Below are 57,671 nucleotides of genomic sequence, written 5' to 3'. Positions count from 1 at the left end.
CACCGGCCCTACTCTCCCGGTCAAGGTGCCCAGCGATTTCCGCATTCTGGTGGCCGAAGACAACAGCATCTCGACCAAGGTCATACGCGGCATGCTGGGCAAACTTAATCTGCAACCGGACACCGCCAGCAATGGCGAAGAAGCCCTGGTGGCGATGAAGGCCCAGCGCTATGACCTGGTACTGATGGACTGTGAAATGCCAATCCTCGACGGCTTCTCCGCCACTCAGCAACTGCGTGCCTGGGAAGTCGGTAACCAGCGGATTCGCACCCCCGTGGTGGCCTTGACCGCACACATCCTCGCCGAGCATAAAGAGCGCGCACGTCAGGCCGGCATGGATGGGCACATGGCCAAACCGGTCGAGCTGTCGCAGTTGCGCGACCTGATCGAGCATTGGGTTGCCCAGCGTGATCAGCAAAACCGGGCAGCGGTTCAGACCTCCTGAGCCGACAGACTCCATAGCGCCTGATAGACTCCCCCCTCGACTTCCCTCGCCAGTGAGCTTGTCCCATGCTCCACGTGTTGTTCAGCGTTTACCTGAAGATGCTGGTGCTCTATAGCCCGTTCTTCGTGTTGTCCTGCTTCATCAGTCTGACCCGCGGTTATTCGCGCAAGGAACAACGTCGTCTGGCCTGGAAAGTGGCAATTGCCACACTGGTTTCCAGCGTCTTGCTGTACCTGTTCGGGCGGGTGATCTTTGACGTGTTCGGCATTACCGTGGATGCATTCCGTATCGGTGCCGGCAGTGTGCTGTTCATCTCGGCGCTGGGCATGGCCCAGGGCAAGTCGGTGGTGCAGACCGACAATGTGCAGCAAGACGTGACCATCGTTCCGCTGACCATTCCGCTGACAGTCGGCCCCGGCACCATCGGCGCCCTGTTGGTCATGGGCGTGAGCCAGCCGCACTGGGACGACAAACTCACGGCCATTCTCAGTATCGCGCTGGCCAGCTTCACAGTCGGGGTGGTGTTGTATCTGTCGAACCGCATCGAGCGGATTCTGGGTGATCAGGGGTTGCAGATTGTCAGTCGGTTGATGGGGTTGTTCGTGTGCGCGTTGGCGGCGCAGATTATTTTTACCGGGGTTAAAGGGTATCTGGTGCCCTGAGTCACCTACTTGCCTCCATTTGGCGATCCTAGAGGTAAAAGACGACCCCATATGAGGTCGTCATCGTTACAGCTCATCAATGCGCCCGGAGTGGGATTGCCGTTGCGAACCCAGCCACTGCACAACGTTCTCTGCATTCTCCTCATAACTCTTGATGTTCAATCGAGCATTAACAAAACCAGTTTTCATGCGCCCTTGCACTCGGGCCGGATCGAAAACATGATCAATGAGGTTCGGTCCCACGTCCTCAACGGTCTTGAAAAGCACCGTAGCTATTGTAAGAAGCCCCTCTTCGTCAACGATGCCTAATTGCATTTTGATATGAGCTTGCTCTTTCAGCACCGCATGATCACGGAAAATTTCGGCAAGCGGTGTACTTTTCGACAACGCAGAAAGCTTCTTGGAAGCGATATCCAGGCAATCTTTCTGCGCACCTGAAAGGTGCTTTCCAAAAATGCAAAACAATATATTTGCAAGTTTGAACCGTCCGCTGTCAGCAGGTAATGAGATTTCCTGCTGTTCGTGCAAATTCCAGCCACAAGAGCCCAAAGACTCCTTGAAGACATCCTGCCACTCTACAGTCGCCGGGCTTTCGCAAAAATCTTCGTCTGCGCAAAGCTGGGAAAAAAGAATCGAATCCTGCACACTCTGCTTTAAAGGCTCCGACAATGATCGGGACAGCAACAAAACACTGCATGTGCTTATATAAATTGAATACTCCATTCAACTCCCCGAAAGGAAACCAGCGCCTTTCTGCTTCAATCATTTAAATTATGCAGGCCTACGACGACTAAACCTTTTTTTGAGCACTTCCTTTCGATGTGCGCCAAGATATTCTTCAATGTCATTTCTAAACCCCTCATATCGAACAGGATTAAAAGTAATGAACGACTTCCCTCGAAAAATTTCCAGCGCCGAAGACTGCCAATTTACAAAGAGAACACCGCCGTTGTGCGAAGACCCTGTTTGCTTTATTGATGCAGACGAGACGATTAGAAGACCGTTCTCCAATTCTTCGCACGGAATGACCGACAGTCGCGCACCTTCGGGTATTTTTACCTCGTTATTGTAAAGATTTAAGGTTTTCTGATCGTCCTTCAAACCACCCACTGTGGTTTCTATTACCCCGCCGAGCACAGAGGCAGCCGGAAAACCTGCCTTCACACCGTCCAATATTCCTTTAACGATATCTTTAATTACATAGTCCATATCGACGCGCAGAGTACTACTGGAGTACTGAGTGTAACCATCATCGGCGATAAAACATCCAAGGTCCCCCAAACACCGAACAAACTCCTCATACCATCGCTTAGTATTCTTGCCGTTGGGGACCTCGTAATTAGCCTCCATAATGGCCATTGTCATGATGTTCTCTATGATCGCCATATTGCTGAGCGACATACCCTTGCCGTAGCCCACCAGCGCATCGCCCAGCATAACCGCATCAAGTTCCTTTGTCGGATTGTCATCTTGCTGCACGGCGAGCGCACGTGGACGCAGCCCAGCGGGCGCTAGCGCCTTACGCTTACTAACACGGGCCTTTACCAACTCAACGCTTTGCGCAACGCTCACTACACTTTCAAAATCATTCATAAATACTCCTTTTTATCCAATTGACCGCTCCTGCGGACTAACACCAATCTAATTCATCATATCCTCATACAACACCCCTAACCGGTTACTGAATATGTGCGTGCAAAACAACCTCTCATATACTCAACTAACAATCGGACACACACCCCAAGAACAGACGGCTTTTAAACTTCCGTAAAGCGTTGTATTCATGAACCTCAAACAACGCAACCCCATACAAACACAGAGTAAACCCGACTTAACCCTGACGAGACTTTATATATGAACGAGCTACTCTCCGGACTGGTAACCGGCCCGACCTTGACTTCCTACGTCGAAACAATGTCCTTGCGCGACCTCGATGATCTGGCAGGCATCCAAAATATTGCAACCAAGTATGCCGACGAGTCGAAACTCCGTTACGCCGACTCAGATGACTGGCTTATGGAATACCTACAAGCATTGGACAACTTTGGCTGGATCACGAACGGATATGTTAACGAACTCACACTTAACGACGTAACGATGTCTTTAGCAGACTACGTTGTATGGATGATCAAGGACCCCGTAGAAAAAAACGCCATGATCGACACGTTCGACTCCTTGAAGCTCAACAACCCAGCACTCCTATCACTGGGTGAAGAGTCCGGGGAAGGCCAAAGCTTACAAGTTATCCCCGCCAAGTATGATTCACGAGGCAACCTTTCCATAAAGATCATTCAAGTGCAGTTGTTTTCCGAAACAAAAAATGGCAACTTTTTATTCTGGAAGTTGGAAAATCGATCAGCAAAAATCGTTCGCCGGACTGCACACCTGGTATTAGATCGAGAAAAACTCGAGCATTGGAGATGGCGACTCAACGAGCTAATCAACAAATTCCGTATGTCGCGATTTTCCTTGAGGAAAAGAAACGGCAGCGCCGAGTAATCGAACCCGAACCAGATCTTGGCCACGCAAGGCAATACGATCGCAAGAAGCGAATCACCTTCGATAGTCAGGAGATTCTCTCGGCCAACACCTACACGTTGAACCCGCCGGATCATGATCCGGATCGTTCAAAAGCCATCAACATTCGACAACACCTCGGGTTGCCGGAGGATGCCGACAGCCACACACACTGAACAGTGTCCAGTGTGTGTGTGAGTGTCCTTCAAAATTTAACTGACGACTGCTTCAACTTTCCCGACCGACAAAAGCTTATTGAGCAATACGCTATTGGCGGTATCCTTTCTGGCGAGCAGAGCACTGACCAGTGTCGATACCGCAAAGGATTGATAGTCGCCCAATGCCAGAAACACATCTCCACGCAGGGCTGGGTCCACCGCAAATACGTGACGAAAGATCAAACTGTGTCCGCTGTCGGAATCAACAATGACCAAATGCTCATCGACCCGGTTCATCCATAATTGATCTGCAACCACGATATCCCAGGTCAATTTTCCTGGAACCGAAGGCGGGCGATCCAATGAATAGCGGCAATCGACGATGACCGATTCAAGTTTCAACCACGTCGCTTTGGTAAGCCGACAGGTTGTTGAGCCTTGACCCATATTGAGAACCAGGATGCTGACATCATCGGCAATCAACGGAAGCAGGTCCTTGCCCATCTTCGGCCCTTCGACCGTTAGTACTTCGGCGTTTCGCTGAATATAGGCAAGGGGCCCGACCTTGTTTTCTTTCGGATAGGTGTGCAAGAAACCCTCCCCGCGATCGTGCAACATCACATTGGTTTGATTCTGCGTGCCCACCAGCGCGTATTGCGCAGCAGTGGCAATTGGCGGAATCCGAATCAACCGTTCAGTCCGGACCACGTACCACTGCGAGTAGTCAGGGTCTTTGACAGAAAGAAAATCAGCGCAACGATGTTCCTTCGCCAGCGACGCCAGGCCTTCATGCAATTCACCCTCCAGTGCCGCGACCCAATGGGTATCAACGCCTGTAATCCTTGCCGGTTGGTTGTGCTGTAAATCCACCTCCACGCCATCAAGGGTCGTTGCCCTCAGGCCAGCGCCTTCTACCGTCACGTCTCTAAAGGTCCAGGACACCCATTCCTGTATTGGGGCCGGCAATGCCCCGGCCTGCAACAGCTTCGTTCCCTGGGCAAAAGCCGCGTCCAAATGGTCCGGATCGACAAAACCCTGGCGGACAATCTTGCCGGTTGAAAGATCGAACAGCCAGACGGCCTGGTTGTCCGGGGTAATACTCAGCAACCGTACTTCTTTCCCCTGCCCCAGGTCAGCGAGTAGCAGTCGATCATCAAGGTACCAGGCGCACAATTCGGCATCGCCCTGAAAGCCAGTCAACCCAAGGATGGCAAAACTCGATACCGGGTATTGTGTCGCCACCGTTGCCAGTGCGGACCACCATTGGGATCGGTTCTTGAACCAGGTTTCGGTCAGTCCGCCCAAGCGCAGATGCCCGTCCGGCATCATATTAAAGAAGAGGTTGGTGTCGGTCAGCGCGAGATAGCCGTGCTCAACGGCGATAACATTTTTCAACCCCTCAGGGATGATTTCTCTGGAAGACCATTGCGTGCGGCCATTCACCACCGACCTCTGCTGTCGCACAAGTCTTCCGGCTAACCTGTCATAGGTAACAAACACTTCACCCTCGACCCCAGCGGGAGCGATGAGCAGTAGATCGGTCAATGCCTTGATTGAGTCTTTCCATCCCCGCGAATGATGACGTCTGGCAGGCGGCCGGATGATCAAGCCGTCACTGTTGCGAACCCAGATCAAATCCCGATATTTGTCCTCCAGTTGCCAACAAATCGACACCAGCGCACCGGGATGCCAGTTCACTGTATGCGCTGATTCCCGCGGCAAGACATAGTTGCCCAGCACCTGCTTCCAATCAGTCAGTACATCCGCGTCCAGCACTGGCTGCAGTGCTGGAACCAGGCCCAGGGTGATTGAACTCAGCCACACTGCCCCGTCATGGATCAAGTAGGTCAGTTCAGTGTTCTGGCCGTTCTTTGTAGTGAGCTGCTGCACGATCTGAATGCCGCCATTGGCCATGGCCTCACAGCGGACAATGGCCGTGTCATCTTTAACAAGCAAACGATAGCGCTGAATCAAAGTTCCCGTGGTTGCATCAACTTGCCAGACGTAGAAAGTCTCGGGATTGTAGAAGTAAGCCGAACCCTCCACGACCGCCCCCAATAGAACCTCATCGGCCAATAGCACCTGCGGGTCGCGTATATACAGAAAACGATCCTGCGCCGAATCGTAATAGGCGGTGACTGTCCTGGGTTCGTCCGGACTTTCGAATGGAACCAGGAACTCATGGACGGGGGTATAAGCCATGGCCAGTCGATGTTCACGGGCCAGTGATTTGAAATGGTCCAACAACGCTTGCTCTCCGAGCTTCGGGTCCGCATCTTCTTCGACCACCTCCAACCGCAGGGCAACAAGATCAACGCGCATGAGCTTGTTGTCAGCCAGCTTTAGCAACACATCGTGAACGCCGCCACCCCCAAATTTCACACCCAACGTGGCTGACACAAGGCGCCCCAAAGGCTCTATCTGAACATCTGCCTCTTTCAGCCAGGGAGCGAGTAGAACCCAGCGAGCTGCGATGTGGAGTGGTGTATTTAGCTCAAGAGCAACACCTGGATTGAGCACCACGGAACATTGAGCACCCGCACTTTCAATCCGGTAAGTGATCATGTCATGCCACAGTTTGGGTAGAGCAGGCACTACCAACGAGCGCTCAATGGTGTCGAGGCGAACATTGAAAACCGTTGGCTTGTATACGGGGTACAACCGGTTGACCACGTACTCACCGGGAAACGAGTAGAACGAAAACAGAAACTGCCATTGCCCCTGTTCGTTCTTTTTCTCCAGCCGGCGTGCCGTGTCGAATCCACCGGCATGACGAAACGTGACAAACGGCAGCAACTTGTATTCATAGCCGTACCAGGTCTTGGGCGTGCAGGGCAGCACGATCGTTTGCCCGGCCTGCGGTGAGAAAGGTGCCGAGCCGGGCAACTCAAGACTCTGGCGAATATCGGTGGCACGTGCGTAATCCACATCGAAATCCGGAACCCCGAAATGATCTCGCAGCGGGAATAGCTTCGGGCTGTCGAAACGGACGGTGGAATCCTGAAAATCCAGATCGGCGAACACCAGTAATGGATGTGCAATCCAGGCATTCGTCGCTTTATCCAGGTGATAACCGCCTTGTAAATAAGCCTTTTCGAGCCCGTCAAAGAACAGCCCGACCTCCTTGGCCTCCTCCGCAATGGTGGCAAAGCCTTCGGCCAGCGCAGCAACGCCAACCGCCAACCCACCCAGAATCACCCCTGCGCCTCCCAATACCGCAGCAACCGTGCCCGCACCTGCAAGTGCGGCGCCCAGGCCTGCGGCGGCCAATACCACGCTGGCGGAGTCGAACGTCAACTGTGTCCCGAACTGGGCCTTTTCAATGTCATTGGTTGCGTGGTTCAACTGGTAAATATCAAACCCGACATTCACCAGTCCCAACACCGTACCCACCCCTTCGTTGGCAATATGCCCCAAGGCTCTTTGCACAAGCGGTGCGCTGGTCCGGGCAATCAATTTTTCATCGTCCAGTGCCTGGCGAACCAGTTTGATAATGCCAATGACATCCACAACGTTGCCATGGGCCAGTTGGGCATAGTTCACGTAAGCATGCAGGCGAATGGCGGTGGTCAGCGCATTGTCACCACCGCTTGCCGCGCCTTCATGATGTCGTAGCGCGTTCATCAAAGCCTGTAGGGTGAAACCGGCATTGAGCGTATGGACACTGCCTGCCTCAGTCGGATCGCCCCCGGAGACTGGCGCCCGTTGTTTGCTGGCCAACGTCTCGAAAAGCCCGGAGAGAAACTCCTTTATCCTGAGGATCCGGTGATCATCAGTCGTGACATGCGTCATGGTCTGCCCAGCCTTGGGATCGACCAGACTGATCTTGTATTCCCCGCTCGGCGTAATCTCCAATGTCTCGAACAACGGGACGGCATCCGCCGATAATTGGTGTTGGGTCTGCAACTGCCTTGTCGCCTGGGCGATCTGTTCTCCCCACCAGTGTGCATCCAGCTCCCGCAAGGAGCTCCCCAGCGCTACATTGTTCACCAGCGATCGCCCACGGGCACTGGCCACGCGTTGTCGAACCCGTGATAGCGTTTGTTCAGGCAAAGCACCTGGCGCGGACAAGCTTGAAACTTCGATACCGGACGCAAGCACCCTCTTGTTCAGGCTGTCGGTGTCGAGCTCGATCAGATCAAAGGTCGGCCTCTGCGCATCGCCAAAGGCTGCGTAATGCCTGGCCATCTGCTGGCTGATGAAAAAGTGCGTCAATGCACCATTGAACGCCAGCGGTGTAGCAAATTCGAAGATCCCGAAATTCGGGTCGTAGAGAAGATAAATGCTGTGCTCGCCTTCGAAGACTTTCGCCACCAACATTGAGTGGTTGTCCGAGTTGAGCATCATGGTAGTAGTGGCTGTTTTCTCTTTCAGCATCGCTACGATCCGGGTCAGATCAGAGCGCTCCAATGATTCACCTATATCATCGACAGGTGCATCACGCAGCTCTTCGATCATGCTCACAAACACCCTTGAATCATTGGCCTCAGGCTCAGTGACGGCCAGGTAAAAACGCTCGCGCAAGGTGTTTGCCGCCGTATTGCCTTTGTGAAGCGCAGCAGCCATGGCCAACGCCAATGGGTAACAGCGCCCGGCAACCCGATCGCCCGCGCCTTCGAGCAACAAGTCCTGGGGCACCATTTTGAAACTGCCATGATCGAAGCTTGCCAGCACCTCTCCCATTTGCTCGCTGATCCGGTCGCGGTATTCGAGTTTCGCCACGTGCTGAATTTTGGCCACCCTACGCCCCCACTCAACCAGGGTCAGAGGCTGGTCGAGCGCCTGCCGTTTGAGTTCGACACTGGTTTCGGAGAGGGCTGCGTGTGGGTTGGAAGTATCCGCCAACCCTGCCAGAAACGCCGGATGGTTTAGCTTGAACAGCGCCTGTTCAATAGCCCCATAACGATGAGAAACGCCCAACTCAGACACCGTATTCGCCAGGTTCTCCAACTCGGCGCTGACGACATCAAAGCTGCGTTGATCCAGTGCCTTTGCCCCCACCAGCGCTCCAATCAACAACCGCTGCAGAGGGTTCAGTTGCTCGACCCGCAAGGATCCCTTGCCGATTTGGCGAAGCAATTCATCGATCGGCAAATCCCGAGTCGCCGCCTCATTGGGAGAGGCCGACGGCGGGAGCTCGACCGCTTGCGCAATGATGGATCGCCGTTCATCGAAACTCAGCCACAGTTGCTGTTCGAACGTTACTTCACCCTCGGCACGTTGGCTCATTGCCTGCAAAAATGGTTTGCCAAGATGACCCGCCAGGGACTGCAGCAGGTCAGTCGACAACACATGCCGACCTTCAATCACCGGCCAGCCATTGTCGAAATGGATGGCCTGGTTTTTGAGTAACTGATCCAGTTTGCCGATATAGCGCGCCTTGAACTGCCCCGCCTCCCAATGCTGCTTTTCTCTATTGAGCCATTGGCTGGTGTCGCTTTCGTTCTCCTTCCAGGAATGATCCAACTCTTCCTCGGTCGCCCGGTTGACGGTTGCGATGGCCGGAATAGCGACTTCAGCCCGCGAGGCTTCAGCGCCCCGTGGGGTGAAGTGCATCTTTTCATAGTCCCCCAGTCCATCGCGCATCGCAGCAGGCCCGGTCAGATAGATCGTCACTTCACTCTGGGGACGGATACCGTCGCTGTAGTACGCGGCGGCAGCCTCAACCAGAAATCTGACCGCTATTTCTTCCTCCATTGGGAGCTCATGCAAAGGGCCGAACCTTTTCTCGACCACCTCCTCGGCAAGGCCACTGATGGCTTCAGCGTCGATAAGCGCAATCTTTCTTTCAATGGCCAACCGGGCGGTGGCATCGACCACCTCATAGTTGAGCCTGAAACGATCAAGAACAGCCAAGAGCATTGCGGAACCGGGATGAGCCATCATGAACGCATTGCTCAACGTGCTTTGCTCGGCGACCGCTCGCAGCCCATCCGGCCGAACCTTACGCTCTACCGGAGGGTGGAAAACTTCGCTGATCTGCGGTCGGCTTTTGGCGAAACGCTCCAATGCCGCGCGATGCTCCAGGGGAATTTGCTCGAGATAGTTTGTGTACCTGCCGCGCACAGCCTGACGTCCCGGCATCCATTCGGGTTGTTCATCCAGTACCAACTGCAGAACACCCAGGCGTGCATCCGAACCAAACCGGCTGATATCCACACCGCCCAGTGTTTCCAGCAACGGCGGCAGGTTATCCACATCGGCGTAGCTGCCACCTTCGGCGAACAGCGCCTCGGCACGCACAACATCGGAGGCAGCAGCAAAATTGCCACGCAGGCTGATTTCTCTCGCGTAGATAGCTTGCAAGTACAGCGGTGTCGCCTCGGTGGCGAGATCGCGCAGAACAATACCGCCCTCACCCAATGCCACCAGGCTGCGGCGGTTGCTTTCCCTCAGGACTTTTAAACGGTCTTCATTTTGACCGTAGCCTCGAACCAACAGTCCGATCCTGGCGTCGTCGGCGTTCTGGCCGCTTTCTACCGCTTTGTTAATGTGCGCAAACATTTGTTGCTTGAGGGCGATGACCCGTTCTTCATACTTGTCGCCCAGTTCAATAGCAGTACTACTGGCCTGTCCGCCATTAAGCATGGCATCAGCCTTGGCCGCCTGGACGATAATCCGGTTAGTTTCGTAAGCCAGCAGCGCATCGCTGTCATACCAAAGCTTGAGCGTGTAACCCTGCCCGACCAACGCTTGTTTCCAGATATTGAGATAGTCGCGTTGAATATCCCCGATACCGCCGCCAAGCCAGACGAAGTGCAAATTGTCAGGCACTTGGGTTGCCGGAGTTTGCAACTGCCGGACCCCGCTCGCGAGACGAACTTCAAAACCTTCAAGTCGTTCGTAGATATCGGTCAAGTCGGGCGTTGGGCTCTCGGAAATTGATGCTGTGGTTCGCCGCTGTCGGCCGACAGATCCGATGAAAGAAGCCAAAGCTTGCTTCAACAGGCCCAGCGGCTCCAGCAGCCTGGGGGAATCGAGCAAACCGAGGCAACCAAAGTAATACCTGAACACAGCCTCGTACTCGGCCGTCCCTTTGTGCGAAATCAAAGCACGCTCAAGCTCAGCAACTTTAAAAAGTTTAACGAACTTGACGTGACTGCTCACGTGCGGGGTATAGAAATGACTATTAGACACAATGTTCTCCTGCCATCGATACAGGCAAATAAATATTGAAAGCCGGACACACAAAACAAGTAATCCGGCCTCTACCAGCAATGAAGATCGTTATTTTCAGGCGCACAAAGACCGCCCGGCAATCACGCCAAATATTTCGCATTCTTTTCGAACGAAACCAAACCAACATGGCAAAGCAAGCGCTTCACACGAAACAAACTAAATCGCGCGCACGAAAACTTCAAACATGAAAAAACTCAATTAATTTCAATACAATTGAACTCAGGAAAAAATAAAACCTGGCATTACAGTAGTTACATACGCGCCCAGACAACCCAGAACATTGAACTCTGCAACAAACAAACGGCTTTACGCGCCATGCGCAAAATCGAGGCATTCAACTACAGAAAAGGACTACGCGAACAGATCGAACTTCTTCTCAGCAAGAGTAATAAATCCGACAACAACTGTTGAAATAGATGACGCCTCAATCGTCGAAACAATCGAAGTTAAAGGGCAGGCAGCCAAAGGGCAGGGACTTTAATGCGGCCCCGACAGGGCCGCTGTGGTTCAGGAGGCAGGCTTGGTGCCATACCAGCGCGGCGTGTAGACCCATTCACCACCTTCGGCGCGGGGGAACGCGCATGTGGTGGACGAGCCGATCAGCACCATGGTGCGCATGTCCACTTGCTCCGGCGTGAGCGCACCGAGCGTGGTGACCCGCAGTGTCTGGCCGGGCCGACCGATATCACGGCCCAAAACCACCGGGGTTTGCGGCGTACGGTGCTGTGCGACGATTTCCAGAGCACGGCCTAACTGCCAAGGCCGAGAACGTGAAATCGGGTTATAGAAGGCCAACGCCAGATCGGCTTCGGCGGCCAGGTCCAGACGCTTTTCAATGATCGACCACGGCTTGAGATTGTCCGACAGCGACATCACGCAGAAGTCATGCCCCAACGGCGCACCGGCCTGAGCGGCGGTCGCGAGGGAAGCGGAAACCCCCGGCAGAATCTCCAGATCGACACTGTGCCAGGCCGGCTCACCCGACTCATGCAAGGCTTCCAGCACAGCAGCGGCCATGGCGAACACGCCGGGGTCACCGGATGAAACCACAATTACCGACCGCCCTTGGACCGCCAGTTCGAAGGCGTGACGGGCACGCTGCATCTCTTCGCGGTTGTCGGTGCAATGCAACACTTGATCCGGCCGAAACGGGCCGGCCATGCGCACATAGGTTTCATAGCCAAGCACATCCGTGGCTCTGGTCAGTTCGGCCTTCACCGCAGGTACCATCAATTCGGCAGCACCCGGGCCCAGGCCGATTACGGCCAGTCGACCGCGAGGGCGGCCGATCTGTGCGATGTCCAGCGGTTGTTCAGCGATCGCCAGCGCCAGATTCGCGTCGATCGGGATAATCGTAACGCTGGGAACAGCCGTACGAGCCAGCTCGTTGGCATCGCTGGCAGCCGATGCAAAACGTAGCGGCACACCCAGCTCAAGCGCCGCTTCGCGCAACGTCGGGTTGGCCATTTCCGTGACTGGAGCCAGCAAGCACGCCAGCGATTGAACGGCGACTCGCGCCTGACGCAGCGCCGCGCGAATCGCCTGGGGCAAATCCGCCACACTGGCGCTGACCGCCAGCAAGACACTGCGCGGGTAGATCAACAGCTCATTGGCGGCCGGCGTCCGTTCGGCGCTGCCGACATGGATCGACAAATGCGCCTGAGGGTCTTCTGGCAATTGGGCTTGCGCCAACCAGGGCGCAGCGCCTTCGATGCGCACGTGTTCACCGGCCAGCAAGTCCGAGACGAAGCGCTTGCCCAGCTCCAGATCGCCCAAGGCATAGCCGCCGGGTGGATTGAGCAGGCAGGTGCCGAAACGCAATTCACCGCTGGTGGTGATCGCCGCAGCAACGTCGAGGCCAGCGGCAATCTCCCGTGCCATGACGTTCACCCCGCCGAGACCGCCGAGCAGCGGCACCACCGCGCTGCCGTCTTCGGCCACGGCCAGCACCGGTGGCTCAGCACCTTTTTCCAGCAGCAATGGCGCCAGAGTGCGGATCACAATCCCGGCGGCGCACAGCGCGATGATCGGTGTGTCCTGTTGATAGAGTTCGCGCAGGGTCGCGCCGAACTCGTGATAAACACGGTCCGCGCCTGCGACCCGTTCGGCCAATCCATGGATCAGTGCGCCCGGATACACCTGCGCAATCTTGCGTGCAGTCGCGAGGCTGCCATTGCCGAGAATGACAATCGCCGGAGCGGTATGGGCCATCAGCCTTGCCACCTTTCACCGGGAACGATGATCAGCGAGAAATACGGCGAGGACATCGGTTCGACCTGATCCAGCGGCACGATTTTCTGATTGGCCATGGTCGCGCGCTCGACGTACAGCGCACGCTCCGCCAGACCGAGTTCTTCGAGCACCTGACGGACCTTGGGAAAGTTGCGCCCCAGTTTCATGATCACCGCGGCATCGGCATCGGCCAGTCGCCGCTTGAGGTCTTCGTGCGGCAGCACACCCGACAACACCGACAGGCTCTGATTGCGATACACCAGCGGCGCGCCGAGTACCGACGCTCCGCCGAGCATCGAGCAGACGCCCGGCACGACTTCGGCTTCATAGCGTTCGGCCAGACGATCGTGCAGGTACATGTAAGAGCCGTAGAAGAACGGATCGCCTTCGCAGATCACCGCCACGTCACGGCCAGCGTCCAGATGCACGGCGAGTTGTTCGCCAGCGGCATCGTAGAAATCGCTGATCACTTGTTCGTACGACAACGGCGCCGGCAGCGCTTCGGTGGTCACCGGATAGACCAGCGGCAGCAGGGTTTGCGCGTCCTGCAGGTGCGCTTCGATGATGCCGAACGCATTGCCTTTCTTGCCCTTGGCGACGAAGTACGCCACCACCGGCGATTCGCGCAGCAGGCGCAAGGCTTTGACGGTAATCAGTTCCGGATCACCGGGGCCGACGCCCAGGCCAATCAAACGTCCAGGTTGCTGCATCATTCGATCTCCGTGGCGAGGGCATTGACGGCGGCGGCGGCCATGGCACTACCGCCCAACCGGCCTTGCATGATGACGAAAGGCACGCCACGGCTGTCCGCCGCGAGCATCGCCTTGGATTCGGCGGCGCCGACGAAGCCCACCGGGAAGCCGAGGATCAGCGCCGGTTTCGGTGCGCCGGCGTCGAGCATTTCCAGCAGATAAAACAGCGCGGTCGGTGCATTGCCGATCACCACCACACTGCCTTCCAGGTGCGGACGCCACAGTTCCAGCGCGGCAGCGGAACGGGTGTTGCCCAACTCGCGGGCGAGTTCCGGAACGCTGTCGTCGCGCAGGGTGCAAATCACTGGGTTGTTGGCCGGCAAACGCGCGCGGGTCACGCCTTCGCTGACCATCCGCGCGTCGCACAGAATCGGCGCACCGGCCGCCAGCGCATCGCGCCCGGCCTTGCCGGCGCCTTCGGAAAATTGCAGCCCGTCGATGGCCTCGACCATGCCGCAGGCGTGGATCACCCGCACCGCGAGTTTCTCCAGATCGGTCGGAATACGCGCAAGGTTGGCCTCGGCGCGAATGATCGCGAAGGAGTTGCGATAGATCTCCTGACCGTCGCGGATGTAATCAAGCATCAAGGGCGCTCCGTGAGCGGGCGTCGAGCAAGGCCGCGACCGCTTCAATAGTAAGGTTGCGTGCGTGCAGCGCGCCGAAACCCGGCTGTGCTGCATCGCGAAAATAGAGGTCGTAGTGACCGGGTGAGACGGCCAGCAAAGTCGCTGGCGTGATGTGTGCCGCCGCGCAGGAACGCGCGCAGCCAGACAGGTGCACATCAAAGACTTGGCCGTGACGTTGCAGCAACGCCGCCAATTGCAGGGCATCGCCCTTTGTGTCGGACAGGCCTTTGCCGCAACCCGCCGAACCGGTGCAGGCGATCAGATGCGCCAAGGCGTCGTCTGCCGAACAGCGCAGGCGCAAATTTTCCAGGCTGTGGATAACTTGAGCGGCGTCGTCTTCGTGGACATCTGGCAACAGCAGGCTTTGCCAAGGGGTGAAACGCAGGCTGCCATCACCTCGTTCGCGGGCCAGTTGTGCTGCGCCCCGCAGCATGGCGGGATCGAGTCGGCCCAGAGGCGGTGTCGCACCGACATAGACACGGCCGGATTCACGCTGAGGATGAGCGCCTATGTGTAGAACGCTCGAGTGCAGAACGTTCGAGTTCGTAACGCGCGACCCGCTCACGATGGACAGTAGCGGCACACGTTCGGCCACTTGAGCGACAAACCCGGCCACCGGGTATTCGACCAGCAGATGACGCATGCGTGTCTGGTCGGGACGCGCCAGATCGAGGAACAACTCAAGCACCGCAATTACCAATGCATGGCCGTTTTCCAGTCGCACCGCGCCCAACGGAGTCTGCGTCGGGCAACCCGCCAGACCGAAGGCCAGCACGCACTCGCCCTCTTGCTCAACGGCGCTCAACCACAGGTCGTGAGGATGTTCGAGCATCGCCAGGCCTTCGCCGCCATCGAGTTGCACGGCAAATTTGGCGCTCAACTGGTGAAAACGCTCATGGCTTTGCAGGCTGGTGAGGATCTGTTCGGCCAACGGTCGCGTATCGAGCAACATTTGCCGGTCGATCCCGGCGCTCGGGCTGAGCATCAGGTTGCGTACATCGTCGCCCGCCGCGGTACGCGGGCCCAATCCTGCGGCGAGCAGGCTCTCGATCAAGGCCGTCTGCTCGCTGCCAATCCCGCGAATCTGCAGGTTGGCGCGGTTGGTCGCCTCGATCACGCCCCCGGCAAACCGCTCGGCCGCACTGGCCACCGCTTCAGCCTGGGTGGCGCTGATTGAGCCACCGTTCAATTTGATCCGACAAATGCCGCCATCCAGTGCCGGGACAATACGCAGCAACCCCGGGCAGGCCGAGGGGCGTAAGGCGGTGGACATCGGGCGTTCGTTCAAAGGGGCGACCGGCTATGTGGGAAAGGCGCTTCGCGGGCGAAGGCGCGGTATTATGCCTGCTTTGTCCGACGGCATGAAAAGCCTGCCCGTCGGAACAGTCCGTTTGTGGACTTTTTTTGAGGACGGCAGATGTCACCCTGGCTGACAGTAGTAGGTATCGGTGAAGACGGCTTCAAGGGCCTGGGCAAGAATGCCCGTCGCGCCCTGCTGGGCGCTTCGCGGATCATTGGCGGTCAGCGACAACTGGATTTGTTGCCGGTGTGCATTCGCGGCGAGCGGCAATTATGGCCAAGTCCGTTTTCCCTTGAACCATTGCTGGCACTGCGTGGCGAGCCGGTTTGTGTGTTGGCCAGCGGCGACCCGATGTTCTATGGCGTCGGCGCCAGCCTTTCGCGGCAACTGCCTGGCGCGGAAATGCTGATCCTGCCCGCCCCGTCTTCCGTGTCATTGGCGGCCGCCCGCTTGGGCTGGCCGTTGCAGGACGTGGTGACGCTTTCAGTAGTCGCCCGCCCCGTCGCCGCGCTCAACGCCCATGTGTTCAGTGGTGTGCGCTTGCTGGTGTTGAGCAACGACGGCCAGAGTCCGGCGGCCATCGCGGCGTTGCTGCGCGAGCGCGGTTTCGGGCCGAGTCGCCTCACCGTGCTGGAACATCTGGGCGGCGAAGCCGAACGACGCATCGAGAGTATCGCCAACGACTGGAGCGAGCCGGAGATCGCCGACCTGAACCTGATCGCCATCGAATGCATCGCCGAACCGAACACACCTCGCCTGTCGCGCCTCGCCGGGTTGCCAGACTCAGCCTTCCAGCACGACGGCCAACTGACCAAACGCGATGTGCGCGCCATCACCCTCGCCCGCCTTGCACCGACACCCGGCGAACTGCTGTGGGACGTCGGCGCTGGCAGTGGTTCCATCGGCATTGAGTGGATGCGTGCTTACCCGAGCTGCCGGGCGCTGGCCATCGAAGCTGATGAAGGGCGGCAGTTGTTGATCGAACACAACCGCGATGCCTTGGGCGTCCCCGGGCTGCAATTGATTCGCGGCTGTGCGCCACAAGCCCTGATCGGACTCGAACGCCCGGACGCGATTTTCATCGGTGGCGGTGTCACCCGCGAAGGCGTGCTCGATGCTTGCTGGGCGCAACTCAAACCCGGCGGTCGACTGGTGGCCAACGCCGTCACCCTGCAAAGCGAAGTGACCCTGATGGCCTGGCGCGAACGGCATGGCGGTGAACTGACCCGCATTCATGTCGCTCAGGCGCAACCGTTGGGCGAGTTCGACACCTGGCGTCAGGCGCTGCCGATTACCTTGCTGGACGTGACGAAACCCCTCGATGCGTGACGAAACCGCCGAACAACCCGCACCGCTGCGCAGCGGCCTGACCACCGGCAGCTGCGCCACCGCCACCAGCCTCGCGGCGGCACGCCTGCTGCTCAGTGGCGTCGAAGCGGACGCCGTCGAGATTATTCTGCCCAAAGGCAAACGGGTGCAGATGCGTCTGGAATTTTGTCGGTTGATGAACGACGGCGCCGAAGCCGGAACGATCAAAGACGCCGGCGACGACCCGGACGTGACCCACGGTGCCCTGCTCTTTTCCCAAGTGCGCCTGCACAGCGAGCCGGGCATTCGCTTCAGCGCCGGCCGCGGCGTGGGCACCGTCACCCGGCCCGGGCTGGTGCTGAACGTCGGCGAACCGGCAATCAACCCGGTGCCACGCAAGATGATCAGCGAGCACCTGACGCTGCTGGCCGAAGAGCTTGATTACCCGGGCGGCTTCGAGGTCACGGTAAACGTCGAGGACGGCGAAGCCCTGGCGCTGAAAACCATGAACCCGCGACTGGGGATTCTCGGCGGCTTGTCGATCCTCGGCACCAGCGGCATCGTCCGGCCATTCTCCTGCGCGGCCTACATCGCCTCGATCCATCAAGGCATCGACGTCGCCAAAACCAACGGTTACCTGCACATCGCCGCGTGCACTGGCAATGCCAGCGAAGACACCATGCGCCGAGTCTACGACTTGCCGGAAATCGCTCTGATCGAAATGGGCGACTTCGTCGGCGCGGTGCTCAAACATTTGCGCAAAGTGCCTGTGGATAAACTCAGCCTGTGCGGCGGCTTCGGCAAGATCAGCAAACTGGCGGCCGGGCACATGGATTTGCACAGTCGGCATTCAAGCATCGACCTGCCGCAACTGGCCGAATGGGCCGCGGCGGTCGGCGCCGATGAGGCGTTGCAACAGGCGATCCGCGACGCCAATACCAGCCAGCAGGCGTTGGCCATGGCCAGCGCTGCCGGGATCGCACTCGGCGACGCGGTGTGTCAGCACGCTCTGGACTTTGCTCGCAGCGTGGTGCCGGCGCAGGTTCAGGTCGAAGTGTTCGCCATCGATCGCCAAGGCGGAATTGTCGGCCATGCGGGCGAATTAACGTAAATCTCCAGGCGAGTGATTAGCTGTGGCGAGGGAGCTTGCTCCCGCTTGAGTGCGCAGCACTCACAAAATGGGTATTGCTGCAAAAATTTTGGGGCCGCTATGCAGCCCAGCGCGAGCAAGCTCGCTCGCCACGGGTTATAGGTTCGCCGTACCTTTCTCTTAACTGACCGGGAGCTTTTCAATGAAACGCGTGTTGCTACTCGGCGGCGTGACTGAAGCATTGGCCATCGCCCGCACCCTGGGGCCGGAACACATCTATAGCTTGGCCGGTATCGGTCGCGTACCGACGGATCTGAACTGCCAGGTTCGGGTTGGCGGCTATGGCGGCGCTGAAGGTCTGGCACAGTTCATTCGGGACGAAGGCATCGACCTGCTGCTGGATGCGACCCATCCCTACGCAGCGCAAATCAGCCAGAACGCCGCCACCGCCGCGAAGTTGAGCGGCATTGCGTGCTGGGCCCTGCGTCGCCCGGCCTGGCAACCACAAGCCGGGGATGACTGGCGCGAAGTCAGCGACTGGGCCGAACTGATCGAAGCACTGAAACCCTTCCGCCGACCGCTGTTCACCCTCGGCCGCGAACCGCTGCAGCACCTGCACGAAATCCCGCCGGAGCAATTCTGGACATTGCGTGCGTTGGATGTTTATCCCGGGAATGAGCGCTGCGAAGTGATCGGCGTGCGTGGGCCGTTTCTGATCGAGGATGAACGCGAGCTGTTCGAGCGTCGGCAGATCGATGTGCTGATCAGCAAAAACAGCGGCAGCACCGCCACCGAGCCGAAACTTGAAGTGGCACGGGAGCTTGGAGTGCCGGTGCTGGTGTTGAAGCGGCCGGTGTTGCCGGGGGTTGAGCGGGAGTTTGGGGCGGTGGATGAGGTGCTGGCAGAACTGGCGAAGCGAAATCTAACGGACGCGTAAATAATTGTGGCGAGGGAGCTTGCTCCCGTTGGGCCGCGAAGCGCCCTCCCTATCTCAAAAAAGAAGGGGACTGCTGCGCAGTCCAACGGGAGCAAGCTCCCTCGCCACAGGATTGTGGAGTAGCCTCAACTCATCCGGCATTTCCAATCGATACCGCTACACTCGTTTGAAAGTCTGCTGCGACACCACACCGCACGCGGCCTTTTTACTTATCGCCCCTGATCAGGCTAAATAGCCGCGCCTGATTGCTCACTCAACCGGATCTGCCCTCATGTCCCGACAACGGCTCGCATTTGCCTGGATCGCCTGCTTTGCAGTGCTGTTCAACATGCTCGCCATGCCGATGTCCGGAGCGATTGCGCAGACGGCGAAATCGCCTGCAGAGCAATTGTTGTGGGGCAGTTTCTGCTCTTCCAACGGCACCAAGCTGGTGGCGATTTCCCTGGGCGATATCGAGCAGAAAGCTCCGCAGAGCGACGATCATTCCAACATGCAGCATTGCTGGTGCTGCTCGGGTTCCGCACCGTTAGTGGCGCTACCGGGGCATGCTCCGCAATTGTATTTTGCGCGTTTCGAGGCCAATCGAAGCCTGCCACCTGCCACGCTCGACAGCCCTACACCGCGCCAGCAATGGCCGAGTCTCAACCCCCGCGCGTCCCCTCTGGTGTGATTCCTTCTCGCAATTGACCTGCGTTTTGAATCGTTCTGGAGAACTGCCATGTTGAACAAACTCATCGTTCTGGCTGTATTGCTGCTGCCTGCCTGTTTTGCCAATGCTCACGAATACAAGGCTGGCGAGCTTGAGATCGCCCATCCGTGGTCGCAAGAGTTACCGCCCAACGCGCCCACCGTCGCGGCGTATTTCGTGATTCACAACAACGGCAAAACCGCCGACCGACTGCTGAGCGTCGACTCGCCGATCGCAGGCGTTGCCGAGTTGCACGAGCACGTGAAGCAAAACGATCTGATGAAAATGCAGCAAGTGCCCAGCGTCGAGATTCCGGCTGGCGGTGAAGCCACTTTCGCCCCGATGGCGTATCACGTGATGCTGCTTGAGCTGAAAGACCGCAGCCTGTTGGGCGATGGCAAACGCTTCCCGCTGACGATGCACTTCGAAAAATCCGGCGATGTGACAGTCGATGTCGCGGTGCAGAAAAAAGCGCCTGAAGGCATGCAAGAGCACATGCACGCCCAGTAATCGCCCACGTTGAAAACGCCCATGCGCCCGCTTGGCACCAAGTCATCCGTGCACCGTCGTCAGCCAATGAGCCTGACGCGCGGCAGCTGGATCAGCCTGTTCGCCATGCTGATGATCTTTATCGGTCCGCTGATTTCTCAGTCGATGCCGATGGATCAACGCGCCTCCATGTCCTTGAGCATGACCATGTCGATGGACATGTCGGCCATGGAGCATGGCACGCAACCCGCCGCCGAGCACTGTCCGCCCAAAGCCGACCACCACGCACTCTGGGAAAAATGCGGCTATTGCAGCCTGCTGTTCAATTGCCCAGCGCTCACTGGCGGTCAATCCTTCGTCGCTTTCGACAGTCCACAGACAACCACTTTCAGCACTCCCGCTACCCGCCTGGGTCACGCCCGGCAAACCTTCTTCCCCGGTGCCCGCACCCGTGCCCCGCCTATCGATTCGTAAACACGCCCCTTTGATCTCACACGGTTTAGAAGACAGCCAAAGCAACCTGTGGGAACGAGCTTTTTGTGGCGAGCGAGCTTGCTCGCGCCGGGCTGCGTAGCGGCCCCTTTGTGAGTGCTGCGCACTCAAGCGGGAGCAAGCTCCCTCGCCACAAAAAACCGATCCCACAGAGATTGCGCAGGCTGCCGGCCGTGTCGTTTACGACTGTTCGATGGAAATTGTCATGTCCAGGTTTTCCGCTGACACACGTTTGGGCGCTGCCCAGGCTTCTTTTGCCCTGAACGAATCTCGCGTTCGTTTCAGGCACGCCACCGCCGTTCTTTGCGGCTTGTTGCTGACACCGATGGTGCTGGCCGATGAACACGCCGACCACACCGAAGAGCTGAGCCCGACGGTGATCACCGCCATCGCACCGAGTTCGCCGCTGACCATCGCCACCAACCCCAAGGACCCGCGCCAACCGGTGCCGGCCAGCGACGGCGGCGATTATCTGAAAACCATCCCCGGCTTCGCGCTGGTGCGCAACGGCGGCACCAATGGCGATCCGGTGCTGCGCGGCATGTTCGGCTCGCGCCTTAATATCCTCACCAACGGCAGCATGATGCTCGGCGCCTGCCCCGGCCGCATGGACGCGCCGACTTCGTACATTTCACCGGAAACCTACGACAAACTCACCGTTATCAAAGGCCCGCAAACCGTGCTCTGGGGCCCCGGGGCATCGTCCGGCACCGTCCTGTTCGACCGTGAGCCGGAGAGCTTCGGCGAACTCGGCACCCGGGTGAACGCCAGCGTACTGGCCGGTTCCAACGGGCGCTTCGACAAAGTAGTGGACGCCGCTGCCGGTGGGCCGCTGGGTTACGTGCGCGTGATTGGCAACACCGCGCATTCCGACGACTACAAGGACGGCAACAACGACACCGTGCCCTCGCGCTATGACAAGTGGAACGGCGACGTCGCTGTCGGCTGGACCCCGAGCGCCGACACGCTGCTGGAACTGACCGCCGGCAAGGGCGATGGCGAAGCCCGTTACGCCGGGCGCGGCATGGACGGTTCGCAGTTCTTGCGCGAAAGCCTGGGCCTGCGCTTCGAGCAGTCGAACATCGGTGAAGTGCTGGATAAGGTCGAGGCGCAGGTCTACTACAACTACGCCGACCACGTGATGGACAACTACACCCTGCGCACGCCGTCCGGCACCGGGATGATGGCCGGCCCCATGGCCTCCAACGTCGACCGCCGAACCCTCGGCGCGCGAATCAAAGCCACCTGGCGCTGGGCCGATGTGCAACTGATCAGTGGCCTGGATGCGCAAACCAACGAACACCGCCAACGCAGCGCCATGGGCGTCGACGCTTACAAGGATGTGCCGCGCAACAAGGACGCCGACTTCCACAACTATGGCGTGTTCAGCGAACTGACCTGGTACGCAGCCGACCGTGATCGGCTGATCACCGGTGCGCGACTGGATCGCGCGTCGGCCAAGGATTATCGGCAGACCCTCGGCTCCGGGATGATGACCCGCCCGAATCCGACGGCCGACGACACCCGCGCCGACACTTTGCCCAGCGGTTTCGCCCGTTACGAGCATGACCTGGCCGACAGCCCGACCACGTTGTATGCGGGCCTCGGTCACTCCCAGCGTTTCCCGGATTACTGGGAGCTATTTTCGCCCAAGTCCGGCCCCGCCGGTTCGGTGAATGCCTTCGACTCGATCAAGCCGGAAAAAACCACCCAGCTCGACTTCGGCCTGCAATACAAGACCGAAGACTTCGAAGCCTGGGCCTCGGGTTACGTCGGGCAGGTGCGTGACTACATCCTGTTCAACTACACGCCGGGGATGATGGGCATGACCTCGCAAGCCGAGAACATCGACGCGCGAATCATGGGCGGCGAACTCGGTGCGGCCTACAAGCTGACGGCTAACTGGAAGGCCGACGCGACCCTGGCCTACGCGTGGGGCAAGAACAGCAGCGACGGCAGTGCCCTGCCGCAGATGCCGCCGCTGGATGCACGTTTCGGCCTGACCTACAGCGAAGACAACTGGAGCGCCGGCGCCTTGTGGCGGGTGGTTGCGGCGCAGAACCGCATCGACCAGAACAAGGGCAACGTGGTCGGCAAAGACTTCGACACGAGCTCGGGTTTTGGCGTGTTCTCGCTCAACGGCGCGTACCGGATCAACAAGAACTGGAAGGTCAGCAGTGGCGTCGACAATTTGTTCGGCAAGGCCTACGCCGAACACTTGAACCTGGCGGGTAACGCCGGTTTCGGCTTCCCGGCCAATGATCCGCAAGCCATCAACGAACCGGGGCGCACGCTCTGGACCAAGGTGGATATGAGTTTCTAAAAGCATCGCGGGCAAGCCCGCTCCCACATGGGCGACGTTGAACCTGTGGGAGCGGGCTTGCCCGCGATCGGTTGCGCAGCAACCGCACTAAACAATAAAGAACTACGCCTAGCGGAGTACACAAATGCAACAGCCCAAACCGAATTTCTACAACCTGGCCTGGCGCTGGCATTTCTATGCCGGCCTGTTCGTCGCGCCATTCATGGTGATGCTGGCGCTGACCGGCATCATCTACCTGTTCAAACCGCAACTCGATCCGTTGATGTACGGCAGCCTGCTGAACGTCCCTGCTGCTCATCACAAAGTCTCCGCCGACGACCTGCTCAAACGGGTGAAAGAAGCGTATCCAAACGGCCGGATCAAACAGTACCTGCCGCCGGTCAACGCTGAACGCAGCGCGCAATTTGTGGTGATCGATGAAGGTCATGAACTGAACGTGTTCATCGATCCGTACCACGGCGACATCCTTGGCGAGCAAGACGCGAAGAAGAATCTGCAAGCAGTCGCGCGCTCGATTCACGGCGAGTTGATGATCGGCACCGTCGGTGATCGACTGGTGGAACTGGCCGCCGGTTGGGGCGTCGTGCTGGTGGTTTCCGGAGTATTTTTATGGTGGCCGCGCGGCCAGTCCGCCGGGATTCTCTGGCCACGCTTGAACAGTCGTGGCCGAGTGCTCTGGCGTGACCTGCACGCGGTGACCGGGTTCTGGGGCGCGGCATTGCTGCTGGTGATGCTGCTCAGCGGCATGACCTGGACCGGGTTCTGGGGCAAGCAATACGCCGACCTCTGGAACCGCTTCCCGGTAGCCATGTGGAATGACGTGCCGAAGTCCGACGTCGAGGCCCGCAGCCTCAACAGCGCCACGCGCCAGACCGTGCCGTGGGCCATGGAAAACACGCCGATGCCGATGTCCGGCGACCACGCCGAACACATGGCCCACGCCAGCACGCAAGCCGGTCCGGCAGCGCCGACCATCAGCCTGCAAGACGTGCAAAACATCGCCGTGCAACGCAAGGTCGAGCCCGGCTACAGCATCACTTTCCCCACCACGGCCACCGGCGTGTTCACCATCGCGGTGTTCGCCGACGACCCGCGCAACGACGCCACCTTGCATGTCGACCAGTACACCGGCGACGTCCTCGCCGACGTGCGCTGGCAGCATTACAGCAACGTCGCCCGGGCTACGGAAGTCGGCGTGATGCTGCACGAAGGCAAGATGTTCGGCCCGTTCAATCAGATCATTGTGCTGCTGATCTGTCTGATGATTTTGCTCAGCGCCGTCAGCGGCGTGGTGATCTGGTGGAAGCGCCGGCCACAGGGCAAATTTGGTGTACCGCCGTTGCGTCACGACCTGCCGAAATGGAAAACCGCGATGGTCATCATCTTCGGGCTGGCGGTGATGTTTCCGTTGGTGGGGGCTTCGCTGGTGGTCGTGTGGGTACTGGATCGGGTGCTGCTGTCGCGCTTTGGCCGGCAAACTGAATCCACTTCAGCTTCATCATGAAACAGGCGAGATGCGCGGGTTAGAAAGGCCTGTAGACTTCCAGCGCTTATCTCACGGCTGTTTTTAGTGTTACTGTATAACCCAAATATGGGGTTCTGATTCAAATGCCCCATCGCGGGCAAGCCCGCTCCCACAGGATTTGCGCGATCCCTGTGGGAGCGGGCTTGCCCGCGATGGCGTCATCAGCATCACCCAATACCTCAGAGCAAATGCATGACCTCGCTGAACCTCACGAACCTCGCCTGGACACCCCTGGGCCACGGCCATTGCCATCACCAGTTCCAGCTGCGTGACGCATCGCTGCACGTGGCTGCCGGTGAGTTCGTCGGGTTGATCGGCCCCAACGGCAGCGGCAAAACCAGCCTGTTGCGTTGCGCCTATCGCTTCAGCAAACCGGAACACGGTGAGGTCAAACTCGATCACCACAACGTCTGGAAGCAATCCTCACGCTGGTGCGCGCAACGCATCGCCGTGGTGTTGCAGGAATTCCCCGATGCCTTCGGCCTGACCGTCGAGGAAGTGGTCGCCATGGGCCGCACGCCGCACAAAGGCCTGTTTGATGGCGACACCCTTGAGGACCGCAGACTCGCGACCCACGCCCTCGAATCAGTCGGCCTCAAGGGCTTCGAAGACCACGCCTTCGCCACCCTTTCCGGCGGTGAAAAACAGCGCGTGATCCTCGCCCGCGCCCTGGCTCAACAACCGCAATTGCTGATCCTCGACGAACCGACCAATCACCTCGACCCGCGCTATCAGCTGGAGCTGTTGCAACTGGTCAAGCGTCTGCAGATCGGCACACTGGCGAGCATCCACGACCTCAATCTGGCGGCAGCCTTCTGCGATCGGCTGTACGTGATCAATCACGGTCGCATCGTTGCCAGCGGCCCACCCAAAGAAGTTCTGACCACACAACTGCTGCACAACGTGTTCGGCGTCGACGCCCTGATCGATGACCACCCCTTGCACGGCTACCCACGAATCACCTGGATAACCCAACCATGACTTTGCGTTCCCTGCTTTGCCTCGCGCTGTTGCTGGGCAGTGCCCAAGCATTGGCCGAGGCCACCCATTACCCGCTGACAGTCCAGAGCTGCAACCGCGAAGTCACCTTCAAGGCAGCGCCGAAACACGCGGTCAGCCATGACATCAACATGACCCAGATGATGCTCGCCCTCGGCCTCAAACCAAGGATGGCGGGGTATAGCGGCGTCACAGGCTGGAAGTCGGTGACGCCCGAGATGCAGACCATCCTCGATGGCTTGCCAGAACTCGCAGCCAAGTACCCGTCGGTGGAAACCCTGCTCAACGCCAACGTCGATTTCTTCTTCGCCGGTTGGGACTACGGCATGCGCGTCGGCGGCGATCTCACGCCGCAAACCCTGCAACCGCTGGGCATCAACGTCTACGAACTTACCGAGTCCTGCGCCTTCGTCATGAAGCGCCCGCCGGCCAGCCTGGAAGACACTTACAACGACTTGCGCAACCTCGGGAAAATCTTCGACGTGCAGGACCGCGCCAGTGCCGTGATCGCCGAGATGCAGGCGCAAGTCGCCGACATCCGCAAGGATCTGCCGACGGACAAGCCACGTGTATTTCTCTACGACAGCGGTGAGGACCGGGCCATGACTTCCGGGCGACTCGGTATGCCTCAAGCGCTGATCGACGCCGCTGGTGGGCGCAACATTCTCGACGACGTCGAGGCGAGCTGGACGCGGGTGAACTGGGAGAACGTGGTCGAGCGCAATCCGCAGGTAATCGTGATCGTCGATTACGGCGAAGTTACCGCCGAGCAGAAGGAGCAATTCCTGCTGAACAATCAGGCTCTGCAATCGGTGGATGCGATCAAGAACCAGCGCTTCATCGTCATTCCGTACGTGCAGGCCACGCCCGGGATCGACAACGTGCTGGCGGTCGAAACCCTGGCCAAGGGTTTCCACGGCGAATGATCGATCGTCGCTATGCCTTGTTGCTGATTGCCCTCGGCGCGTTGTTGCTGGTGTCGTGCGTGGTGTCGCTGGGCTTCGGCCCCGCGCGGGTGCCGGTGGAGGTGGTGTGGCGAATATTGCTGCACAAGATTTTTGGTTTCGGTGCTGCGGACTGGACTGCCGGGCAGGAACACATCGTCTGGCTGATCCGCGTGCCGCGCATGTTGCTCGGTGCGCTGGTGGGCGCCGGTCTGGCGTTGATCGGCGCGGTGCTGCAAGCGGTGACGCGCAATCCACTGGCTGATCCGCACCTGCTCGGTGTGACCTCCGGAGCGACCCTCGGCGCGGTGATTGTGGTGCTGCATGTTGGTGAGATTGTCGGGTTGCTGACCTTGCCGATCGCGGCGTTTATCGGCGCGTTGTTGAGCATGTTGATCGTGCTGGTGATCGCCAACCGTCATGGGCGGCTGGACAGTGATCGGCTGCTGTTGTGCGGTGTGGCGGTGTCGTTCGTGATGATGGCGATCGCCAATCTGCTGTTGTTTCTTGGGGATCATCGCGCCAGTTCTGCGGTGATGTTCTGGATGCTTGGCGGGCTCGGGTTGGCACGCTGGGAATTGCTCGCGGTGCCAGCCGCGAGCGTGTTGCTTGGGTTGGTGCTGTTGCTGGGGATGGCCCGGCCGTTGAATGCGTTGATGGCGGGTGAGCAGACTGCTGTGACCCTCGGCTTGAATGCTCGCACCGTGCGGCTGCGGGTGTTTTTGATTGCGTCGTTGATGACTGGGGTGTTGGTGTCGATCAGCGGGTCTATCGGCTTTGTCGGGCTGATGGTGCCGCACATTGCGCGGCGGTTGGTTGGGGCTGAACACCGGCGACTGCTGCCGGTGTGCGTCCTGCTCGGCAGCCTGTTCCTCGTCTGGGTCGATGTGGCCGCACGCACCCTGATTGCCCCGGAAGACTTACCCATCGGCGTCGCCACTGCGGCGATCGGCGGCCTATTCTTCATCGGCTTGATGCGCCGCCGCTAATGTCCAAAAGAACCACTGCACCTGTGGGAGCTGGCTTGCCTGCGATGACGGCAGCATATTCAACATCTCTGTGACTGACCCACCGCTATCGCGGGCAAGCCCGCTCCCACAGGATTTGTGTCGTACACAAATTTGGGGATTGATCGTTCCCACGCTCCCGCGTGGGAATGCCGCCAGGGACGCTCCGCGTTCCGCTTTTGAGTGTTTAACGGATGTGTCAAAACAGGGAACTTTCCCACGCTTTTTTCAGGTTGTTCGTCGGACGCGGGCCCTCTAGTCTTGGGCTGTCGCTGAATACTCAGCGATCGGGTGTGAGAACCCGGTTAACACTATTAATCCAACATCAGTACCACCATAATTGCCGCCGGCTTATCCGCTGCCCGCAATGCACTATGGCGGCTGTGTGCGGGCGGACTTCGGTCCGGCCGGGTTTGGGTGTTGACCGGTTTCTCACTCCGCACATAGCTGCCACCCCTTCGTCGCGTGAGAAACGACAAAGGATGGCTCCAATTGAGAGACAACACCCGATGAGCAAGAAGATAGTTCCCGATCCACCCTTCAATACCACCACGCCCACCGCCGAAGCCTCGCGCACCGAAGAATTACTCAAAGACCGCGAAGCCATAAAACGCGCCCTCGACTACTACCTCGATCCCCCGGTGCAATACACCGAAAAAACCCGCCGCCCCAGCACCATGTTCATCGTCGCCCCGAATATGGATACCGAAAGCCTCCTGGCCCACGCCTACGAATCGTTGGCGACGGCAAGTGTCCTGGCCAGCGATTTCGCCAACGATCTGATCGGCCCACAGCGCTACACGGCGCTGGCGATTCAACAGAGCATCATGCTGGCGGAGCTGGCGGTGAACCGGGCGCTGGATAACGTCGACCCGGCGTAGCTCCCAGATACACCGCAATACTGTGGGAGCGGGCTTGCCCGCGATGACGGCGGCACATCCAATATCCTTGTGACTGACCCACCGTTATCGCGGGCAAGCCCGCTCCCACAGGATTTGTGTCGTACACAGATTTTGTATATGCCCGCTCCTCCTGTGGGAGCTGGCTTGCCTGCGATGGCGGCGGCACATTCAACATCACCGTGACTGACCCACCGTTATCGCGGGCAAGCCCGCTCCCACAGGATTTGTGTCGTACACAGATTTTGTATATGCCCGCTCCTCCTGTGGGAGCTGGCTTGCCTGCGATGGCGGCGGCACATTCAACATCACCGTGACTGACCCACCGCTATCGCGGGCAAGCCCGCTCCCACAGGTTTTGTGTCGTACACAGATTTTGTATATGCCCGCTCCTCCTGTGGGAGCTGGCTTGCCTGCGATGGCGGCGGCACATTCAACATCACCGTGACTGACCCACCGCTATCGCGGGCAAGCCCGCTCCCACAGGTTTTGTGTCGTACACAGATTTTGTATATGCCCGCTCCTCCTGTGGGAGCTGGCTTGCCTGCGATGGCGGCGGCACATTCAACATCACCGTGACTGACCCACCGCTATCGCGGGCAAGCCCGCTCCCACAGGTTTTGTGTCGTACACAGATTTTGTATATGCCCGCTCCTCCTGTGGGAGCTGGCTTGCCTGCGATGGCGGCGGCACATTCAACATCACCGTGACTGACCCACCGCTATCGCGGGCAAGCCCGCTCCCACAGGTTTTGTGTCGTACACAGATTTTGTATATGCCCGCTCCTCCTGTGGGAGCTGGCTTGCCTGCGATGGCGGCGGCACATTCAACATCACCGTGACTGACCCACCGCTATCGCGGGCAAGCCCGCTCCCACAGGTTTTGTGTCGTACACAGATTTTGTATATGCCCGCTCCTCCTGTGGGAGCGGGCTTGCCCGCGATGACGGCGGCACATCCAATATCCTTGTGACTGACCCACCGTTATCGCGGGCAAGCCCGCTCCCACAGGATTTGTGTCGTACACAGATTTTGTATATGCCCGCTCCTCCTGTGGGAGCTGGCTTGCCTGCGATGGCGGCGGCACATTCAACATCACCGTGACTGACCCACCGTCTTCGCGAGCAAGCTTCGCTCCTACAGGAGCGAGGCAGCATCTGCGCCCCAATCTGGCGCACCTCTTCGCACCAGTGCGCCAAACGCGGCCCTTCATGGTGCGTCGCCAAACCCGGACAACCGCTCTAATACGACATTTCCTTGCCCTTCCCCGACCGGGCACAGCCCTTGCTAAAGACCCTTCAGTCGTCCGCATCTGCCAACCATAAAAAACTTTAACGTTCATGGAGATCGCACAATGAAGCGTCGCAGTTTGATCAAGGCTTTCACACTATCGGCAAGCATTGCCGCGATGGGCATGGCCTGGACGGTCCAGGCCGCCGAGACCATCAAGGTCGGTATTCTGCATTCGTTGTCCGGCACCATGGCGATCTCCGAAACCTCGCTCAAAGACATGGCGTTGATGACCATCGACGAAATCAACGCCAAGGGCGGCGTGAACGGCAAGATGCTGGAACCGGTGGTGGTTGACCCGGCGTCGAACTGGCCGCTGTTCGCCGAAAAGGGCCGCCAGTTACTGACTCAGGACAAGGTGGCGGTGGTGTTCGGTTGCTGGACCTCGGTGTCGCGTAAATCGGTGCTGCCGGTGTTCGAAGAGCTCAACGGCCTGCTGTTCTACCCGGTGCAGTACGAAGGCGAAGAGATGTCGCCGAACGTGTTCTACACCGGCGCGGCGCCCAACCAGCAGGCGATTCCGGCGGTGGAATACCTGATGAGCGAAGAAGGCGGCAGCGCCAAGCGCTACTTCCTGCTCGGCACCGACTACGTCTACCCGCGCACCACTAACAAGATTCTGCGCTCGTTCCTGCACTCCAAAGGTGTGGCGGACAAGGACATCGAAGAGGTCTACACCCCGTTCGGCCACAGCGACTATCAAACCATCGTGGCCAACATCAAAAAATTCTCCGCCGGTGGCAAGACTGCGGTCATCTCCACGGTCAACGGCGACTCCAACGTGCCGTTTTATAAAGAGCTGGCCAACCAGGGCCTGAAAGCCACCGACGTTCCGGTCGTGGCGTTCTCCGTGGGTGAAGAAGAACTGCGCGGCATCGACACCAAACCGTTGGTGGGCAACCTCGCGGCGTGGAACTACTTCGAGTCGGTCGAGAACCCGCAGAACAAGAAATTCGTCGCCGACTGGAAGGCCTACGCCAAGAAACACAACCTGCCGGGCGCTGACAAAGCAGTGACCAACGACCCGATGGAAGCCACTTACGTCGGCATCCATATGTGGGCGCAAGCGGCGGAGAAAGCCAAGTCCACCGACGTCAACAAAGTCCGCGAAGCCTTGGCTGGCCAGACCTTCGCCGCGCCGTCCGGTTACACGCTGACCATGGACAAGACCAACCACCACCTGCACAAGCCGGTGATGATCGGCGAGATTCAGGCCGACGGTCAGTTCAACGTGGTGTGGCAGACCGAAGGGCCGATCCGCGCCCAGCCGTGGAGCCCGTTTATCTCGGGTAACGACAAGAAGCCGGACTATGCGGTGAAGAGCAACTAAAGCCACTGGGTGTCGACCTCGGGCACCAAACCCGAGGCCGACACAAATCCCTGTGGGAGCTGGCTTGCCTGCGATGGCATCACCTCGGTGCATCAGACACACCGAGTCGTCTGCATCGCAGGCAAGCCAGCTCCCACAATGTCCGCGCAAGGCGACTTTCTATGCCCACCGCCCTTTACCGACTCATTTTCGCCATCGCACTTTTGCTGCCGATGGCCACCCACGCCGGCGACGCCGAAGACTTCGTCGCAGCCAATCCCGTGCAACAAGCAAAACTTCTGGAAGCCTGGGCCGCGCAGCCCGATCCGGCCCGTATCGAACTGATCAACGCCCTGCAACAAGGCGAGTTGACCCTCGATGGCCAACCGAAAACCCTGCGCCTGAACAACCGCCTGCGAGGTCTGATCGACACCGCTTTGGCCAGCCACCAATTGCTCGCCGCCGACGCCAAAATCCGTTTGGTCGCCGCGCAGCAATTACAGAAAAGCGCAAAACCCGCGCAACTGAAATTCCTCGACCAGCAACTCGCTGCAGAAAAAGACGAAACCGTTCACGCCGCCCTGAGCCTGGCACTGGCCAACCTGCAACTGGTCGACACCGACCCGGCCGTACGCCTCGCCGCGGTGCGTCTGCTCGGTGAAACCGGCGACCCACTGGCCCGCACCCGCCTCGAAGGTTTGCTTGAGGCCGGCATCGAAGCCGATGCCAATGTGCGCACCGCCGCCGAAACCAGCCTGGCCCAAGTCAAACGCAAATTGCTGATCGGCGAAATGCTCGGCCAGGCCTTTAGTGGCATGTCCCTTGGTTCAATTCTGCTGCTGGCGGCGCTGGGTCTTGCAATCACATTCGGCCTGCTCGGCGTGATCAACATGGCCCACGGCGAGATGCTGATGCTCGGCGCTTACTCGACGTATGTGGTGCAGTTGATGTTCCAGCACTTCGCCCCGCAAGCCATCGAGTTCTACCCGCTGATTGCTTTGCCGGTAGCGTTTTTCGTCACCGCCGCCATCGGCATGGCGCTGGAGCGCACGGTGATTCGTCATCTCTACGGTCGCCCGTTGGAAACCCTGCTGGCGACGTGGGGCATCAGCCTGATGCTGATTCAGTTGGTGCGCCTGGTGTTCGGCGCGCAGAACGTTGAAGTGGCCAACCCGGCATGGTTGTCGGGCGGGATTCAGGTGCTGCCGAACCTGGTGCTGCCGTACAACCGCATCGTGATCATCGCGTTCGCCTTGTTTGTGGTGGTGTTGACCTGGCTGCTGCTGAACAAGACTCGCCTGGGCCTCAACGTGCGCGCCGTCACCCAGAACCGCAACATGGCCGCCTGCTGCGGCGTGCCGACCGGGCGCGTCGACATGCTCGCCTTCGGCCTCGGCTCCGGCATTGCTGGCCTCGGCGGTGTGGCGCTCAGCCAGATCGGCAACGTCGGCCCGGACCTCGGCCAGAGCTACATCATCGACTCGTTCCTGGTGGTGGTACTCGGCGGTGTCGGTCAATTGGCCGGTAGCGTGCTGGCCGCCTTCGGGCTGGGGATCGCCAACAAAATTCTCGAACCGCAGATCGGTGCGGTGCTGGGCAAAATCCTGATCCTTGCGCTGATCATTCTGTTCATCCAGAAACGTCCGCAAGGCCTCTTCGCACTGAAAGGACGGGTGATCGACTGATGAACCAGCCTCTGCTGCTCACAGCCACACAAAAGGCCGGCCCCAAGGTCACGATCGCCGTCGGTGCGGTGATCCTCGTTTTGCTGCTGGCGTTGCCGTTGTTGTCGTTGTTGCCTGCCGACAGCGCACTGCATGTCTCCGCTTATACATTGACCCTGATGGGCAAAATACTTTGCTACGCCATCGTCGCCCTGGCCCTCGATCTGGTCTGGGGTTACGCCGGCCTGTTGTCGTTGGGCCACGGTCTGTTCTTCGCCCTCGGCGGTTATGCGATGGGCATGTACCTGATGCGCCAGGCTTCGGGTGACGGCTTGCCGGCGTTCATGACGTTCCTGTCGTGGACCGAGTTGCCGTGGTACTGGACCGGCACCAGCAGCTTTCTCTGGGCCATGTGTCTGGTGGTGTTGGCGCCGGGCCTGCTCGCGCTGGTGTTCGGTTTCTTCGCCTTCCGTTCGCGGATCAAGGGCGTGTATTTCTCGATCATGACCCAGGCCCTGACCTTCGCCGGAATGCTGCTGTTTTTCCGCAACGAAACCGGGTTTGGCGGCAACAACGGCTTTACCAACTTCCGCACCATTCTCGGGTTTGGCATCACTGAACCGGGGACGCGTGCAGTGTTGTTTTTCGCCACGGTGCTGTTGCTGGTGGCGAGCCTGTTCATCGGCTGGCGGCTGGCGCAAAGCAAGTTCGGCCGGGTGCTGACCGCCCTGCGGGATGCGGAAAACCGCTTGATGTTCTGCGGCTACGATCCACGCGGCTTCAAATTGTTTGTCTGGGTGTTGAGCGCGGTGTTGTGTGGTTTGGCCGGCGCGCTGTATGTGCCGCAAGTCGGCATTATCAACCCGAGTGAAATGTCACCGACCAACTCCATCGAAGCCGCCGTGTGGGTGGCGCTGGGTGGTCGCGGCACGCTGATCGGTCCGCTGCTCGGCGCTGGTGTGGTCAATGGCATGAAGAGCTGGTTCACCGTGGCGTTTCCGGAATACTGGCTGTTCTTCCTCGGCGCGCTGTTCATCGTCGTGACGTTGTACCTGCCCAAAGGCGTGATCGGGTTGCTGAAGAAAAGGGGTGAACAATGAGGCTTGTAAAATGAGAACCACTGCAACGGCTGAATTCATGCTCGAACCGGCCTTTTTTCCGGTGGAGCCCAACAAGGACGCCGGCAGCAGCCGCGATGCCATCGGCCTCGGCCAGAGCGCCGGCAAAGGCCTGAACACTCGCCACGGCACCATCCTGACCCTGGAAGACATCAACGTCAGCTTCGATGGTTTCAAGGCGCTGAACGATTTGAACCTGTACATCGGCGTTGGCGAATTGCGCTGCATCATCGGCCCCAACGGCGCGGGCAAGACCACGCTGATGGACGTGATTACCGGCAAGACCCGGCCCAGTCACGGCAAGGCTTGGTTCGGTGAAACTCTCGATCTGACGCAGATGAGTGAAGTGCAGATTGCTCAGGCCGGTATCGGTCGCAAATTCCAGAAGCCAACGGTGTTCGAAGCCCTGAGCGTGTTCGAAAACCTGGAGTTGGCGCAGAAGACCGACAAGTCGGTATGGGCCAGCCTGCGGGCTCGTCTCAGCGGCGAGCAGAAAGATCGCATCAGCGAAGTGCTGGAAACCATTCGCCTGACCGCCTCGGTCAATCGTCCGGCGGGGTTGTTGTCCCACGGTCAGAAACAGTTTCTGGAAATCGGCATGCTGCTAATGCAGGACCCGCAATTGTTGCTGCTCGATGAGCCGGTGGCGGGCATGACCGACGCCGAAACCGAATTCACCGCCGAGCTGTTCAAGAGCCTGGCAGGCAAGCATTCGCTGATGGTGGTGGAACACGACATGGGCTTCGTCGGCTCGATCGCCGACCACGTCACCGTGTTGCACCAGGGCAGCGTGCTGGCCGAAGGGTCGCTGGAACAGGTGCAGGACAATGAGCGGGTGATCGAGGTCTACCTCGGTCGGTAGACCTGCAAATACAAAACCTGTGGGAGCGGGCTTGCCCGCGATGAGGCCTGCACATCCAACATCTTTGCGGACTGACACACCGCCATCGCAGGCAAGCCAGCTCCCACAGGGTTCTGTGTGGAACAGAAGGGAATTTGAACATGCTGCAAGTCGACAAGCTGCATCAGTACTACGGCGGTAGCCACATCCTGCGGGGCCTGACGTTTGAGGTGAAGGTCGGCGAAGTTACTTGCCTGCTCGGGCGCAACGGCGTGGGCAAGACCACCCTGCTCAAATGCCTGATGGGTTTGCTGCCGGCCAAGGAAGGCGCGGTGAACTGGGAGGGCAAACCGATCACCACATTCAAGCCGCACCAACGGGTGCATGCCGGCATCGCTTACGTGCCTCAGGGCCGGGAAATCTTCGGCCGCCTGACCGTGGAAGAAAATCTGCTGATGGGCCTGTCGCGGTTTCCCGGCTCTGAAGCCAAGGAAGTCCCGGCGTTCATCTACGAGCTGTTCCCGGTGCTGCTGCAAATGAAACAACGGCGCGGCGGTGACTTGTCCGGTGGTCAGCAACAGCAGCTGGCGATTGGCAGAGCACTGGCCAGTCGTCCACGGTTGCTGATTCTCGACGAACCCACCGAAGGCATTCAGCCGTCGGTGATCAAGGAAATCGGCGCGGTGATCAAGCAGCTTGCTGCGCGCGGCGACATGGCGATTTTGCTGGTGGAGCAGTTCTACGATTTCGCCGCCGAACTGGCCGATCAGTACCTGGTGATGTCCCGGGGCGAGATCGTGCAGCAGGGTCGCGGCGAAAATATGGAAGCCGAAGGCGTCCGTGGACTGGTTACGATCTAACCTGCAGCCTCCTGACGATAACTAGACGATATGAATTTACCTGCCCCCATCACGCTGTTCACCCCCAGCTGGCATGCCGAGCTGGAACTCGGCTACGCCCGTTTCGGCGACAGCACACGCCCGGTGCAGCGCCGCCACAAGGGCCCGCTGCGGGTGCAGAAGCATTTGTACGCCGAAGGCCCCGAGGTGTGTCAGCACATCATCGTCCACCCGCCGGGCGGGATTGCCGGCGGTGATCGGCTGGACATCTCGGCCAGCGTCGGCACGCACGCCTGGGCGCAAATCACCAGCCCCGGCGCCGCCAAGTGGTATCGCGCGGCAGGGTCGGCTTATCAGAAACTCGACCTGCGCGTGGCCGCCGGTGCTACGTTGGAGTGGCTGCCGCAAGAGACGATTATCTTCAGCGACGCTCAGGCGGAACTCAGCACCAGCATCGACCTTGAGGGCGATGCGCGGTTGTTCTACTGGGACGTGGTGGCCCTGGGACGCCCGGCCAGTGGCGAGCGCTTTGACCTCGGGCATTTTCAGGCGCACCTGGATATCCGCCGCGACGGCCAGTTGCTCTGGCACGAACGCCAGCGCATTGTCGGGAATGATGGTTTGCTGGATTCGCCAATAGGCCTGGATGGCCAACCGGTGTTTGCGACGTTGCTGGTGACAGGTGAAATTGATAGCGAATGGCTGGAGAAGTGCCGCTCGCTGCCCAATGAGGTACGCGGAGATCTGACGCAGTTGCCGGGGCTTTTGGTCGCCCGATGCCTGGCCAGTGAAGCGCTGTTGGCACGTGGTTGGCTGATTGATTTGTGGCGGTTGCTACGCCCGGCGTTGCTTGGCCGAGAAGCCGTCCCACCCAGAATATGGAGCACCTGATGTGTGCTTTTTGTGGGAGCGGGCTTGCCCGCGATAGCGGTCTTACAGTCTACATCTCAATTGGATGTGATGACCCCATCGCGGGCAAGCCCGCTCCCACAGGGGATCTGTGTAAGCAGATCCAACTCTTTTTAATCTGCCCTGATGGATCTCAACGATGGACCTGACCCCACGCGAAAAAGACAAGCTGCTGATCTTCACCGCCGGCCTCGTGGCCGAGCGGCGTTTGGCTCGCGGCGTGAAGCTCAATTACCCGGAGGCCATGGCCTATATTTCCGCGGCGCTGCTCGAAGGCGCGCGTGACGGCCAGACCGTGGCCGAGCTGATGCATTACGGCACCACCCTGCTCAGCCGCGAACAAGTGATGCAAGGCATTCCGGAAATGATCCCGGAAATCCAGGTCGAAGCGACGTTTCCCGACGGCACCAAACTGGTCACCGTTCACCAACCGATCGCCTGAGGCCGCGCCATGACTTACCACATCCGCGATGCGCTGCTCGCCGACCTGCCAGCGATCCGTGACATCTACAACGACGCCGTCCTCAACACCACGGCGATCTGGAACGAACAGGCCGTGGACCTGGGCAACCGCCAGGCCTGGTTCAGCGTCCGACAAGACCAGGGTTATCCGGTCCTGGTGATCGTCGACGGCGACAACAGCGTACTCGGCTACGCTTCATTCGGTGACTGGCGCCCGTTCGACGGATTCCGCCACACGGTCGAGCACTCGGTGTACGTGCGCAACGACCAGCGGGGCAATGGCCTCGGGCCGCAACTGATGGAAGCGCTGATCGAACGCGCCAAAGGCTGCAACAAACACGTGATGGTCGCCGCCATCGAAAGCGGTAACGGCGCCTCAATCCGGCTGCACGACCGCGCCGGTTTCGTCGTCACCGGTCAAATGCCGCAGGTGGGTACCAAGTTCGGCCGCTGGCTGGACCTGACCTTCATGCAACTGATCCTCGACCCGGGCGCAATGCCACCTGGTCCCCACAAGGAGTGATACCCATGAACGCCGCCCAACTGCGCCGCGTCAATGTTGAAAGCTTTGCGCACTATCGTCAGGGGTTGATTGATTTGCTGCTCGACGCCGTCGGCTATGGCGCCAGTGTCGGGTTCATGGCGGATCTGGATGCCACTCAGGCCCGAGCTTATTTCGATGAAGTCCAGGAGAACCTGAACAAAGGCAACGTGCTGCTCTGGGTGGTGGTCAAGGACGAACAGGTACAGGCCAGCGTGCAATTGACGTTGTGCCAGAAAGCCAATGGGTTGAACCGCGCAGAAGTGCAGAAACTGCTGGTGCGTGAACATGCCCGTCGTCGCGGTCTGGGCCAACAGATGATGCATGCCCTTGAGCTTGCAGCCCGCCAACACAAGCGCGGCATGCTCTACCTCGACACCGAGGCCGGCTCCCCCGCCGAAGACTTCTACAAGGCGATGGGCTACACCCGCGCCGGCGAAATCCCCGACTACGCCTGCGACCCGAACGGCAGCTACAAACCGACTGCCCTTTACTACAAGATTCTCCAAGGAGCCCATTGATGATTCCCGGTGAATACCAGATCCAGCCCGGCGACATCGAACTCAACGTCGGCCGCCGCACCCTCAGCCTGAAGGTGGCCAACAGCGGTGACCGGCCGATCCAGGTCGGCTCGCATTATCACTTCTTCGAAACCAACGACGCCCTGACCTTCGACCGCGCCGCCAGCCGCGGCATGCGCCTGAACATCCCCGCCGGCACCGCCGTGCGCTTCGAACCGGGGCAGAGCCGCGAGGTCGAGCTGGTGGACTTGGCCGGCCATCGCCGGGTGTTCGGCTTTGCCGGCAGGATCATGGGTGATCTCGACTGACTGATCGTTCCCACGCTCTGCGTGGGAATGCATCCCGTGACGCTCCGCGTCACATAACAGCGGACGCAGAGCGTCCACGGCGGCATTCCCACGCAGAGCGTGGGAACGATCAATGAAGGAACTGCAATGAAGATTTCCCGTCAAGCCTACGCCGACATGTTCGGCCCCACCGTCGGAGACAAGGTCCGCCTGGCCGACACCGAACTGTGGATCGAAGTGGAACAGGACTTCACCACCTACGGCGAAGAAGTGAAATTCGGCGGCGGCAAAGTCATTCGCGACGGCCAGGGCCAAAGCCAATTGCTAGCCGCGGAAGTGGTCGACACATTGATCACCAACGCGCTGATCATCGACCACTGGGGCATCGTTAAAGCCGACGTCGGCCTCAAGGACGGGCGCATCGCTGCCATCGGCAAGGCCGGCAATCCGGACATCCAGCCCAATGTCACCATCGCGGTTGGCGCCAGCACCGAAGTGATCGCCGGTGAGGGCATGATCCTCACCGCTGGCGGCATCGACACCCATATTCATTTCATCTGCCCGCAGCAGATCGAAGAAGCGCTGATGAGCGGCGTCACCACCATGATCGGCGGCGGCACCGGCCCCGCCACCGGCACCAACGCCACCACTTGCACCTCGGGACCGTGGCACCTGGCGCGCATGCTCCAGGCCGCCGATGCGTTCCCGATGAACATCGGCTTCACCGGCAAGGGCAACGCCAGCCTGCCGGAGCCGTTGATCGAACAGGTCAAGGCCGGTGCCATCGGCCTCAAGCTCCACGAAGACTGGGGCACCACCCCGGCGAGTATCGACAACTGCCTGAACGTCGCCGACCAGTACGACGTGCAGGTGGCGATCCATACTGACACCCTCAACGAGTCAGGCTTCGTCGAAACCACCCTCGCCGCCTTCAAGGGCCGCACTATCCACACCTACCACACCGAAGGTGCCGGTGGCGGCCATGCACCGGACATCATCAAGGCCTGCGGTTTTGCCAACGTGCTGCCGAGCTCGACCAACCCGACCCGGCCGTTCACCCGCAACACCATCGACGAACACCTCGACATGCTGATGGTCTGCCACCACCTGGACCCGAGCATTGCCGAAGACGTGGCGTTCGCCGAAAGCCGCATCCGCCGGGAAACCATTGCTGCCGAAGACATCCTCCACGATCTCGGCGCCTTCTCGATGATCAGCTCCGACAGCCAGGCCATGGGCCGCGTCGGCGAAGTGATCACGCGTACCTGGCAAACCGCCGACAAGATGAAAAAGCAGCGCGGCCCGTTGCCGGGTGATGGCGAAGGTAACGACAACTTCCGCGCCAAACGCTACATCGCCAAGTACACCATCAACCCGGCGATCACCCACGGCATCAGCCATGAAGTGGGGTCGGTGGAAGTGGGTAAATGGGCCGATCTGGTGCTCTGGCGCCCGGCGTTTTTCGGGGTAAAACCGACGCTGATTCTCAAGGGTGGTGCCATTGCGGCCAGCCTGATGGGCGACGCCAACGCTTCGATCCCGACACCGCAACCGGTGCACTACCGCCCGATGTTCGCCAGTTATGGCGGCTCGCTGCACGCCACCAGCCTGACCTTCATCAGCCAGGCAGCACAGGATGCCGGTTTGCCCGAAGCGCTGGGCCTGAAGAAGAAAATCGCCGTGGTCAAAGGTTGTCGCGATGTGCAGAAAACCGATCTGATTCACAACGATTACCTGCCAGAGATCGACGTCGATCCACAGACTTATCAGGTCAAGGCTGACGGTGTATTGCTGTGGTGTGAACCGGCAGAAACCCTGCCGATGGCTCAGCGCTACTTCCTGTTTTGATCGGTAGGGCGGCACAAAGAAAAGGCCTGGATGCTTGCGCAGATCCAGGCCTTTGTTCATAGGTCAGAAGTGTCTGGTCAGATCGGGTGTTTGGCCAACTCCTCGCGGGTGAACTGCTCGATCAGCACAGCCTCCTCAATCTGCAACTGAGCATCCAGGTCGGCAGATTGCACCTTGAATTGCGCCTCTGATAGTTCGCCGGCCTGCTGGCGATCACGCAGACTGGCCAGGCGATCCTGATAGGGTTCGCGCTGCGCTTCAAATTGTGGCCGGTACTTATTGGTCACGAAGTCTTTCCAGAAATCTTTCGCCACCAGCGCCTGAAATTCTTCAGGCGAATCGTCCAGTGCCAACACCTTGGAATAGGCCAGATCAAGCATCGCGGGGGTGACTTTGCCCATGTGTGCGAAGCGAACTTGCCGCGGTTGGCCCGGCAATCCGAGCCGGTCCTTGAGCCCGTAGCGGTAGGCCAGTTTGATCTCGACCTCTTCCAGAAACCGGATCTGCTGTGTCTTGAGGGCCGCCGACAAGCCCGGCGTGTTATTGATCGCCGTGGTGCGTTGTTCGATATCGGCCAAGGCGATTTTCTCGACCTCGTCCAGCCGGAACAAACCTCTGGACAGTTTCAACAGGGCAGCACTTTGTTCGCCGTCCATGGCCAGCGTCCGCGCTCTGTACACCATCGCCATGATTTCCAGGTTACTGAATGACAACGCGGCACGATCACAACAGGCCGGCCTGCCGGCCCACTCGAACATCTCCTGTCGCAGTGCCATGGACTCGGGGTTGACCTCGGTGATGGTATCGACGACTTCCCATACGCGTAGCTGAAGGTCAGCATGGCCGGCGCCGGCATTCTCGAGTTTGCCGAGCACCTGGAAAAATCCTTGAGAGCCCTGCTGTGCCGATAGTGATTGCCATTGCGCCTGCCTGGCCGGAACCTGCTCAGTGGGCAGGTCTTTGAGCCAACGCTGAAGCGCGGCCAGTTCCTGCCCCCCCACTCTCGCGCGCTCGGCTGAGGCTTGATACTCGAAGACACCCGGTCGCCTGACGCCCCACAAATCAAGACGCTCGCGCTCGAGCCGGCTCCAATAATCGCGCAGCTGTTGCTGGGCGACCTCGGACAGCGGGTTGCCACCGATGTGAGTAAAGTTATTGAGGTGCGCCACCTGTTCCAGCCGTTCGGCAGAAGGGTCGATCACTGAATCCGGAATCGTAGTGATTCGGTTGTTTCTCAAATCGATGACATCCAGCAAAGGCTGTGCACCCAGTCCCACCGGCCACGTCTCAATGTCGATCGAATTCAGGTTCAGCGAGCGCATATCCGTTATTTGAGTGAAGTCCGGCGTCATGCCCAAAGGGTTTTGCGCCAGGTTCATCGCCCTGAGGGTTGTCCGTCGTGAAAGAATCCCCGCCGTTTCCGGCGTCAGGTGAATGCGGTTGCGCTGCAAAAACAAACGCGTCAGCCCGTGCATGTCGTCCAGCGCCGGTGGTATCGCCGTCAGCTGGTTGTTCGACAGATCCAGCCAGCGCACGCCTTTGAAATGCGCAAGAAACCCCTCTGGCGAAACGCTCAGGCCCATGCCACTGAGTTTGAGCGAACCCACATGACTGAAATCGGCCTCAAGGTCCGGCACGCTGTCGAGCGTCTGGCCACTCAAGTCGAGTTCAAAACCGATCGGGCTGCCGTCGACCGCATTCCTTTGCGGGGATTGCCGCCTCCAGCACTCACGAATGCGGTCAGCGGCGGTGTAGCGCTCTGCCCGGTCGGACAGACCGGCGGCCATCTGCCCCGCCCGAATGTAGCGCGAACGTGCGCCGCCCCCGGAAAACGCCCAGGCTGACAGCTGCTGATTCAGCGTTTCATACTCGCGCTCAAGACGAGCCAGCTCAGTCTCAGCCGCGAGCCCGTGGGTTTGCAGAAACGCCTCAACCTCGAATTCGTCGAAGCCGGGGTACAGCTGACGAACCCTGGCGCTCATTGTGTCCTGAACCTTGAAGGCATCCGGTAGGCTTCCGTCCAGGAGTTCAGGCTTGAGCGCTTGCAGACGATCCCGATAGTCCTTGAGTTGCTGCCAGCTGTGGCGAGTAAACGGGTTGCCTTCAAGCAGCGTGACCCGATTCACCCTGGCGTTTGCCTCAAGATGATCTTCTGCCGTAGAGAGCATCTCTTGGGGCACTTCGGTCAGTTCGTTCTCACGTAAGTCCAGCACTTGCAAGTCGGGCAGATTCCCCGTGCCCAAGGGCCATTGGTCGATGCCCGTGCCGCTGAGATTGATATTCTTCAGTTGAGTCATGGTGCTGAAATCAGGCGCGATACCCACCGGGTTTTTCAACAAGTCGAGCGTCTCGAGCGCACTTGATTTCCCGAGCACCGCAGCCGTGTGTTCATTCCATCGAACCCGGCTGCCCCTGAGGCTCAAGTGAGTCAAACCTTGCATTTCACCGACAGCCTCAGGCAATTCGTTGAGCCGGGACATGCCCTCCAGTCTCAATGTCTTGAGATCGCTGAACCCCTTGAGAAACGCATTGAGGTTGCGTACGCCGGTGCCGGTCAGCGCGAGTGCCTCGACATGCTCGAATCGGGCACTCAATGGCGGCAGCTCAACGGTCGAGTCGATGCTCAGTGTCGAGCCGCTTTGCCGACGCCAGCTACGTTTGAGGCTGCGGGCGATCTGTCGCTCACGCCCGCCCGGGATTCGTCCTGCTACCGCGGGGCTGCTTTCTGCGGTGACACGGGATTGAACCCAGGTATCCAACTCATTCTTGAGGGTCGCGAATTCGGCTTCACGTCGAGTCAGGCCACCCCGAACGTCTTCGCCCAATGAGCGCAGGAAGGACTCGACCTCGGGCTCGCTGAAGTCCGGATACAGCTTGAGCGTCCGTGCGCGCGGCGTTCGGAAAAAACTCGCGACCTGTTGCCCCAAGGGCAACGGGCCAATGCCGCCGAGCAGTTTCATGCCTGGCTCGACGCTTGGCTTGAGCACGCGGTGTTTCTGAAGTACCGCCCTCAATTGATCTCGCGGCAACGGTGTCTGTTGTACCGTCATTTTCAATCGCCCGGCCTCTTGCAGCGTGAAGCCCAATGCCTGGCGCTCCTCTGCCGTCAGGGCCTGCAATACAGACGAGTAGAGATTTGCAGAAGTCGATTGAGCGAACCGGGTGTTCGCATCCACCACCAGCACCGCACGGACCGGATTCTGCGCAGGACCGATCGCATCCAGCAACTTCCCTTGCGCGCCATACTCGCGCAGCTCGAGACGCACGTCCGTCGGCCAGCCTGGTAGCGTTTCAAGACTGCGCAGGACCAACCGCTCGCTGTCGACGCCGGACGAGGTGGACTCGATATACAACCCTTCATAGGCGTGAGCCACACGCAGCTCCTGCCGGGCCTGTTCGGCCTGCTCGTAAATGCGTTGAGGCAAGGGCCCGGGTTTGTCCATCGCCAGCCGTTCTGCCTGAGTTGCGCCTTGCAGTATCTCTTGCACAACGACGCTGGGCAGCTGCGGGAAAAACACCTTGATTCGCGCCAAGGAGACTTGACCATTGGCATCCTGTTCTCGATACAGGGACTCGAACAGTGAATATTGCCTGTTCTGCGCGGCGCGGGCGATTTCCTTGCGCAGTGAAGCGGCGCGTTGTTCCAGTGTCATGTCCGCTGTTCCCGGAACATTCTCGATACCGACCTGTTGCGCCTTGAACAGGTCCAGCAGCGACCTCAGCACCGTGCCGTTCGCGGCGTCGCGATCACTCACGACGACAGTCAGTCGGCGTGAGGATGCGGCACCTGTTACCGGGTCTTCCCAGATCGTTTTTGCCTGGCTGTCCAGGACTTTGATCGGGGGTGTAGCGGGCAACAGTTCCTGACTTCGCATGAGTCTGAATTGCAGGCGCAGATCAGCCCTGGCGTAGACCTCAGGGTCATCGCTACCGATCTGGTCCCTGAAGGTTTCGATGTCCCGGTCGATTCGAAAACGCGTGAGGGTGTCGGACATCTGCGCGCCTGGTTGTTGTTGTTCGACATGCAGGCGACGCAGTTGATCTTGCTCGATGCCACTGGCGACGCGCACCTGCTCCAGTTGCGCATCCGTGAAGGCCTGTGCGCGATAGCCCAGCCGCCGCATCAGCATCGGCCCGTCCCAGCTCAGGGGTTCTTCACCTTCGTAGCTCCACGCGCCGGCACTGTTATGCTCCAGGCGCGGTGAGTAGGCCTCAGGCCGGCGCGGGTGCTGGATGCAATATTCACCGTTGGCGGAGTCTTGCTTGACCACAAAACGCGCCTCATCGAGCGGTAAAATGTCCTGGCCGTTGACCGAGTGCAGACCCAATCCGTCAGGCTTGGAGTCCGCCGGTAACGTAATGGGAGCCTTGTAAGGACCAAGGTCCGGCTTCCACAGCCGTTGTTGCCCCGTGGGCAACGTGACCGGTTTCAATCCCTCGACCAAGGGTTCGGGCTTCACCGCTGCCAGCTTGCCAAAGCCCTTGCCCGCCCCGTGCAGTACGGCAATCAGTGCGAGGTTTTCCGCCACATCGGTGAGGTGAACCCAGGCTGCCCGTCGATCACCCTCGCTCCACTCAATCGCCCCTTCGAATGTCTCGTACAGGATCTGGCCGGCCATCACCCCGATCATCACTTCACCCAGCACGGGCACAAACATCGAGGTGATGTTCAATACCAACATGCCGACCTCCAGCAAATGGGCGATTTTTTCCGCGCGGACCCGGGCATCGACGTCGACCGTGGGCACCGCGTGACTGCGGGCATCCGCCAGGATTTTTTGAAGACTCTGCTCATAGAGATCCGCCCAGGGATCGACGTTCGGCCCCCAGAGACCATGCTGCCGGTAGCCCTTTATCGGGAGATAAAGCTCGTCGACCGGTTCCTGTCGGGACGGTGATTCGGGAGGCAGCTCGTTAAGCTGATAGAAGGTCGAAAGAAACGGAGGGAGCACTTCAATCGCTTTCCAAAAGGGAGAGCGAAATGGCGCTAATGAGTCTGGCGGGGAATCCGCTGCTTTGCGGGTGAACTGGCTAAAGTAATACGGACGATCTGCATAGGCGACAAATTGGCTGAAAAAGCGTTGATACGCCGTCGGGCCTCCGTTGGCCGATTGCGAGGCGTCAGCAGCCATGAGCAGACGCTTCAAGGTCGCCTCCATTTCCCGACCCTTGTAGCGTTTTAACGGGTGCTCCGGGTCGTGGGGAACGTAGAGAAGGACGTCATCGGAGTAGCGGTACTTTTCGCAAATATGGAAAAGTACGCAGCCGGTCATTCTCTTCTTCATCAACACCAGGTTGCAGATCCACACCGGTGTGTTGTCGATTGTGGGGTTGAGTTCTCCAGCGATGACCGAAAGGATCATCGAATAATCCTTGGGCTCAATGTCCTTCTTCAGCAAGGCGAGTTCGGCAGCCGCGCGCATCGCATCCTTCTGACTGTTCACAAATCGTTTGCGCAGCACGGCTTCGGCCACGGGATTGGAAGGTTGCACAAAGTCTTTCAGGTAAGCCTGATACTGCGCACCGATGTCCAGCTCCCGACACAGTTTCAGGAACTGTTCCACCGTCAAGGCAGTGGTCACCTGGCTGAATTGGCCGGAGGACGATTCGATAACAAAGCCTGAAGAAGAATGAAAGTGCGCAGGAGCACACTCTTGCTCTTCGAAGTTGTGCAACGCGGCTTGCAGCAGCGGCAATTTCAACACCTCGAAGGTGCCGACCTCTACTTCTAAAATGCTCATTTCCAGCGGCTTTTTCAGCTGCAGAAAGGTTTTAGTGACATCCAGTTCCACGGCGAACTGATCCTTGAGCGCCTTGACCAGTAACGGCTGCGCAAAAGTATCTATGTCCTGCAAGCGCGACAGGGTTTTATCCAGCAGGTTCTGCGACGTCACACTCGCCACAAAACTCGCGTTCAAGGCCTGACGCTGTGCCTGCGATGCCGCCAGATACCAGTCGGGAAGCATGAGCAGAGCATTTTTCAGCACCTCTCGCCGTTCGGGTGAAGCACTCACCAGCCAGGCCGGAATGGAGTGCGCGATGAATTCGGCGTGGGCACTTTGTTGCTCGGCGGCGGGTGGTTGCACTGCTTTTTTTTCGTTGCTTTCGTGTTTGTTTCGCAAGGTACATATCCTTATGTACAAGGTAATAGGCCGGCACGAAAACCGTCGGTTTTCGTGCCGTAATCGACCTCCAGGTCAATTCAGTTTTTCAGGGTGAGGGGCATTTCGACCCGCTGCAGTTTCGCCCGATCCATTGCTTGTCGGGTCAGGGTCTTGAGCAATGTCAGCATCTCGGTATTGAGTTGACCCATTTCACTTTCATATTCATCGGCGGTCATGACGCGTCCGGGCGCGAATTCGCTTTCCGGTTTGCCAAGCTCGGCGGCGAGTACCCGGATCTCTTCTTTCAATTGCGCCTTTTCCTCCATGGAAAGAGACTCGGTCGCCCGTTTCTCCAGCGCCATATAAAAATCTGTCGTCGCATCGATCCGGCGCCTGATGACCTTGAATGCACGACGATTAGAGCCCTGGGTATAAGAAGCCCAGAACGGCTGTTCGCTGATCGAGTCACGCAGCAGTTCCCCGGCCTCCAGATCCAGCACGCGCTGGCAGGCCGCTTCGATCATCTGTGGGGTGACAGCGGCGATTGTTCTGAACTGCATTTTTCGAGACTGCCAAGGCAGTTCCAGCCGGTCGGCCAAGTCCGTCATGTACGCCAGATGCACCTCGACTTCATCTATGGTGCCGGTGACTTCACCTGTTGCATTGACGCGCCTGAACTGTTCGCCCTGGCCCGTTCGTTCACCAATAACCTTGTGGGCGATTTTGCTCAACTCATCCAGACGGGATTTCCCCTGCGCCAGTAGCACCAGCTCTGCTTCAACCAGATTCGGACTCGCCAATTCATAGGCTTCGTGAATCAGTACTTCCACCCCCATGGCATTGAACAGTTGAGCCCCGCCATCGACACACTGCGTAGGCGCCGTGGACATCGTGAACAGCTTTTCGCGCAGGGCGGTGTTCTTGGCCATAGCGTCGAGCATGCGCCAGACTTTGGCGGTCATGTCCGTTCGAAAGGCCATGTCGTGTTTGAAGTGATACGACTCGGTCAGCTTGCGGATCTCATTGAAAAACGGCACTGAACCGTGCTCATCCTCAACCTCATTCCACACCTCCTGCCGGGCCACCCACTCAGGTCGAGTCAGGCCTTGCTCCCAATCGAGGCTATCGCGCACGCCACGGGGTGGATAAGGTCGATCCGGGTCCATACCGACGGACTGAATGTATTCGCGCAACGTCTGTAGATTGGCCTCCGGCAGCCACTGCGGATCGCGGTTCAACACCGTGCGCGCCAACAGTTCCGCGTCGGCAGTGCCACGCGTGACCGAAGGGATCTGGAGGATCCGGTTGTATTGAATATCCAGATAAAAATGCCGGAACCTGGGCAGTGAAAACAATCCGTCCGGCCAGGTGGGAATACCCGTGTCGGTCAACAGGAGCGTATGCAGCATGGGCATGCGCCCAATATCGGGGATGTGCCCCAAGGGATTGCCCATCAGGTCCAGGCTTTCCAGCCGCACAAGCCCGCCCAGATCGGCCACCGACAGCGCGTCCAGCACTATTCGGTTGCCACGCATATTCAACTCCGTCAGCCCGCGCATCCGGCCCACCGCGCGAGGAAATCGTGTGAGCGGGTTGCCATTGAGGTTCAGGTGGCGAAGCCTGGGGAAGTGATCGAGCAGCGACACCTGAACATCGGCCAACCCGGTGTTCAGCAGATTCAGGTGGGTGACATGCCCGAAATTACCCTCCAGGGCAGGCATCGTCCCCAAATGCCTGCCCAGTGGCATATCGCTCAGGTCCAGCTTTATTCCGTGCACATTGCCGAAGGCATCCACATCCCTTGGCCCGGTTTGCTGCCAGCATTGCCTGATCGCTTTATACAGCGCGTTTCTTGACTCCCATTCGGCCCTTCCTGCCGCGCTGTACCTGAAGCTGTTGGTTGGCGCACTCAGCCAGCGCTGGAAGTTGGCGTTGAGTCGATTGAACTGCGCCTCAAGCTCGCTCGCTCGTTGTTCCGGATTGCCTTCACGGCCACCGCCAGCCAGATAGGCCTGCGCCTCGGCGTCTGTCCAGCCGGGACGCACGCTCCTGACCCGCTCCTGCGGAGTCAGTCGCGCGGTGAGTCGTTGAACGCCTTGAGAAGCGCCGGGCATGCCGCCGCGCAGCTTCATCGTCTCAGGATCATAGAACGGCTTGCGGATCGGATTATCCGCCAGCATCGGCCGCAATCTGTCTCGGGCCAAAGGCGCCCGCTGAACGGCCTGCCTGAGCGCGTCTGCTTGATAGATGTCATAACCCAACGCCGTGCGCTGTGCATCGGGCAGCGCATGCAGCACCGAAGCAAACAGGCTGTCGGCACCCTGCAAATGCTGATCGTCAGCGTCCCGCGCTTCATAGTAACCGTCGTTACTGACCAACACCTTTTGTACACTGGCGTCTTGCGGGCCAATGCTGTCCCGCAGGGGACCAGAGAACGAATGCTCACGGACTTCGATACGTACCTCGCTCGACCAGTTCGGCAGTGTTTCCAGGGTGTGCAGCGCCAGTCTTTCGGTATCCGCATTTTCCAGCAGCTCAAGGAAAAGCCCTTCATAGGCACGCGTCGTGCGCACCTCCAGCAAGGCTGCACGGACCTGCTCCTTGAGCTTCAAGGGAAGGCGTTTTTGCTCTGCAACCACGCGCAGGTCTTCAGGCCCGGCAGCGGCCAGCAACTCCTCGGCAAGGTTGGCCGGACAATGCGAAAAGGCGTCCTGTATTACCAACACATCGGCATTGCCTGAAAATTGATGCGCGTTGTAGAGCGTATCGAAACGAGTCTTTCGTTGCAGATAGGTCAATGCGCCCGGCTGCTTTTCGGTTTCAGCCCATGCCTGGAACCGTCTTGTCGTGTCGACGAGTAATGCCGGAGGTGCTGTGTTTTCAACCTGCAACCAGCGCAGTACGTTTTCTTCGACGCCACTGGCAATGCGGATGTGTTCCAGTGTCGCGTCATCAAAGCCATCAACCATCGGTCCCAGACGCCGCATGAGGGCAGTCTTGTCCCACTCGACGGGACGGTCGAGTTCGGTTTGCCAGGCACCGACACCGTTATGCTCAAGCTTTGGCTGATAGGCCGTCGAACGATTCGGATGCCGGAGCCGGGGTTGACCGGTCTGTAGATCGTCGGCGACCGCAAAATGCTTCCCCTCAAGCGGTAGAAAGTCCTGCCCGTTGTGTCGATGAAGGCCTCGTGCATTCGGCACTGAATTCCTGGGCAGGGAAACCGCGTGCTCATAGGGCTGCAGGTCAGGGTTCCACAGACGGATTGAACCATCGGGGAGTTCGATTTTTTTCAACTGGTCGACAAAAGTCGACGCTTTGACCGGCGTCGGCCTGCCCGCCGGTAAAACATGCCCGGCCATCATGAGCGCCAGTTGGGCCGCATTGATCATCACACCGACGAGCAGAGCCGATGCCTCATCCCGGTCCCCTTTGCTCCAGTCTTCAATCCCCTCCATGGTTTCCAGCAGCATTTGCCCGACCATGATGCCCAACATGGCTTCGCCCAGCCCTGGCACCAACAGGGCACCAAAATTGAACACGTTCCAGCCGATGCTCAGGTAGCTGGTCAGCCGCGCCCAGCGAGTAGCCGCATCTTCATCATCGGTGGGCACGGCAATGTGGCGCGCGTCGGCGATGGCTTTCTCTCTGCGCCAGACCGAAACATGCCGCCAAAGATCGCCTTGGACGGCGTTAGTAATCGGCTCTGCATCGGGGTTCTCAGTGGCGGTCTCCCTCCACCAGGGCCCCATGTCCAGCGGCTCGCGCTGATGCCAGGTAAAGGTGGTGAAGCGCTCGTTGACTCGCGCGAAGAACAGGCCCTTGTCTTTTTGCGCCACGAATCGGCTGAAAAACCGTTGATAGTCCGGTGAACGTAACCGGCTGATCAGTTCCTTCATGAAATCGGTGAACGACGCATACTCCTTGAGCGGGTGTTCAGGGTCGTCGGGAACATAGACGATCAATGTACCGTCCAGACGACTTTGTTTATGGATATCGTTCTGGCGGAACATCTCATCGGCCACACCGCTTGGGCCATTGGCAAAAAATGCCTTGAGTAACTTGAACTGCTCAAACTCCTGGCCGGGTAATATCGACAGGTGCTGTGACCACTCCAGCATCAGCCGTTGATGGGCCGGAACCAGTTGCTCGTAAGTTCTTTTAATCAGCGAAGGGGCCGCTACCGCGCTGAACAATACAATGCCAGTGAGTTTGAACCCCATGAGTGACAAGCGATGACATTGCATCGGCCGCCCGCCCAACATAACGTCGCTATTACTATCGCGCAGCGCCTGCAACTTCCCGTAGGAACCGGGAGAAATATCGCGTTTCAAATACGCAATGAGCGCTGCTTCGTTGAAAGCCGCTTTTTCGCAGGCAATGGAGTGCTGTTCAAGCGTCGCCCTGGCATCAACAGTTGCAGGTTTCAGTAATACGGCAATGTGCGTTTGATACTGTCCGCCAATATCCAGCCCTCTGCACAAAGAGGCAAACTGCTCGACTGTCAACGCCTGACGTTGCAACTCCCCCTCGGCATCCCTGATGAAAATACCGGAGCCGTCGCGCAAAGCTCCCGCCTGCGTTTCAGGCTCCGCAAAGTTGTGCAGGGCAGCCTCCAGCAAACTGCACTGCCTCATTCGACTGGCATTGGTATCGATACCGAATGTCAATGTCGCGGGAATATACGTACGCAATAACGTCGTATTAACGTCCAGCTCTATATTCAGTTGATCTTTCAGTGCCTTGACAAGCAACGGCTGCGCGAACGCCTTGATGTCTTTTTGCAAGCCTTCCAGCGTCTTTTCCAGAGGCCCCTGCAATCGCCAGCGTTCGTTGATAAGCGCTCTCAAATACTGTCGATCCATGGGGCGTGCATTGCCATACCACTCGGGAACGTCCCGTTGTTGATTGACTAATGATTCAAGCCTGTAGGCCGGTACTTTATTTATCAGCTCCGGCATCTTTCCCGCGAGGTAGTCCAGATAAACATTCTCGCCACCGTGAAACGCAACTGAAGATGTCTCCAATACAGTTCCCTCTGCCAACTCTTTCATTTCGCAAATATCCCTATGCGATCACAAGAGCCTCCAGCTTATTCAACAACGGCAAAAAAAAAAGACCAAATAACTGCTGATAAGCCGTTTGAAAACAGCGAATCACATTCAACTTCAACACCTGAAAAACAATTAATTACCGCACTGATCGCCGTGGAATCTGATCCTGCTCGTGAACGGTAGTATTTTGACTGACTATCAAACGATCACACCGACGGCCGACCACCTGAATCAGGAGGTCCTGCGCCCGTGGTGTTGTCCCGGAAGATGTATGCACGCAGGCCCGTTATCGTTCTTCGCGAGCAGGCTCGCTCCCACAAGGAAATGCGATCAGATGTGGGAGAGTCTGCTCGCGATAGCGCCAGAACAGACGACTCAAAAACTTCAGAACACCTACTCGACCACCAACCGCCTCAACCGCTGCTTGAGCATGCGGTTTTCGGCCCGCAATTGCTGGACTTCCTCCAGAAGGTCCAGCGCCAGGGCGACGCCTTCCCATTCCAGTTCCAGATCGCGCCGCAGCTTGGCAGCGCGCTTGGCCAGCACCAGTTCATAGTCGGTGAAACGCCAATCCTTGGGTTTTGACCCCTGCGGTTCGAGGATGCCGTGTTCGACGATCTCGATCACGTGCACGTCCGACAGTTCGGTCGCCTCACAGAATTCTGCCAGGTCCAGTAGAACGATCACGGGGTCGCTCATGATTGGCTACTCCTTATCTCGAAATCAGAAATTCTCTCGCGGATCGAAAGCGGCTTTTTTCGCCAGCTCCTCCCACAATTCTTTGACGTCATGGTCGAGTTTTTTCGGCATTATTGCCTTGAGCTGCACGAACAGATAGCCACGGTGACCGGCCTTGTGCAGCAGGCCATGGCCCTTGGCGCGCATGCGCTGGCCGTTCTGGCTGCCGGCCGGAACCTTGAGGTTGATCTTGCCGGTCAGGGTCGGCACCGCGACTTCGGTCCCCAGCGCCAGCTCCCACGGTGCCAGCGGCAAGGTGATGATCAGGTTCTCGCCTTCGACGTCGAATTTGGGGTGCGGCGCAAAACGGATGGTCAGGTACAGGTCGCCATTGGCCCCGCCACCGATGCCTGGCGCGCCCTGGCCCTTGAGGCGGATGCGCTCGCCGTCGGTCACGCCGGCGGGGATTTTCACGTTCAGGCTTTTGCTGGTGTTGCTGACATGCTGGCCCGCAGCGTTGTAATGCGGTACCTGGAAGCTGACCTTCTTCGATTCGGTCGAGAGGGTTTCTTCCAGAAAAACCGGTAATTCCATTTCCACGTCTTGCCCTCGACGCCCGGCACTACGGCCTGACCGCCCACCACCATCGAAACCCGGACCCCGGTTGCCGAAAATCGAACTGAAGAAGTCCGAGAAATCGCCCGTGTCCTGACCACCACCACCGAAACCACCGCGGCTCTGCCAACCCGGTGGGCCCTGAAAGGGCTGACCGTGATGGCCGTATTTGCGCAAGTCGTCGTATTCGGCGCGCTTGTCGGCGCTTTTCAGCGCTTCATAGGCTTCCGACGCATCCTTGAACTTGGACTCGGCGTCCTTTTCCTTGCTGACGTCGGGGTGGTATTTGCGCGCCAGCTTTCGATAGGCGGCTTTGATCGCCTTATCGTCCGCGGTCGGCTCCACACCGAGAATCTTGTAATAGTCTTTGAAGTCCATCGAGGGAATCACCATCCATTATCGAAATCGCGCAGCCAGGCACAGCATGCTCTTGTTTGCAGCATTTGGATTGACCGATCTCAAAGTTGTGACCGGGCAGCGCATCAGAAGTTTATCGGCAGCAGGGCGTGGTTCTTGCAGTCGCCCCAGGGGTTGCCAAGTCTATGCAGGGAAGTTTGGGGGTGTTGGAGCATCTTTCAAGCGCTGATCGCTGCGATTTAACGGATAGTCGGCCTTCGAATCTTCGCCGCACTGACATACACTGCGCGGCCGTTTTTTAACCGGAACTCGAAAGACATGAAAAACGCATCTCCAGCCCGTGCCTGTGGTATCGACTTCGGCACGTCCAACTCCACCGTCGGCTGGCTGCGCCCCGGCATGGAAACGCTGATCGCGCTGGAGGACGACAAGATCACCCTGCCCTCGGTGGTCTTCTTCAATATGGAAGAACGCCGCCCGGTATACGGCCGGCTGGCGCTGCACGAGTACCTGGAAGGTTACGAAGGTCGGCTGATGCGCTCGCTCAAGAGCCTGCTGGGTTCCAAACTGATCAAGCACGACACCAGCGTCCTCGGTACGGCGATGCCGTTCAAGGACCTGCTCGGCCTGTTCATCGGCCAGTTGAAAAAGCGCGCCGAAGCCGCTGCCGGTCGGGAATTCGAAGAAGTGGTGCTGGGCCGTCCGGTGTTTTTCGTCGATGACGATGAAATGGCCGACCAGGAAGCAGAAAACACTCTGGTGGATGTAGCACGCGCCATCGGCTTCAAGGACGTCTCGTTCCAGTACGAGCCGATTGCAGCGGCGTTCGACTACGAGTCGACCATCGAAAAGGAAGAGCTGGTACTGATCGTCGACATCGGCGGTGGTACGTCGGACTTCTCGCTGGTGCGCCTGTCGCCTGAGCGCCGCAACCACGACAACCGTCACGACGACATTCTCGCCACCGGTGGCGTGCACATCGGCGGGACCGATTTCGACAAGCAGCTGAGCCTGCAAGGCCTGATGCCGCTGTTTGGCTACGGCAGCCGGATGAAAAGCGGCGCCTATATGCCGACCAGCCACCACATGAACCTGGCGACCTGGCACACCATCAACTCGGTGTACTCGCAGAAGTCGACCCTGGCCTTGGGCAGCATGCGTTACGACATCGAAGACACCGGCGGCATCGATCGCCTGTTCAAGCTGATCGACCAGCGCGCCGGGCATTGGCTGGCCATGGAAGTGGAAGAAACCAAGATCCAGCTGACCCACGCCGATAGCCGCCATGTGCCACTGGATCGTATCGAGCCGGGTTTGAGCGTGGAACTGAGCCGGGCACTGTTCGAATCGGCCATCGACAACCTGCTGGAACGGGTGCGCAACAGCGTGACCCAGTTGCTGAACGACGCCAATGTGCGAGTCGATCAGGTCGACACCGTGTTCTTCACCGGCGGTTCGAGCGGAATTCCGGCGCTGCGCAACAGCGTCTCGGCGATGTTGCCGAATGCGCGGCACGTGGAAGGGAACATCTTCGGCAGCATCGGCAGCGGGTTGGCGATCGAGGCGATGAAGCGTTACGGCACCCTCGCCTGACCTGAAACCGAAGCGCCCCCATCGCGGGCAAGCCCGCTCCCACAAGGACAGCGCATGACCTGTGGGAGCGGGCTTGCCCGCGATGGCGTCAGATCAGGCAATACATATTTGCCGGATCAAACCATCCCCACCTGCTTCAACTCACTCTTCAGATACGCGTAATAAATCGGCCCCGCCACCACCCCAGGCAGGCCGAACGCGGCTTCGAACACCAGCATTGCCAGCAGCAACTCCCACGACTTGGCACTGATCTGCCCGCCGACGATGCGCGCGTTGAGGAAGTATTCGAGCTTGTGGATAACAATCAGATAACCCAACGCCGCCACCGCCACCCAGATCGACAGAGACAGGCCGACGATAGTGATCAAGGTGTTCGACATCAAGTTGCCGATTACCGGCAGCAGGCCGAGCAGGAAAGTCAGCACGATCAGGGTTTTGGTCAGCGGCAGCTTGATCCCGAACATCGGCAGGACCACCGCGAGGAAAATCCCGGTGAAGAACGTGTTGAGCAGGGAAATCTTGATCTGGGCGAAAACGATGTTGCGAAACGCCTGGACCAACAGGTGCAAACGGTCGAACAGCGCCGCGGCCAAGGGTTTGCGTTTGGTCACATCCGGCGCTCGCTGCAAGGCGATGATCGCCCCCAGCACCATGCCGATCAGCAGCGTCACAAACATGTGCGCCGCGTCCTTGCCCACCAGTTGCAAGTCGCTGAGGTGCTTGCTCATCCACTGGCCGATGGCCACGCGAAACTCGGCGGCACTGGCCGGCAGATAAGCGTCGATGAACGGCGGCAATTGCCCGCGTGCGCGGTCGACCACGACCATGAATTTGTCGAGGGAAGCGCCGGGGTTTTCCGCCTCGTGCAGCAGAAAACTGATCGCACCGGCAAAGATCAGCGCCAGCACGCTGACCACCAATGTTCCCAGCAACGCCACCGACAGCCAGCGCGCACGGCGGCCTTCGATCAGCCGCTGCAATTGCGGCGTGAGCATGTTGACCAGTTCGAATACCAACAACCCGGCCAGCAGGCTGGGCAGCAATCGCAGAGGGAGCACCAGCAGCAAACCACCAAAAATGATGACCCAGCTGATAAGCAACAAGACCTGACGCTGAGAAAACGCTGACATACAGCCTCAAAACGAACGACGTAAAAGGATTGGCAGTCTGCCAGCGTTCCGGTGCCGAAGCGAGCACACACGAACCTGTGGGAGAGAGCCTGCTCGCGATAGCATCACTGCGGTCCTCCATGATACCGAGTCGCCTGCATCGCGAGCAGGCTCGCTCCCACAATGCTTATTTTTTCTTCAGGCAATCGCTCATGAAGGTTTTGCGCGCATCACCCGTGAGGGCCTGTGTGGTGGCGGTGGCGTTGCAGGTTTTCATCTTTTCTTGTTGAGGGGTCAGGGGCTTGGCGGCATCGGCGGCCGGCGCGGCTTTGAGGCAGGTGCTCATGAAGGCTTTGCGCTCGTCGCCCTTGAGGCTTTTTGCGGTAGCGTCGGCATTGCAGGTGGTCATTTTGTTCTGTTGGGCAGTGGCGGCGAAACCCTGGGAACAGAGCAACAAACCGACCATCAACAACGGGGCACGCAACATCTTCATGGAGTGTTCTCCTTGTTGCCGCAGCGATGGATGCGGCCTCATTTCGGAGTGTAGACAAAGCCTGTTACACGTTCACCTGCTATCGAGGTGGCTGCGTCGATATTGCTCAGGCGTGCACCCGGCCTGACGCTGAAACATCGCGATAAATGCCGAGCCGGTGCTGTAGCCCATGTCGAAGGCGATTTCCTGAATGCTGCGCTGGCTATCGAGCGCTTCGATCGCCGCCAGAAACCGCAACCGTTGCCGCCACTCACCGAAGCTCATGCCCAACTCGCGAACAAACTGTCGGGCCAACGTGCGTTCGCTGACGTGAATTTGCGCAGCCCAGTGCGCCAATGGCCGATTGTCTCCAGGCTCGGTCTGCAAGGCTTCAAGGATTGCGAGCAGCCCGGGGCTACTGGCGTAGGGCAAATAACACTCATGCATCGGCGCCTGTTGCAATTGGTCCACCAGCACTTGAGCCAGACGCTTGTCTGCATCGTGCTCGGGAATTTTCACATCGCGGGCGGCGAAGTCTTTCAGGATCGCCTTGAGAATGTCGCTGATCGCCAGGGTGCAGGCCTGCTGCGGCAGATCGCGACACAGTGCTGGCGCGAGGCAGACCGCGCGATAGTTGATCGGCTGATTGCTATAGAAACTGTGCTCGGTCCCGGGCGGCACCCACACCGCGTATTGCGGCGGCGACATGAAGCGGCGGCTGCCGATTTCCATGTGCAAGACTCCATTGGCCGAATACTCGAGGGTGCCCCAAGGATGATGGTGGGCCGAGGCGTATTCGTGGGTGTTGAAGTCGGCATAACGGAAATAGACCGGGGCCGGCAGTTCGCTGAAATCCAGCAGGTCGATGTGTTTGCTGCTCATGCTGTCCGGAATCAGAGGCAAGTTGTCTGGATCGAAGTATAGGCATTGATCCAGACAAGCGGATAATCACCCTTCATTAACGTTCTGGTTTTTCCCGATGCAATACGCTTATCCCCTGCTGGCCATTTTCATTTGGGCCGGCAACACCGTGATCAACAAACTCGCGGTCGGCGCGATCTTTCCCGCCGAAATCGGTTTCTACCGCTGGTTGCTGGCCGCACTGCTGTTCACGCCGTTCATGCTTAAACCGGTGGTCGCCCACTGGCCGTTGATCCGCCCGAACCTGGGCAGGATTTTCGTCCTCGGCGTGCTTGGCATGGCGGTTTATCAGAGCCTGGCTTACTTCGCCGCGACACTGACTTCGGCCACCAACATGGGGATCATTTTGTCGCTGATGCCGTTGATGTCGCTGGCCATGGCGATTGTCAGCCTCGGCCAACGCCTGACCGCCGGCGCACTGGCCGGCGCGGTGTTGTCGTTTGCGGGGGTTTTGGTGGTGGTGTCGTCCGGCAGCCTTGGCGCGTTGCTGGAACACGGGGTGAACCTGGGTGACGCGATGATGCTGATCGCCACGCTGGCGTATGCGATTTACAGCACCCTGCTGAAA

General features: G+C 59.0%; 42 protein-coding genes (2 of these 42 running past the window's edge). 28 read left to right on the top strand and 14 right to left on the bottom strand.

Annotated elements, in window-relative coordinates; genetic code table 11:
- Window positions 1-445: the final stretch of a response regulator gene (locus AB3226_RS17850; RefSeq protein WP_367374019.1), read on the top strand. 2,333 nt of this gene lie to the left of the window's left edge; only the last 445 of its 2,778 coding nucleotides appear in the window; its start codon lies off the left edge, out of view; the stop codon is at window positions 443-445.
- Between the two features lie 65 nt (window positions 446-510).
- Window positions 511-1,107 (top strand): MarC family protein, encoded by a 597-nt coding sequence (locus tag AB3226_RS17845; protein ID WP_019582263.1) that lies wholly within the window; start codon window positions 511-513, stop codon window positions 1,105-1,107.
- Window positions 1,108-1,173: 66 nt separating this feature from the next.
- On the opposite strand, the gene AB3226_RS17840 is transcribed toward AB3226_RS17845, so the two are convergent.
- Together AB3226_RS17840 and AB3226_RS17835 are read right to left on the bottom strand one after the other, a co-directional pair.
- Window positions 1,174-1,830, bottom strand: a complete 657-nt coding sequence (locus AB3226_RS17840; RefSeq protein WP_367374018.1) for a hypothetical protein — start codon at window positions 1,828-1,830, stop codon at window positions 1,174-1,176.
- Window positions 1,831-1,878: 48 nt separating this feature from the next.
- Window positions 1,879-2,700 (bottom strand): hypothetical protein, encoded by an 822-nt coding sequence (locus AB3226_RS17835; RefSeq protein ID WP_367374017.1) that lies wholly within the window; start codon window positions 2,698-2,700, stop codon window positions 1,879-1,881.
- A 261-nt stretch (window positions 2,701-2,961) separates the two neighbouring features.
- Between AB3226_RS17835 and AB3226_RS17830 the strand changes: the two genes are divergently transcribed.
- Window positions 2,962-3,606, top strand: coding sequence for a hypothetical protein (locus tag AB3226_RS17830; protein WP_367374016.1), 645 nt, complete (start codon window positions 2,962-2,964; stop codon window positions 3,604-3,606).
- A 230-nt stretch (window positions 3,607-3,836) separates the two neighbouring features.
- On the opposite strand, the gene AB3226_RS17825 is transcribed toward AB3226_RS17830, so the two are convergent.
- From AB3226_RS17825 to cobG, 5 genes are all read right to left on the bottom strand, one after another.
- The gene (locus AB3226_RS17825) at window positions 3,837-10,919 is read right to left on the bottom strand and encodes a TcdA/TcdB pore-forming domain-containing protein (protein ID WP_367374015.1); all 7,083 of its coding nucleotides are present in this window, start codon (window positions 10,917-10,919) and stop codon (window positions 3,837-3,839) included.
- 549 nt (window positions 10,920-11,468) lie between these two features.
- On the bottom strand, window positions 11,469-13,172 hold the full coding sequence (gene cobJ / locus AB3226_RS17820) for a precorrin-3B C(17)-methyltransferase (protein WP_367374014.1): 1,704 nt from the start codon (window positions 13,170-13,172) through the stop codon (window positions 11,469-11,471).
- A complete protein-coding gene (locus tag AB3226_RS17815; RefSeq protein WP_367375811.1) occupies window positions 13,172-13,903 on the bottom strand; it encodes a precorrin-2 C(20)-methyltransferase in 732 nt (243 codons plus the stop codon). Before AB3226_RS17815 ends, cobJ begins: the two co-directional genes overlap by 1 nt.
- Complete coding sequence (locus tag AB3226_RS17810; RefSeq protein ID WP_367374013.1) at window positions 13,903-14,529, bottom strand: precorrin-8X methylmutase; 627 nt, start codon at window positions 14,527-14,529, stop codon at window positions 13,903-13,905. Before AB3226_RS17810 ends, AB3226_RS17815 begins: the two co-directional genes overlap by 1 nt.
- Window positions 14,522-15,844: a precorrin-3B synthase gene (cobG, locus tag AB3226_RS17805; protein ID WP_367374012.1), complete on the bottom strand. Its 1,323-nt coding sequence runs from the start codon at window positions 15,842-15,844 to the stop codon at window positions 14,522-14,524. Before cobG ends, AB3226_RS17810 begins: the two co-directional genes overlap by 8 nt.
- Before the next feature lie 144 nt (window positions 15,845-15,988).
- Between cobG and cbiE the strand changes: the two genes are divergently transcribed.
- The 23 genes from cbiE (at window position 15,989) to ureC (ending at window position 40,200) form a co-directional block, all read left to right on the top strand.
- Window positions 15,989-17,200, top strand: a complete 1,212-nt coding sequence (cbiE, locus tag AB3226_RS17800) for a precorrin-6y C5,15-methyltransferase (decarboxylating) subunit CbiE (RefSeq protein ID WP_367374011.1) — start codon at window positions 15,989-15,991, stop codon at window positions 17,198-17,200.
- Window positions 17,193-18,290: a cobalt-precorrin-5B (C(1))-methyltransferase gene (locus tag AB3226_RS17795; RefSeq protein ID WP_367374010.1), complete on the top strand. Its 1,098-nt coding sequence runs from the start codon at window positions 17,193-17,195 to the stop codon at window positions 18,288-18,290. The genes cbiE and AB3226_RS17795 overlap by 8 nt, the downstream gene beginning before the upstream one ends.
- A gap of 181 nt (window positions 18,291-18,471) precedes the next feature.
- Window positions 18,472-19,206: a cobalt-precorrin-6A reductase gene (locus AB3226_RS17790; RefSeq protein ID WP_367374009.1), complete on the top strand. Its 735-nt coding sequence runs from the start codon at window positions 18,472-18,474 to the stop codon at window positions 19,204-19,206.
- 271 nt (window positions 19,207-19,477) lie between these two features.
- The gene (locus AB3226_RS17785) at window positions 19,478-19,876 is read left to right on the top strand and encodes a DUF2946 domain-containing protein (RefSeq protein ID WP_367374008.1); all 399 of its coding nucleotides are present in this window, start codon (window positions 19,478-19,480) and stop codon (window positions 19,874-19,876) included.
- Window positions 19,877-19,924: 48 nt separating this feature from the next.
- Window positions 19,925-20,404 (top strand): copper chaperone PCu(A)C, encoded by a 480-nt coding sequence (locus tag AB3226_RS17780; RefSeq protein WP_367374007.1) that lies wholly within the window; start codon window positions 19,925-19,927, stop codon window positions 20,402-20,404.
- Window positions 20,405-20,425: 21 nt separating this feature from the next.
- Window positions 20,426-20,857, top strand: a complete 432-nt coding sequence (locus AB3226_RS17775) for a DUF2946 domain-containing protein (RefSeq protein ID WP_367374006.1) — start codon at window positions 20,426-20,428, stop codon at window positions 20,855-20,857.
- Between the two features lie 223 nt (window positions 20,858-21,080).
- Window positions 21,081-23,198, top strand: coding sequence for a TonB-dependent copper receptor (locus AB3226_RS17770; protein ID WP_367374005.1), 2,118 nt, complete (start codon window positions 21,081-21,083; stop codon window positions 23,196-23,198).
- Between the two features lie 124 nt (window positions 23,199-23,322).
- Window positions 23,323-24,702 (top strand): PepSY-associated TM helix domain-containing protein, encoded by a 1,380-nt coding sequence (locus AB3226_RS17765; protein WP_367374004.1) that lies wholly within the window; start codon window positions 23,323-23,325, stop codon window positions 24,700-24,702.
- A gap of 213 nt (window positions 24,703-24,915) precedes the next feature.
- Window positions 24,916-25,704, top strand: a complete 789-nt coding sequence (locus AB3226_RS17760) for an ABC transporter ATP-binding protein (RefSeq protein ID WP_367374003.1) — start codon at window positions 24,916-24,918, stop codon at window positions 25,702-25,704.
- A complete protein-coding gene (locus tag AB3226_RS17755) occupies window positions 25,701-26,648 on the top strand; it encodes an ABC transporter substrate-binding protein (protein ID WP_367374002.1) in 948 nt (315 codons plus the stop codon). Before AB3226_RS17760 ends, AB3226_RS17755 begins: the two co-directional genes overlap by 4 nt.
- A complete protein-coding gene (locus AB3226_RS17750; protein WP_367374001.1) occupies window positions 26,645-27,655 on the top strand; it encodes a FecCD family ABC transporter permease in 1,011 nt (336 codons plus the stop codon). Before AB3226_RS17755 ends, AB3226_RS17750 begins: the two co-directional genes overlap by 4 nt.
- A gap of 527 nt (window positions 27,656-28,182) precedes the next feature.
- A complete protein-coding gene (locus tag AB3226_RS17745; protein WP_367374000.1) occupies window positions 28,183-28,554 on the top strand; it encodes a DUF6124 family protein in 372 nt (123 codons plus the stop codon).
- A 1,371-nt stretch (window positions 28,555-29,925) separates the two neighbouring features.
- Window positions 29,926-31,191 (top strand): urea ABC transporter substrate-binding protein, encoded by a 1,266-nt coding sequence (gene urtA / locus AB3226_RS17740; RefSeq protein ID WP_030128277.1) that lies wholly within the window; start codon window positions 29,926-29,928, stop codon window positions 31,189-31,191.
- A 161-nt stretch (window positions 31,192-31,352) separates the two neighbouring features.
- Complete coding sequence (gene urtB, locus AB3226_RS17735; protein WP_367373999.1) at window positions 31,353-32,855, top strand: urea ABC transporter permease subunit UrtB; 1,503 nt, start codon at window positions 31,353-31,355, stop codon at window positions 32,853-32,855.
- Window positions 32,855-33,934, top strand: a complete 1,080-nt coding sequence (urtC, locus tag AB3226_RS17730; RefSeq protein ID WP_367373998.1) for an urea ABC transporter permease subunit UrtC — start codon at window positions 32,855-32,857, stop codon at window positions 33,932-33,934. The genes urtB and urtC overlap by 1 nt, the downstream gene beginning before the upstream one ends.
- A 10-nt stretch (window positions 33,935-33,944) precedes the next feature.
- Entirely contained in the window at window positions 33,945-34,814 is an 870-nt protein-coding gene (urtD, locus tag AB3226_RS17725) for an urea ABC transporter ATP-binding protein UrtD (protein ID WP_367373997.1), read from the top strand.
- Window positions 34,815-34,954: 140 nt separating this feature from the next.
- A complete protein-coding gene (urtE, locus tag AB3226_RS17720) occupies window positions 34,955-35,653 on the top strand; it encodes an urea ABC transporter ATP-binding subunit UrtE (protein WP_007907370.1) in 699 nt (232 codons plus the stop codon).
- A 30-nt stretch (window positions 35,654-35,683) separates the two neighbouring features.
- Window positions 35,684-36,523, top strand: a complete 840-nt coding sequence (locus AB3226_RS17715; RefSeq protein ID WP_367373996.1) for an urease accessory protein UreD — start codon at window positions 35,684-35,686, stop codon at window positions 36,521-36,523.
- Between the two features lie 157 nt (window positions 36,524-36,680).
- Entirely contained in the window at window positions 36,681-36,983 is a 303-nt protein-coding gene (gene ureA, locus AB3226_RS17710) for an urease subunit gamma (RefSeq protein ID WP_038978753.1), read from the top strand.
- 9 nt (window positions 36,984-36,992) lie between these two features.
- Window positions 36,993-37,526, top strand: a complete 534-nt coding sequence (locus AB3226_RS17705; RefSeq protein ID WP_367373995.1) for an N-acetyltransferase family protein — start codon at window positions 36,993-36,995, stop codon at window positions 37,524-37,526.
- A gap of 5 nt (window positions 37,527-37,531) precedes the next feature.
- Window positions 37,532-38,065, top strand: coding sequence for a GNAT family N-acetyltransferase (locus tag AB3226_RS17700; RefSeq protein WP_367373994.1), 534 nt, complete (start codon window positions 37,532-37,534; stop codon window positions 38,063-38,065).
- Window positions 38,065-38,373, top strand: coding sequence for an urease subunit beta (locus AB3226_RS17695; protein ID WP_008011171.1), 309 nt, complete (start codon window positions 38,065-38,067; stop codon window positions 38,371-38,373). The genes AB3226_RS17700 and AB3226_RS17695 overlap by 1 nt, the downstream gene beginning before the upstream one ends.
- Before the next feature lie 126 nt (window positions 38,374-38,499).
- Window positions 38,500-40,200 carry an urease subunit alpha gene (gene ureC, locus AB3226_RS17690; RefSeq protein WP_367373993.1) on the top strand — a complete coding sequence of 567 codons (1,701 nt, stop codon included), beginning with the start codon at window positions 38,500-38,502 and terminating at the stop codon, window positions 40,198-40,200.
- 77 nt (window positions 40,201-40,277) lie between these two features.
- Here ureC and AB3226_RS17685 read toward each other — a convergent pair whose 3' ends face one another.
- From AB3226_RS17685 to AB3226_RS17670, 4 genes are all read right to left on the bottom strand, one after another.
- Window positions 40,278-46,322: an NEL-type E3 ubiquitin ligase domain-containing protein gene (locus AB3226_RS17685; RefSeq protein WP_367373992.1), complete on the bottom strand. Its 6,045-nt coding sequence runs from the start codon at window positions 46,320-46,322 to the stop codon at window positions 40,278-40,280.
- Window positions 46,323-46,402: 80 nt separating this feature from the next.
- Entirely contained in the window at window positions 46,403-51,358 is a 4,956-nt protein-coding gene (locus AB3226_RS17680) for a dermonecrotic toxin domain-containing protein (protein WP_367373991.1), read from the bottom strand.
- A 393-nt stretch (window positions 51,359-51,751) separates the two neighbouring features.
- Window positions 51,752-52,057, bottom strand: a complete 306-nt coding sequence (locus tag AB3226_RS17675) for a chaperone modulator CbpM (protein WP_367373990.1) — start codon at window positions 52,055-52,057, stop codon at window positions 51,752-51,754.
- A gap of 24 nt (window positions 52,058-52,081) precedes the next feature.
- Window positions 52,082-53,029: a DnaJ C-terminal domain-containing protein gene (locus AB3226_RS17670; RefSeq protein ID WP_367373989.1), complete on the bottom strand. Its 948-nt coding sequence runs from the start codon at window positions 53,027-53,029 to the stop codon at window positions 52,082-52,084.
- 297 nt (window positions 53,030-53,326) lie between these two features.
- Here AB3226_RS17670 and AB3226_RS17665 point away from each other — a divergent pair, with 297 nt between their 5' ends.
- On the top strand, window positions 53,327-54,601 hold the full coding sequence (locus AB3226_RS17665; protein ID WP_052965888.1) for an Hsp70 family protein: 1,275 nt from the start codon (window positions 53,327-53,329) through the stop codon (window positions 54,599-54,601).
- A 116-nt stretch (window positions 54,602-54,717) separates the two neighbouring features.
- On the opposite strand, the gene AB3226_RS17660 is transcribed toward AB3226_RS17665, so the two are convergent.
- The 3 genes from AB3226_RS17660 to AB3226_RS17650 form a co-directional block, all read right to left on the bottom strand.
- A complete protein-coding gene (locus tag AB3226_RS17660; RefSeq protein ID WP_367373988.1) occupies window positions 54,718-55,731 on the bottom strand; it encodes an AI-2E family transporter in 1,014 nt (337 codons plus the stop codon).
- Window positions 55,732-55,897: 166 nt separating this feature from the next.
- Window positions 55,898-56,203: a PsiF family protein gene (locus tag AB3226_RS17655; RefSeq protein WP_367373987.1), complete on the bottom strand. Its 306-nt coding sequence runs from the start codon at window positions 56,201-56,203 to the stop codon at window positions 55,898-55,900.
- A gap of 72 nt (window positions 56,204-56,275) precedes the next feature.
- Window positions 56,276-57,064, bottom strand: coding sequence for a helix-turn-helix transcriptional regulator (locus AB3226_RS17650; RefSeq protein ID WP_367373986.1), 789 nt, complete (start codon window positions 57,062-57,064; stop codon window positions 56,276-56,278).
- A gap of 97 nt (window positions 57,065-57,161) precedes the next feature.
- Between AB3226_RS17650 and AB3226_RS17645 the strand changes: the two genes are divergently transcribed.
- On the top strand, window positions 57,162-57,671 hold the 5' portion of the coding sequence (locus AB3226_RS17645; RefSeq protein ID WP_367373985.1) for a DMT family transporter. The gene runs 378 nt beyond the window's last position; 510 of the gene's 888 nt are visible here — the first part of the coding sequence; the start codon lies at window positions 57,162-57,164; its stop codon lies off the right edge, out of view.

The sequence above is a fragment of the Pseudomonas lini genome (assembly GCF_964063345.1).
Lineage (GTDB): Bacteria > Pseudomonadota > Gammaproteobacteria > Pseudomonadales > Pseudomonadaceae > Aquipseudomonas > Aquipseudomonas lini_B.
Note: the sequence above shows the minus strand (reverse complement) of the source record. Positions and strands in the feature narration are given on the sequence as shown.

Coding starts and splice junctions, on each gene's coding strand:
- AB3226_RS17845 (WP_019582263.1), top strand. CDS start 511: ATGCTCCACGTGTTGTTCAGCGTTTACCTGAAGATGCTGGTGCTCTAT.
- AB3226_RS17840 (WP_367374018.1), bottom strand. CDS start 1,830: ATGGAGTATTCAATTTATATAAGCACATGCAGTGTTTTGTTGCTGTCC.
- AB3226_RS17835 (WP_367374017.1), bottom strand. CDS start 2,700: ATGAATGATTTTGAAAGTGTAGTGAGCGTTGCGCAAAGCGTTGAGTTG.
- AB3226_RS17830 (WP_367374016.1), top strand. CDS start 2,962: ATGAACGAGCTACTCTCCGGACTGGTAACCGGCCCGACCTTGACTTCC.
- cobJ (WP_367374014.1), bottom strand. CDS start 13,172: ATGGCCCATACCGCTCCGGCGATTGTCATTCTCGGCAATGGCAGCCTC.
- AB3226_RS17815 (WP_367375811.1), bottom strand. CDS start 13,903: ATGCAGCAACCTGGACGTTTGATTGGCCTGGGCGTCGGCCCCGGTGAT.
- AB3226_RS17810 (WP_367374013.1), bottom strand. CDS start 14,529: ATGCTTGATTACATCCGCGACGGTCAGGAGATCTATCGCAACTCCTTC.
- cobG (WP_367374012.1), bottom strand. CDS start 15,844: ATGTCCACCGCCTTACGCCCCTCGGCCTGCCCGGGGTTGCTGCGTATT.
- cbiE (WP_367374011.1), top strand. CDS start 15,989: ATGTCACCCTGGCTGACAGTAGTAGGTATCGGTGAAGACGGCTTCAAG.
- AB3226_RS17795 (WP_367374010.1), top strand. CDS start 17,193: ATGCGTGACGAAACCGCCGAACAACCCGCACCGCTGCGCAGCGGCCTG.
- AB3226_RS17790 (WP_367374009.1), top strand. CDS start 18,472: ATGAAACGCGTGTTGCTACTCGGCGGCGTGACTGAAGCATTGGCCATC.
- AB3226_RS17785 (WP_367374008.1), top strand. CDS start 19,478: ATGTCCCGACAACGGCTCGCATTTGCCTGGATCGCCTGCTTTGCAGTG.
- AB3226_RS17780 (WP_367374007.1), top strand. CDS start 19,925: ATGTTGAACAAACTCATCGTTCTGGCTGTATTGCTGCTGCCTGCCTGT.
- AB3226_RS17775 (WP_367374006.1), top strand. CDS start 20,426: ATGCGCCCGCTTGGCACCAAGTCATCCGTGCACCGTCGTCAGCCAATG.
- AB3226_RS17770 (WP_367374005.1), top strand. CDS start 21,081: ATGTCCAGGTTTTCCGCTGACACACGTTTGGGCGCTGCCCAGGCTTCT.
- AB3226_RS17765 (WP_367374004.1), top strand. CDS start 23,323: ATGCAACAGCCCAAACCGAATTTCTACAACCTGGCCTGGCGCTGGCAT.
- AB3226_RS17760 (WP_367374003.1), top strand. CDS start 24,916: ATGACCTCGCTGAACCTCACGAACCTCGCCTGGACACCCCTGGGCCAC.
- AB3226_RS17755 (WP_367374002.1), top strand. CDS start 25,701: ATGACTTTGCGTTCCCTGCTTTGCCTCGCGCTGTTGCTGGGCAGTGCC.
- AB3226_RS17750 (WP_367374001.1), top strand. CDS start 26,645: ATGATCGATCGTCGCTATGCCTTGTTGCTGATTGCCCTCGGCGCGTTG.
- AB3226_RS17745 (WP_367374000.1), top strand. CDS start 28,183: ATGAGCAAGAAGATAGTTCCCGATCCACCCTTCAATACCACCACGCCC.
- urtA (WP_030128277.1), top strand. CDS start 29,926: ATGAAGCGTCGCAGTTTGATCAAGGCTTTCACACTATCGGCAAGCATT.
- urtB (WP_367373999.1), top strand. CDS start 31,353: ATGCCCACCGCCCTTTACCGACTCATTTTCGCCATCGCACTTTTGCTG.
- urtC (WP_367373998.1), top strand. CDS start 32,855: ATGAACCAGCCTCTGCTGCTCACAGCCACACAAAAGGCCGGCCCCAAG.
- urtD (WP_367373997.1), top strand. CDS start 33,945: ATGAGAACCACTGCAACGGCTGAATTCATGCTCGAACCGGCCTTTTTT.
- urtE (WP_007907370.1), top strand. CDS start 34,955: ATGCTGCAAGTCGACAAGCTGCATCAGTACTACGGCGGTAGCCACATC.
- AB3226_RS17715 (WP_367373996.1), top strand. CDS start 35,684: ATGAATTTACCTGCCCCCATCACGCTGTTCACCCCCAGCTGGCATGCC.
- ureA (WP_038978753.1), top strand. CDS start 36,681: ATGGACCTGACCCCACGCGAAAAAGACAAGCTGCTGATCTTCACCGCC.
- AB3226_RS17705 (WP_367373995.1), top strand. CDS start 36,993: ATGACTTACCACATCCGCGATGCGCTGCTCGCCGACCTGCCAGCGATC.
- AB3226_RS17700 (WP_367373994.1), top strand. CDS start 37,532: ATGAACGCCGCCCAACTGCGCCGCGTCAATGTTGAAAGCTTTGCGCAC.
- AB3226_RS17695 (WP_008011171.1), top strand. CDS start 38,065: ATGATTCCCGGTGAATACCAGATCCAGCCCGGCGACATCGAACTCAAC.
- ureC (WP_367373993.1), top strand. CDS start 38,500: ATGAAGATTTCCCGTCAAGCCTACGCCGACATGTTCGGCCCCACCGTC.
- AB3226_RS17680 (WP_367373991.1), bottom strand. CDS start 51,358: ATGAAAGAGTTGGCAGAGGGAACTGTATTGGAGACATCTTCAGTTGCG.
- AB3226_RS17675 (WP_367373990.1), bottom strand. CDS start 52,057: ATGAGCGACCCCGTGATCGTTCTACTGGACCTGGCAGAATTCTGTGAG.
- AB3226_RS17670 (WP_367373989.1), bottom strand. CDS start 53,029: ATGGACTTCAAAGACTATTACAAGATTCTCGGTGTGGAGCCGACCGCG.
- AB3226_RS17665 (WP_052965888.1), top strand. CDS start 53,327: ATGAAAAACGCATCTCCAGCCCGTGCCTGTGGTATCGACTTCGGCACG.
- AB3226_RS17660 (WP_367373988.1), bottom strand. CDS start 55,731: ATGTCAGCGTTTTCTCAGCGTCAGGTCTTGTTGCTTATCAGCTGGGTC.
- AB3226_RS17655 (WP_367373987.1), bottom strand. CDS start 56,203: ATGAAGATGTTGCGTGCCCCGTTGTTGATGGTCGGTTTGTTGCTCTGT.
- AB3226_RS17650 (WP_367373986.1), bottom strand. CDS start 57,064: ATGAGCAGCAAACACATCGACCTGCTGGATTTCAGCGAACTGCCGGCC.